Source organism: Pseudomonas sp. CC120222-01a (assembly GCF_003097235.1).
In the GTDB taxonomy this organism is placed as follows: Bacteria; Pseudomonadota; Gammaproteobacteria; order Pseudomonadales; family Pseudomonadaceae; genus Aquipseudomonas.
The window spans coordinates 1-57,671 of the sequence record NZ_QEQQ01000006.1; the positions used below are offsets into that span (position 1 = coordinate 1).

45 protein-coding genes, 1 other RNA gene and 1 pseudogene (1 of these 47 running past the window's edge) are annotated in these 57,671 nt (G+C 64.2%); 31 read left to right on the top strand and 16 right to left on the bottom strand.

Going from position 1 to position 57,671, the window contains the following annotated elements; translation table 11 throughout:
• The 4 genes and pseudogenes from N430_RS09895 to N430_RS09910 all read left to right on the top strand — a co-directional run.
• A partial coding sequence (locus N430_RS09895) for an integrase core domain-containing protein (RefSeq protein ID WP_165837349.1) occupies nucleotides 1-336 on the top strand: 336 nt, incomplete at its 5' end.
• Between the two features lie 15 nt (nucleotides 337-351).
• A pseudogene (locus N430_RS09900) lies at nucleotides 352-612 on the top strand (polymorphic toxin type 15 domain-containing protein); the annotation flags it as partial.
• Between the two features lie 19 nt (nucleotides 613-631).
• The gene (locus tag N430_RS09905) at nucleotides 632-1,249 is read left to right on the top strand and encodes a GAD-like domain-containing protein (protein WP_110636799.1); all 618 of its coding nucleotides are present in this window, start codon (nucleotides 632-634) and stop codon (nucleotides 1,247-1,249) included.
• 35 nt (nucleotides 1,250-1,284) lie between these two features.
• Nucleotides 1,285-1,908, top strand: coding sequence for a GAD-like domain-containing protein (locus N430_RS09910; RefSeq protein ID WP_110636796.1), 624 nt, complete (start codon nucleotides 1,285-1,287; stop codon nucleotides 1,906-1,908).
• Nucleotides 1,909-1,917: 9 nt separating this feature from the next.
• Here N430_RS09910 and N430_RS09915 read toward each other — a convergent pair whose 3' ends face one another.
• Genes N430_RS09915 through N430_RS09935 form a run of 5 tightly spaced genes read right to left on the bottom strand, consistent with a single transcriptional unit; the run spans nucleotide 1,918 to nucleotide 8,030 of the window.
• Nucleotides 1,918-2,484: an NTP transferase domain-containing protein gene (locus N430_RS09915; protein WP_103446589.1), complete on the bottom strand. Its 567-nt coding sequence runs from the start codon at nucleotides 2,482-2,484 to the stop codon at nucleotides 1,918-1,920.
• The gene (locus N430_RS09920; protein ID WP_110636793.1) at nucleotides 2,481-3,452 is read right to left on the bottom strand and encodes an XdhC family protein; all 972 of its coding nucleotides are present in this window, start codon (nucleotides 3,450-3,452) and stop codon (nucleotides 2,481-2,483) included. Before N430_RS09920 ends, N430_RS09915 begins: the two co-directional genes overlap by 4 nt.
• Nucleotides 3,453-3,455: 3 nt before the next feature.
• A complete protein-coding gene (locus N430_RS09925; RefSeq protein WP_371922771.1) occupies nucleotides 3,456-4,667 on the bottom strand; it encodes a cytochrome c in 1,212 nt (403 codons plus the stop codon).
• Nucleotides 4,668-4,669: 2 nt separating this feature from the next.
• Nucleotides 4,670-5,206, bottom strand: a complete 537-nt coding sequence (locus N430_RS09930; protein WP_013973477.1) for a (2Fe-2S)-binding protein — start codon at nucleotides 5,204-5,206, stop codon at nucleotides 4,670-4,672.
• Nucleotides 5,199-8,030 (bottom strand): xanthine dehydrogenase family protein molybdopterin-binding subunit, encoded by a 2,832-nt coding sequence (locus N430_RS09935; RefSeq protein ID WP_110636789.1) that lies wholly within the window; start codon nucleotides 8,028-8,030, stop codon nucleotides 5,199-5,201. Before N430_RS09935 ends, N430_RS09930 begins: the two co-directional genes overlap by 8 nt.
• Nucleotides 8,031-8,312: 282 nt before the next feature.
• On the opposite strand from N430_RS09935, the gene dsbD reads away from it, so the two are divergent.
• From dsbD to N430_RS09960, 6 genes are all read left to right on the top strand, one after another.
• Nucleotides 8,313-10,025, top strand: a complete 1,713-nt coding sequence (gene dsbD, locus N430_RS09940) for a protein-disulfide reductase DsbD (RefSeq protein WP_110636823.1) — start codon at nucleotides 8,313-8,315, stop codon at nucleotides 10,023-10,025.
• The gene (locus N430_RS09945; protein WP_110636786.1) at nucleotides 10,025-10,861 is read left to right on the top strand and encodes a TlpA family protein disulfide reductase; all 837 of its coding nucleotides are present in this window, start codon (nucleotides 10,025-10,027) and stop codon (nucleotides 10,859-10,861) included. Before dsbD ends, N430_RS09945 begins: the two co-directional genes overlap by 1 nt.
• 1 nt (nucleotide 10,862) lies before the next feature.
• Nucleotides 10,863-11,621: a thiol:disulfide interchange protein DsbG gene (gene dsbG / locus N430_RS09950; RefSeq protein ID WP_110636783.1), complete on the top strand. Its 759-nt coding sequence runs from the start codon at nucleotides 10,863-10,865 to the stop codon at nucleotides 11,619-11,621.
• Nucleotides 11,622-12,158: 537 nt separating this feature from the next.
• Nucleotides 12,159-12,329: a hypothetical protein gene (locus tag N430_RS29435; RefSeq protein ID WP_165837347.1), complete on the top strand. Its 171-nt coding sequence runs from the start codon at nucleotides 12,159-12,161 to the stop codon at nucleotides 12,327-12,329.
• Entirely contained in the window at nucleotides 12,247-13,005 is a 759-nt protein-coding gene (locus N430_RS09955; protein ID WP_110636780.1) for a hypothetical protein, read from the top strand. Before N430_RS29435 ends, N430_RS09955 begins: the two co-directional genes overlap by 83 nt.
• Nucleotides 13,006-13,716: an ATP-binding cassette domain-containing protein gene (locus N430_RS09960; RefSeq protein WP_110636777.1), complete on the top strand. Its 711-nt coding sequence runs from the start codon at nucleotides 13,006-13,008 to the stop codon at nucleotides 13,714-13,716. It abuts the gene before it with no gap.
• 206 nt (nucleotides 13,717-13,922) lie between these two features.
• Here the strand turns inward: N430_RS09960 and N430_RS09965 are convergent, their stop codons facing one another.
• The gene (locus tag N430_RS09965) at nucleotides 13,923-26,864 is read right to left on the bottom strand and encodes a non-ribosomal peptide synthetase (protein ID WP_110636774.1); all 12,942 of its coding nucleotides are present in this window, start codon (nucleotides 26,862-26,864) and stop codon (nucleotides 13,923-13,925) included.
• A 295-nt stretch (nucleotides 26,865-27,159) separates the two neighbouring features.
• Here N430_RS09965 and N430_RS09970 point away from each other — a divergent pair, with 295 nt between their 5' ends.
• Nucleotides 27,160-27,690 (top strand): RNA polymerase factor sigma-70, encoded by a 531-nt coding sequence (locus tag N430_RS09970; RefSeq protein WP_079229034.1) that lies wholly within the window; start codon nucleotides 27,160-27,162, stop codon nucleotides 27,688-27,690.
• Between the two features lie 115 nt (nucleotides 27,691-27,805).
• On the opposite strand, the gene N430_RS09980 is transcribed toward N430_RS09970, so the two are convergent.
• Entirely contained in the window at nucleotides 27,806-28,819 is a 1,014-nt protein-coding gene (locus N430_RS09980) for a GNAT family N-acetyltransferase (protein ID WP_110636771.1), read from the bottom strand.
• A 65-nt stretch (nucleotides 28,820-28,884) separates the two neighbouring features.
• Entirely contained in the window at nucleotides 28,885-29,685 is an 801-nt protein-coding gene (locus tag N430_RS09985) for an ABC transporter substrate-binding protein (protein WP_110636768.1), read from the bottom strand.
• Between the two features lie 163 nt (nucleotides 29,686-29,848).
• Here N430_RS09985 and N430_RS09990 point away from each other — a divergent pair, with 163 nt between their 5' ends.
• Together N430_RS09990 and N430_RS09995 are read left to right on the top strand one after the other, a co-directional pair.
• The gene (locus N430_RS09990; RefSeq protein WP_110636765.1) at nucleotides 29,849-30,400 is read left to right on the top strand and encodes an exonuclease domain-containing protein; all 552 of its coding nucleotides are present in this window, start codon (nucleotides 29,849-29,851) and stop codon (nucleotides 30,398-30,400) included.
• Between the two features lie 75 nt (nucleotides 30,401-30,475).
• The gene (locus tag N430_RS09995) at nucleotides 30,476-30,760 is read left to right on the top strand and encodes a pyrimidine/purine nucleoside phosphorylase (protein ID WP_110636762.1); all 285 of its coding nucleotides are present in this window, start codon (nucleotides 30,476-30,478) and stop codon (nucleotides 30,758-30,760) included.
• Nucleotides 30,761-30,855: 95 nt separating this feature from the next.
• On the opposite strand, the gene N430_RS10000 is transcribed toward N430_RS09995, so the two are convergent.
• Nucleotides 30,856-31,548, bottom strand: coding sequence for an alpha/beta family hydrolase (locus N430_RS10000; RefSeq protein WP_110636759.1), 693 nt, complete (start codon nucleotides 31,546-31,548; stop codon nucleotides 30,856-30,858).
• Nucleotides 31,549-31,599: 51 nt separating this feature from the next.
• On the opposite strand from N430_RS10000, the gene ccoN (N430_RS10005) reads away from it, so the two are divergent.
• From ccoN (N430_RS10005) to N430_RS10095, 16 genes are all read left to right on the top strand, one after another.
• A complete protein-coding gene (gene ccoN / locus N430_RS10005) occupies nucleotides 31,600-33,024 on the top strand; it encodes a cytochrome-c oxidase, cbb3-type subunit I (protein WP_110636756.1) in 1,425 nt (474 codons plus the stop codon).
• A gap of 13 nt (nucleotides 33,025-33,037) precedes the next feature.
• A complete protein-coding gene (gene ccoO / locus N430_RS10010; RefSeq protein WP_054884101.1) occupies nucleotides 33,038-33,646 on the top strand; it encodes a cytochrome-c oxidase, cbb3-type subunit II in 609 nt (202 codons plus the stop codon).
• Nucleotides 33,647-33,651: 5 nt separating this feature from the next.
• Nucleotides 33,652-33,858, top strand: a complete 207-nt coding sequence (locus N430_RS10015) for a CcoQ/FixQ family Cbb3-type cytochrome c oxidase assembly chaperone (RefSeq protein ID WP_054884102.1) — start codon at nucleotides 33,652-33,654, stop codon at nucleotides 33,856-33,858.
• Nucleotides 33,855-34,796 carry a cytochrome-c oxidase, cbb3-type subunit III gene (gene ccoP / locus N430_RS10020; RefSeq protein ID WP_110636753.1) on the top strand — a complete coding sequence of 314 codons (942 nt, stop codon included), beginning with the start codon at nucleotides 33,855-33,857 and terminating at the stop codon, nucleotides 34,794-34,796. The genes N430_RS10015 and ccoP (N430_RS10020) overlap by 4 nt, the downstream gene beginning before the upstream one ends.
• Nucleotides 34,797-35,160: 364 nt before the next feature.
• Complete coding sequence (gene ccoN / locus N430_RS10030; protein ID WP_085677877.1) at nucleotides 35,161-36,603, top strand: cytochrome-c oxidase, cbb3-type subunit I; 1,443 nt, start codon at nucleotides 35,161-35,163, stop codon at nucleotides 36,601-36,603.
• Nucleotides 36,603-37,211, top strand: coding sequence for a cytochrome-c oxidase, cbb3-type subunit II (gene ccoO / locus N430_RS10035; protein ID WP_054884105.1), 609 nt, complete (start codon nucleotides 36,603-36,605; stop codon nucleotides 37,209-37,211). Before ccoN (N430_RS10030) ends, ccoO (N430_RS10035) begins: the two co-directional genes overlap by 1 nt.
• A gap of 5 nt (nucleotides 37,212-37,216) precedes the next feature.
• Nucleotides 37,217-37,408: a CcoQ/FixQ family Cbb3-type cytochrome c oxidase assembly chaperone gene (locus N430_RS10040; protein ID WP_051101055.1), complete on the top strand. Its 192-nt coding sequence runs from the start codon at nucleotides 37,217-37,219 to the stop codon at nucleotides 37,406-37,408.
• The gene (gene ccoP, locus N430_RS10045) at nucleotides 37,405-38,385 is read left to right on the top strand and encodes a cytochrome-c oxidase, cbb3-type subunit III (RefSeq protein WP_085677875.1); all 981 of its coding nucleotides are present in this window, start codon (nucleotides 37,405-37,407) and stop codon (nucleotides 38,383-38,385) included. The genes N430_RS10040 and ccoP (N430_RS10045) overlap by 4 nt, the downstream gene beginning before the upstream one ends.
• 309 nt (nucleotides 38,386-38,694) lie before the next feature.
• Complete coding sequence (gene ccoG, locus N430_RS10055) at nucleotides 38,695-40,110, top strand: cytochrome c oxidase accessory protein CcoG (RefSeq protein ID WP_110636747.1); 1,416 nt, start codon at nucleotides 38,695-38,697, stop codon at nucleotides 40,108-40,110.
• Between the two features lie 17 nt (nucleotides 40,111-40,127).
• Nucleotides 40,128-40,658, top strand: a complete 531-nt coding sequence (locus N430_RS10060) for a FixH family protein (protein ID WP_110636744.1) — start codon at nucleotides 40,128-40,130, stop codon at nucleotides 40,656-40,658.
• A gap of 136 nt (nucleotides 40,659-40,794) precedes the next feature.
• Entirely contained in the window at nucleotides 40,795-43,266 is a 2,472-nt protein-coding gene (locus tag N430_RS10070; RefSeq protein ID WP_110636738.1) for a heavy metal translocating P-type ATPase, read from the top strand.
• Complete coding sequence (gene ccoS, locus N430_RS10075) at nucleotides 43,248-43,463, top strand: cbb3-type cytochrome oxidase assembly protein CcoS (protein ID WP_110636735.1); 216 nt, start codon at nucleotides 43,248-43,250, stop codon at nucleotides 43,461-43,463. The genes N430_RS10070 and ccoS overlap by 19 nt, the downstream gene beginning before the upstream one ends.
• Nucleotides 43,456-44,139, top strand: coding sequence for a sulfite exporter TauE/SafE family protein (locus N430_RS10080; protein ID WP_110636732.1), 684 nt, complete (start codon nucleotides 43,456-43,458; stop codon nucleotides 44,137-44,139). Before ccoS ends, N430_RS10080 begins: the two co-directional genes overlap by 8 nt.
• 105 nt (nucleotides 44,140-44,244) lie before the next feature.
• Nucleotides 44,245-45,627, top strand: a complete 1,383-nt coding sequence (gene hemN, locus N430_RS10085) for an oxygen-independent coproporphyrinogen III oxidase (RefSeq protein ID WP_110636729.1) — start codon at nucleotides 44,245-44,247, stop codon at nucleotides 45,625-45,627.
• A gap of 185 nt (nucleotides 45,628-45,812) precedes the next feature.
• A complete protein-coding gene (gene fnrA, locus N430_RS10090) occupies nucleotides 45,813-46,547 on the top strand; it encodes a Crp/Fnr family transcriptional regulator FnrA (protein WP_110636726.1) in 735 nt (244 codons plus the stop codon).
• 55 nt (nucleotides 46,548-46,602) lie between these two features.
• A complete protein-coding gene (locus N430_RS10095; protein ID WP_009683910.1) occupies nucleotides 46,603-47,151 on the top strand; it encodes an adenine phosphoribosyltransferase in 549 nt (182 codons plus the stop codon).
• 119 nt (nucleotides 47,152-47,270) lie between these two features.
• Here N430_RS10095 and recR read toward each other — a convergent pair whose 3' ends face one another.
• The 3 genes from recR to dnaX form a co-directional block, all read right to left on the bottom strand.
• Complete coding sequence (recR, locus tag N430_RS10100) at nucleotides 47,271-47,873, bottom strand: recombination mediator RecR (RefSeq protein ID WP_054884114.1); 603 nt, start codon at nucleotides 47,871-47,873, stop codon at nucleotides 47,271-47,273.
• A gap of 129 nt (nucleotides 47,874-48,002) precedes the next feature.
• A complete protein-coding gene (locus N430_RS10105; RefSeq protein ID WP_027921266.1) occupies nucleotides 48,003-48,338 on the bottom strand; it encodes a YbaB/EbfC family nucleoid-associated protein in 336 nt (111 codons plus the stop codon).
• A 64-nt stretch (nucleotides 48,339-48,402) separates the two neighbouring features.
• A complete protein-coding gene (gene dnaX / locus N430_RS10110) occupies nucleotides 48,403-50,448 on the bottom strand; it encodes a DNA polymerase III subunit gamma/tau (protein WP_110636723.1) in 2,046 nt (681 codons plus the stop codon).
• A gap of 123 nt (nucleotides 50,449-50,571) precedes the next feature.
• Between dnaX and N430_RS10115 the strand changes: the two genes are divergently transcribed.
• The gene (locus N430_RS10115) at nucleotides 50,572-51,339 is read left to right on the top strand and encodes an ABC transporter substrate-binding protein (protein ID WP_110636720.1); all 768 of its coding nucleotides are present in this window, start codon (nucleotides 50,572-50,574) and stop codon (nucleotides 51,337-51,339) included.
• A gap of 143 nt (nucleotides 51,340-51,482) precedes the next feature.
• Nucleotides 51,483-51,908 carry a hypothetical protein gene (locus N430_RS10120; protein WP_110636717.1) on the top strand — a complete coding sequence of 142 codons (426 nt, stop codon included), beginning with the start codon at nucleotides 51,483-51,485 and terminating at the stop codon, nucleotides 51,906-51,908.
• A 144-nt stretch (nucleotides 51,909-52,052) separates the two neighbouring features.
• On the opposite strand, the gene ffs is transcribed toward N430_RS10120, so the two are convergent.
• The 4 genes from ffs to smc all read right to left on the bottom strand — a co-directional run.
• Nucleotides 52,053-52,149: signal recognition particle sRNA small type (gene ffs / locus N430_RS10125), an RNA gene on the bottom strand.
• A 247-nt stretch (nucleotides 52,150-52,396) separates the two neighbouring features.
• Nucleotides 52,397-54,727: an NAD-dependent DNA ligase LigA gene (gene ligA / locus N430_RS10135; protein WP_110636714.1), complete on the bottom strand. Its 2,331-nt coding sequence runs from the start codon at nucleotides 54,725-54,727 to the stop codon at nucleotides 52,397-52,399.
• A gap of 100 nt (nucleotides 54,728-54,827) precedes the next feature.
• A complete protein-coding gene (zipA, locus tag N430_RS10140) occupies nucleotides 54,828-55,706 on the bottom strand; it encodes a cell division protein ZipA (RefSeq protein WP_110636711.1) in 879 nt (292 codons plus the stop codon).
• 204 nt (nucleotides 55,707-55,910) lie between these two features.
• A protein-coding gene (smc, locus tag N430_RS10145; protein WP_110636707.1) for a chromosome segregation protein SMC crosses the window boundary here: on the bottom strand, nucleotides 55,911-57,671 show its 3' portion. The gene runs 1,728 nt beyond the window's last position; 1,761 of the gene's 3,489 nt are visible here — the last part of the coding sequence; its start codon lies off the right edge, out of view — the gene reads right to left on this strand; its stop codon occupies nucleotides 55,911-55,913.

Genomic DNA, 57,671 nt, shown 5'->3' on the forward strand with positions numbered 1-57,671 from the left:
CAACGCGGAAAGCCTCACGGGCTGCTGTTCCACTCCGACCAGGGCTCGCAATATGGCAGCCGTCAGTTCCGGCAGAGACTGTGGCGCTACCGTATGCGCCAGAGCATGAGCCGCCGAGGCAACTGCTGGGATAACGCGCCGATGGAGCGAGTATTTCGCAGCTTGAAATCAGAGTGGATACCGACCACGGGCTACCTGACCGGGCAGCAAGCTCAACGAGACATTAGCCAGTACCTGATGAGCCACTACAACTGGATCCGACCCCATCAATTCAACGATGGACTGGCTCCGGCAAAAGCTGAAGAAAAACTCAAAACCGTGTCCGGGATGAGTTGACCACTACACTTATCCAAAACGATGGGTCAGCGAGAAGCGAGAAAACTTTCGGAAATGCAAGCTAAGGAGACGATGTCAACCCTCGCAGCCTTGCATAACCCTGATCTTAGTGCAGGTGGCCGAGACGCTATTGCTGATTTTGGCGACAGACAGGTTAACTCAAGTATTGGTCCTCAGTGGAAAAGCAGGATAGGAGAGCTCCGACAGGCTGCCGAAGAAATGGCCGGAATGGGAAGCAAGGCCGGGCTTTTAAACGTGAAACTACACAAGTGCTAACAAACTGGAGGTGATCAAAATGGATGAAGCATTTTCTGTTTTTATCGAACAAGTCGGTGAGCCTACGCACAGGCAGGAGGTACCCACATCGACCATAGAGCGTTACAAGGGGAAGCTACCGGATAAACTTCTGCAATATTGGATGGAGCATGGATGGTGTGGGTACGGCGATGGAATGTTTTGGACCGTAAACCCTCAAGAGTATGAGGGCGTAGTCGCCTCTATGCTCGAGAGTGCAAATCTGGCAACGTACGACAAATTCCATCTCATAGCCCGTGGAGCCTTTGGCGACCTTTATTTATTTGGTGAGAAAACCGGATTCTCACTGAAAATCGCACCGCATATAGGCCGATACGTTGGCAGCAAACGTGAAGTCGCGCCGTCCGACATGGACAGGCTAGTGCAGAGCTTCTTCGCCTGCAGAGATTTGGATTCAAATGATTTTGATGACATGTTTGAACCGGCTAAAAAGAGCCTCGGCATACTTGGCCCGGACGAGATGTATGGCTTTGTTCCGGCCTTGGTGTTCGGCGGCTCCATTCGACTCGATAATCTTGAAAAGCTGAAAGCAATTGAACACTTGGTACTACTGTCACAGCTTTGCACAATCGAACCCTATAGCTTTTCCGACTTTTGAAGCCCTTACCCGACAGCAATAAGAGAATCTAAAAAATGAACGTACTCTTCTCCATTTTCCTCGAAACCTTCAACGACCCCATCGGCCACCAGCCCGTCCCGCCTGCCGCTCTGGACCACTACCAAGGCAAACTCCCAAACCAACTCCTGACCTACTGGAAAGACCACGGTTGGTGCGGTTACGGTGGCGGTCTGTTCTGGATGGTCAACCCGCAGGAATACGAAGATGTCGTGTCGTACTGGCTGGCAGGCACTCCCTTCGAAACCCGCGACACGTACCACCTCATCGCCCGTAGCGCTTTCGGCGAACTGTACCTGTGGGGCGAAGAAACCGGGTCAGTACTGACCATTACCGCCTACGCGTCCCAATATATCGACGGCGCCTGCAGTTCGACCGACGATGAGCGTGACGCGAAGATCCAGGGGCTGCTCATGTGGGTCATGACTGAAGGGATCGACCTGGACCTGTTCGAATCGGCCAGGGAAACACTGGGAACGTTGGCGCCAGACGAAATGTATGGCTTCGTCCCGGCGTTGATGCTGGGCGGGCCTGCAAGCCTGGCCAATCTCCAGCGGCTCAAGGCCGACGTGCACCTGATTCTGCTATCCCAGCTTGGCGAACTGGAACCTTGTGCATTCGATGACGAAGAAGATGAGTAAAACCGACGCTCATTGGCGCAGTGCATCGGGCGTATCGACATCCCGCAGCACGCCAGCATCCTCGACCGCCAGCCTGACGCAACGGTCCGGATGGGCCCTCACGACCGAGCGCGCCCCTTCATCGCCCGTCAGCCGCGCAAGCGCTGGCCAGAAATCACGCCCGAACAGCACCGGATGGCCCTGCTGCCCGTCATGACAAGGCAGAACAATCGTCGACCCACCGGCCTCGCGTGCAAGCAAGCCCAGGGTCGCGGGCTCCACCCAGGGCATGTCACCCAGCAGAATCGCCACCGCCTGTGCCTCGCTGTCGACCAGCGAAGCGGCGCCAGCCGCCAGACTATGGCCCAAGCCCTGCGTGAAATCGGCACTGCCGATGACCCGGCACGCCGACGGCAGCCCCAGCTCCTCTCCCCGCTCGCCGTCACGCAACACCACCCGCACGTCATCGAACACCGTGCAGGCACGTTCGACACTGTGCACCAGCAAGCTGCGACCATCGGCCATCAGCGCGCGGCGCTTGTCAGCACCGAAACGCACGCTGCTGCCAGCCGCCAACACCAGCGCCACCACACTCACAGCGCCGCCCGCCCGATGCCGTTGCGCAGGCGCAGGATATCGGCGAGCACCGCCAGGGCGATCTCGGCCGGGGTCTTGCTGCCCAGGTTGAGGCCGATTGGCGCGTGGATCCGCGCCAGCTCGTCGTAGCCCAGGCCGCCGATGCGGTGCAAGCGTTTGCGACGCTTGTCGGAGGTGGCCTTCGAGCCCATCACGCCGATGTAGAACGCTTCGGTACGCACGGCTTCAAGCATGGCCAGGTCATCGATTTTCGGATCATGGGTCAATGCAACCACCGCCGTGTCGGCATGGCAACCGCCATTGGCGATGAACTCCGACGGCAGCTCGCGGCGCACCTCGATACCGTCCAGCACCACGCCTTCAAGCACCTCGTCACGCGGGTCGCAGAGGATGACTTCAAAGCCCATGCCTTTACCGAACTCGGCGCAGAAATGCGCGACGCTGGAGTAGCCAGCCAGCAGCAGGCGCTGGGCAGCGCCGACACGCAGGCGCACGCGGCCGCTTTCGCGTTCCACACGCGGCCCCTGGCTGTGGTCGTCGACAACCATGCGCTCACCTTGCGGCAGGCTCACCTCGCGCAACAACCGGCGCTGGCCGCGCAGCGCGCCTTCCAGCTCACGCAGGTGGGCCTGCACGTCACAGTCGGCCGGCAGGTTTTCCACCAGTACCTCGAGCACGCCGCCACAAGGCAGGCGAATACTCGAACGCGTGTCGCTGCCATCGCCATAGCGCACGATGGCAATCGGCTCGGGAAATTCGCCCCGTGCCACGCGTTCGAGGAAGTCATCTTCGACGCAACCACCCGACAGCGAACCCAGCCACTGGCCGCTGGCGCTGACCGCCAGCAACGAGCCCGGCGCACGCGGCGCCGAGCCGTAGGTGGCGAGCACCGTGCACAACCACACCCGCTGGCCACTGCACGACCACTGCAGCGCCTGGCTGATGACCTGGAGATCGAGATGCTGCACGGTTTACTCCGCCTTCAGCTCGGCGAGCTGCTGTACGGTCAGGTCACCGGGCAATCCACCCCAGGCCTGGCGCAGGTAGTTGACCATGTCCGTCACTTGCTGGTCGTCGAGCTTGTCGGCGAAGCCCGGCATCGGCTGCATGCGCTCGAAGCCGGTGAACTGTTGCTCACGGATACCGTCGCGGATGGCCTTGACCAGGTTGCGCGAGTCGGCCTGGCGCAGCACCGTGTTGCCGTCCATGGCCACCGCGATGTGTGGCTTGCCTTCGCCGTCGACACCATGGCAGCCGGCGCATACGTTGAGGTACTGCTGATGGCCGCGCTTGGCGCTGTCGCTCATCTGCTCCAGGGCAACGGCCTTGATCGCCTTGGCCGGCGGCGGCTGGTCGCCGAGCAGGTAGGTGGCCATGGCCGCCAGGTCGGCGTCTTGCAGATGCTGGGTGCTGTGGTGCACCACCGGGAACATCTCGTTGAACATGCTGCCCTGGGCGCTGATGCCGTGCTTGAGGAAGGTGGTCAGGTCCGGCTGGGTCCAGCCGCGGTCGGCCAGGTCCTGGGCCAGCAGGCTCGGCGCCAGGTAGCCACCGAGCAGGCCACCGCTCAGGCGCTGGTCCTGCTGCAGCGCACCGATAGGGTTGCGCGGCGTGTGGCACTCGCCGCAGTGGCCCATGACCTCGACCATGTACTGCCCGCGCTGCCAGGCCGGGCTTTTGCCCTCGGTCGGCTGCAGTTGCACGCTCTTGCCATACAGCATGTTCCAGCCGGTCAGCCCAAGGCGCACGTTGAACGGGAAGCTCAATGCGGTCTGCGGGGCCGGGCGGTTGATCGGCGGTACGGTCATCAGGTAGGCGAGGATCGCATCGGAATCCTCGCGCTTGATCAGGTGGTACGAGGTGTACGGCATCGCCGGGTAGAGGTTGGCGCCATCCTTGCGCTTGCCCTCGGTGACCGCGGCGAAGAATTCGTCGGCCGTGTAGTTGCCAATACCGTACTGCTTGTCCGGGGTGATGTTGCTGCCATAGATGGTGCCGAACGGCGAATGGATCGGCAGGCCACCGGCGAACGGCGCACCGCCTTCGGCCGTGTGGCAGGCCATGCAGTCGGCGGCACGGGCCAGGTATTCACCGCGCTTGACCTGCGCCTCATCGGCCGCCTGGGCCAGCGAAACGACGGCAAGGCCGAGGGCCAGCGCGAGCGTGCTACGAATGAAGCCCATGCTCAACCCTCCTTGACCAGGCCTAGGTCATTGAGCACCGTGCGGGTGGCGTCGTAGTAACGCACGTACCCGGTGCAACGGCAGATGTGGTGGCCGAGGCTGGCCTCGATACGGTCTTCCACTTCGCTCTTCTTCAACGGCTGGCGCTGGGCGGTTTCCACCAGCACCGTGGCGGCATTGACGAAGCCCGGCGCGCAATAGCTGCACTGGAAGGCGAACAGGTCGACGAACTTCTGCTGGATCGGGTTCAGCGTCAGGTTGCCGGCCTCATCTTGCTTGGCATGGCCTTCGATGGTGCGGACCTTCTTGCCCTCGAAGTAGTGCGCGCCGGTGATGCAGGTGCGCACTTCCTCGCTGGTGCCGTCAGGGTTGTCGACGATCACCACGCAGGCATGGCAGATGCCCTGGCCGCAGCCCAGGCGGGAACCTGTGAGGTTCTGGTGTTCGTGCAGGTAGTCGATCATCGCCAGGTCATCAGGGACCTCGACCGGGCCGACCGGTTGACCGTTGAGGGTCAGTTGCAGTGGACGGTTAGCCATTGAGGGCCTCCTTGATACGGGCTGGGGTGATGGGGAGATCGCGCACGCGCTTGCCAATGGCATGCGCCACGGCGTTGCCGATGGCACCGACGACCGGGATCATCACCACTTCGGCGATGCCCTTGGATGGATCGGTCGGTGACAGCGGCGGGAGGATTTCGCTGGTCTGTTTCCACACCGCCACATCCCGTGCGTGCGGCAGGCGGTAGCGGTTGAAGTTCCAGTCGCCCTCCCCGGGCCCGCCCTCGTACAACGGCATTTCTTCGGTCAGTGCATGGCCGATGCCCATGGCGATGCCGCCTTCGAGCTGGCCCTTGACCAGTTCCGGCACCAGCACGCGGCCGCACTCGACCCAGCTGTGGTGGTTGAGCACCTCAACCTCGTGGGTACCCTTGTTGACCTTGACCTCGACGATGGTCGCCACCGGGCTGTAGTAGGTGACCATGGCGTTGTTCAGCTGGGTATCCGGGTAGGCAGCGTTCTGCCGGTCGAGCAGGTGGTAGCCATGGCTGCTCATCTGCGCCTTCTTGGCATTGACCGCGCCATCGCCGTACTTCACCGCCACGGCGTCGAGCGGAAAGCGCTCACGCACGCCGTCGATGACGAAGTCGGCCTCGGCCCAGCTCCAGCGGTTGAAGCCGTGCACGCTGACGCCGGTGACCAGCCCCATCTCATGGGCCTTCTGCGCCAGTTGGGCGAACGGGATCGGCGCCAGGCCGTTACCGGTCAGCTCGCCGTTGACCCACACCGCGTTTTCACGGCGCACCACCAGCGGGTTGGCCTGGCCACCGTGCGGGCCCTGGCTCCAGAGGGCCATGGCCGCTGGCCACAGGCCGTGATTGAACAGCACGCGAGCCGCTTCACGGGTGGCGTGGCTGAAGTAGAACGCCGAGTTGGTCGCCGACGACGGCGAGGCCAGCTTGCCGACCCAGCGCGGGTTGCGCAGTGCGGCGTCCTGTTCGGGCTGGCTGATCAGGTACGGGTTGCCGCTGGTGGTCAGCTGCAGTTCCGGCCATTCGGTGACGGCGGTCTTCACCTCGTCGGCCGAGCGGCCGAGGAAATCGCTGACCACCAGCGCCTGGGACGTGGACATGCCAGTGCCCAGCTCGGTGCCGATGTGGCGCAGGCTGATGCGGCCATCCGCAGTGAACTCGACGCTGGCCATCGGCGCCTCGGAGCCAGTGCCGAAGTCCTTCTGGCAGATGGCGAAGCCGACGCCGTACCAGTGGTCCGGGTCCTTGGCGTCCATCTGCTGCTTGCGCGCATCGCGGTTGCGCCACCAGTCGTGCACGGCGGCCTTGTCGAGGATCTCGTACAAGCGCAGGGCGCCGGCCGGGACCGCACCCTGGGTGTTCTTCATGCCCGACTTCAGGGCGTTGGCGCGGCGCAGGTCGATGGCGTCTACGCCCAGGCGACCGGCGATTTCATCCACCATCATCTCGGTGGCGGCCATGCTCTGCAGGGTGCCGTAGCCGCGCATGGAGCCGGCCTCGACGCCGCGCGAGTAGTAGGCGGTCACCGACAGGTCGTTCTGCGGCATGTAGTAGATCGACTGCGCCGCGGTGGCGCCCACCGCAGCCACCGACGGGCTGTAGTTGATGCGCCCGCCGCCGTCGCAGCTCATGTCGGCGCGGAAGATCTTGAAGCGGTTGTCCTTCTTGTCCACGGCCAGCTGATAGCGGATATCGAAGGCATGGCGCTTGATGCCGCTCTGGAACTGCTCATAGCGGTCGTTGGCCAGGCGGATCGGTACACCGGCGCCATACAGTGCGGCCACAGCGGCGTAGAAGACGAAGATGTTGTTGTCTTTGGAGCCGTAGCCCACGGTGTAGCCCGGGTGCATGTTCAGCGTGTTCAGGGCGAAGCGCGACGGCTTGATCATGTGCACGCATTCCTGCGCCACTTCGAACGGGCACTGGGTCGCGACCACGAAGTGCAGCGTGCCGGTCGCCGGGTCGTACCAGCCGTTGCCGTTGTCCGGTTCCAGTGCAGCGGGTTCGATGGACGGCGTCTTGTAGCGCTCGTCGAACACCAGCCAGTCCTCGGGCGGGTTGTCCAGTTGCTCGCCCATGCGCTTGGCGTAGAACAGGCCCTGCTCGGTCAGGTCACCGTGCTGGTTGGGCGCTTTCGACCACACCGGTTTGCGGTTGAGGATGGTCGGGAACAGCATGGAATTTTTCAGGCTGGAGAATTCATCGTCGTCGAACGGCGTGGCGCCGCCCACACGCACGAAACGGAAGCTGCCATAGGGGTCACGCTGGTAGAGCGGAGCCTGGGCGCCGTACTGGATCGCCTTGTCGTTGAACTGCAGCTTGCGCTTGGCCTGCCGGAAGCGCTCGAAGTCGTGCCAGATCAGGATCGCCACCGGGTGGCCGATGAACATCGGCACCTGGCCGGGCGGCAGCAGCGGGTCGGGCGAATGGGCCTCGGGCCAGGCGATGCCATCCTTGGCCAGGTCGGCGGCGGTGACGATACGGTCCGGCTGCAGGTCGGCGCCGAGCAGGCTGAGGTCATGGCCGGCATAGATGCGGTCGACCTTGGTCGCCTTGAGCAGCAGCGCGTGGCCTTGCTGGGTCGGCCAGCCGGGCATGTCCTTGGCGCGGATGTCGCGGGCGAAGACCTTGTTGCCACAGACCTTGGACAGCGCATCGTTACGGAAACGCGCCTTGCCGTCGTGGTTCATCCACTTTTGCGGCGAGGTGGTAACGCGCTCCTCCATCAGGGCGGCGAACGCCTGGCTGCCGAGTGGCGCCATGGTCACGCCGACACCAGCGATCAGGCCGCCTTGCAAGAAGGCGCGCCGGGAAATATCACGGTTGGACATGCTTGATCCTCTGGGCAGAAGAATTTCTGCCCATGCTTTTTTGATTCTTGTGCGGGGGACTCGGAAGGGTGAGAACCTTGTCACGCGGGTCAGAAAAAACTGACTTCTGCGTCAACTTTACAACAAGAATATGGGCATAAGCAAAGTCAAGCCGACAATATGTCGCGCTGTGTCAAAGGCCGACATGCGGCCGCGCCGCAGCAGCTTCGGCAGGAACGGTTAACCTTGGGTTAATCGACCCCAGCCAGCATGGCCACCATTCCGTACTGCCAAGGCGAAGACATGCGCATCCTTCTGCTCTTCCTGACGTTCCTCCTGGCTGGCCCGTTGCAGGCCAACCCGTTCGACGCCAAACCCGACTTCCTGCCGGTCAACCAGGCGTTCGTGCTCACTCACGACCGCCAGGCCGATGGCCAGATGCGCCTGTACTTCCAGATCAAGCAGGGGTATTACCTGTACCAGAAGCGCCTGAAGTTCGACGGCTTGACTGCCGAACAACAGCCGCAACTCCCCCCCGCCCTCAATCACCATGACGAATTCTTTGGTGACAGTGCGGTGTACCGCGACCAGCTCGAACTGCTGATCCCGGCCAATGCCCAGGGCCAGTTGCGCCTGGGCTGGCAGGGGTGTGCCGATGCAGGCCTGTGCTACCCGCCGCAGACCACCGCCATCGACCTGGGCGGCAGCGCGACGCCGGCCGCCGAACAAGCCAGCGACCAAGCACTGGCCAGCGGCCTGCAAAGCGCCAGCCTGGCCTGGAGCCTGCTGGCGTTCTTCGGCCTCGGCCTGCTGCTGGCCTTCACCCCCTGCTCGCTGCCGATGCTGCCGATTCTCGCTGGCCTGGTCCTGGGCAACGGTGCCAGCGCCCGGCGTGGTTGGCTGCTGGCCGGCGTGTATGTACTGAGCATGGCGCTGGTGTATGCGGCCCTGGGCGTGGTCGCGGCGCTGCTGGGGGCCAGCCTGCAGGCGTGGCTGCAGCAACCCTGGCTGCTGGGCAGCCTGGCCGGCTTGTTCATCCTCCTCGCCCTGCCGATGTTCGGCGCCTTCGAACTGCAACTGCCGGCGGCCCTGCGCGATCGCCTCGACCGCGCCGGCCAAGGCACCCGTGGCGGCAACCTGTACGGCGCAGCGCTGCTGGGCGCCCTTTCCGGCCTGCTGCTCGGCCCCTGCATGACCGCGCCGTTGGCGGGTGCGCTGCTGTTCATCGCGCAAAGCGGCGATGTGCTGCAGGGTGCGCTGGTGCTGTTCAGCCTCGGCCTGGGCATGGGCGTGCCGCTGCTGTTGCTGGTGACCCTGGGCAACCGTTACCTGCCACGCCCGGGCGCATGGATGAACCGGGTCAAGGGCGTGTTCGGCTTCGTGTTCCTGGCCATGGCCCTGTACACCGTGCGCAGCCTGCTCGCCGCCCCGGTGTTGCTGGCCTTGAGCGGTGCCTGGCTGATCGCCCTGGGCTGGGCCATGTGGCCAGCCCTGCAGCGCTTGCCGGCGTTGCGTGCGGTACCGCTGCTGGGCGCCTTGTGGGGTGGCCTGCTGCTGGTCGGCGCTGCTGCGGGGGGCGACGATCTCTGGCAACCGTTGCGGCCGTTCGCCGGCGGCAGCGCAGTTGCCACCGTACAAAAGGCCGACGAGCATTTCGTCACGGTCAGCAGCCCTGAAGCCCTGCAACGCGAACTGGATGCCGCCAAGGCCCGCGGCCAGTGGGTGATGGTCGACTACTACGCCGACTGGTGCGTGTCGTGCAAGGTCATGGAAAAGCAGGTGTTCACCCGCCCCGACGTGCAAACCAGCCTGGCCGGCGTGCACCTGCTGCGCCTCGACGTGACCGCCGACTCCGCCGCCAGCCGCGCCCTGTTGCAGCGCTACCAGGTACCCGGCCCGCCGAGCATCATCTGGCTCGGCCCGGAAGGCGAAGAGCGCCGCGCACGGCGCATCACCGGTGAGGTGGATGCCGCCGCGTTCCTGCAACACTGGACCCAGACCCGGAGCCAAGGCTGATGCTGACGGTAACCCTCGGGCCGTTGACCATGGCCCTCAACCACCTGCTGATGCTCACCGCCCTCGGCGTTGCCTGCCTGGTTGGCTGGTGGGTCGCCCGGCGGGGCGGCGAAAGCCCGGAATCGGCGCTGTTCAACCTGTTCCTGGTCGGTCTGCTGTGCGCCCGCCTGGGTTTCGTGCTGGCCTACTGGCCGATGTACCGCGACGACCTGGTGCAAGTCATCGACATCCGTGACGGCGGCTTCCTGCTCTGGTCGGGCCTGATCGGCATCGTCCTCGCCACCCTATGGCAAGGCTGGCGCCAGCCTGGCCTGCGGCGCCCGCTGGGCTGGGCACTGTTCAGCGGTGCGTTGTTCTGGGGCCTGACCAGCCTGGGCAGCCACCTGTACAGCAAGGGCACCGCACTGCCCGAACTGAGCCTGCGCAATGCCGCTGGCCAGTCGGTGGCCCTGCACAGCTACCGTGGCAAACCGCTGGTGATCAATATCTGGGCTACCTGGTGCCCGCCCTGCCGCCGGGAAATGCCGGTGCTGCAACAGGCCCAGGGCGAATACCCCCATGTGACCTTCATCTTCGTCAACCAGGGCGAGACGCCGGAAAACGTCACGACCTTCCTCGCCACCACCGGGCTGAGCCTGACCCATGTGCTGTTCGACGGCACCGGCGCGCTCGCCCAGCGGGTCGGCTCGATGGCCCTGCCCACCACCCTGTTCTACGACGCCGACGGCCGCCTGATCGGCAGCCACCTCGGCGAGCTGTCGCGGGCCAGCCTGCGTCATGCCCTGGAACCTTTCGAGCGGGCCAAGGTGCCCGCCCCTGCCGCACAAGGAAACTGACATGCGATTGACTGCCCTGCTGCCCCTGTCCCTGGCCCTGCTGGCCGCTCCGCTGGTCCAGGCCGAAGACCTGCCCAAGGCGATCCAGCAACTGCAAGCCAAGGGCGCCGAGATCAAGGGCAGCTTCGATGCGCCCAACGGCCTGCGCGGTTATGCCGCCGAGTACCAGAAAAGTGCCCTGGCGCTGTACCTGACCCCCGACGGCAAGCACGTGCTGGTCGGCAGCCTGTTCGACGAACAAGGCAAGGACCTCAGCGCCGAGCCGCTGCAGAAGCTGGTGTACGCGCCAATGAGCAAAGAGATCTGGGCGAAGATGGAAAAAACCGCCTGGATCGCCGACGGCAAGGACAGCGCGCCGCGCAAGGTGTACCTGTTCAGCGACCCCAACTGCCCGTACTGCAACATGTTCTGGGAGCAGGCGCGGCCCTGGGTAGACTCGGGCAAGGTGCAGTTGCGTCATATCATGGTCGGCATCATCCGCGAGGACAGCCCGGGCAAGTCGGCGGCACTGCTGGCCGCCAAGGACCCGGCCAAGGCGCTGCATGAGCACGAGAAAGCGGGCAAGGCGAGTGCCTTGAAGCCGCTGGACAAGGTGCCAGATGCCGTGCAGCAGAAGCTGGCGGCGAACATGGCACTGATGGATGAGATGGGGCTGCAGGCGACACCAGCGATCTTCTATCAGGATGAGCAGGGCAACCTGCAGAGCCAGCAAGGCGCACCGCGGCCCGAATTGCTCGGGAAGATTCTCGGCAAGCGCTGAGAACTCGATCGCCCGCTCCGGCCCATTCGCGGGACGAGCCCGCTTCCACATCCCCCCAAAAAATTCAAGCCTTGCGGAGTACCTGAACTGCGCCCCTGACTTTGGACAAAAATCCAACCTCAAGGGCGTTTCACATGAGGCAAGTACACCAGAGAGTTCAAGCTTGCCGGAAAAGGCATATATGAGAGCGAGCCAAAACGTCTTGAAACAATCTAACCCGACTAGACAGCGCATCGACTGGTTCGGCACCCGAAGGCAATAGAACCAAAAAAGTAGAAACTTCCGATATCACGCAGGGATTTTTCGCACAAAGAGAAATTAAAAAACCTACATTAACCAGCTGTAACCGCAGCGATAACTGATCAAAGCAAGAGTTCTCCACAGCCCCTTCCTACAACCACTTCTCCAGAACAAACATAACCATTGCACCCGTCCACCCAATTGCCATCCTCAACGCATTGACAATGAAACGCCCAACCTCTAAACCTGTAGACACCCGCAAGCGGCGATAGAAACCCGTACAACCAAGGAACCTTCATGAAAGCTCAATACAACACCAAAACCATTACACGCATGCCGACACTGACGCCACCACATACCCATCACCAAGAATGGTATATTTCACATGCCAAACCAACTAACCATCACAATCATAAACACCAAGAAGATCCTTTGCATTACACGAACCTTAACCCTGGAACACCTTAGAGAGCCCACTGCCCTTATATGGTCAGCAGTCGCACCCTGCCTGCTTTTCCTGTTGACACAGGAGCATATGGAAGCACGACCCGCCCGTAACGACACCTATATTGTGTCCTCATCGTGGTTCTACTCGTATATCTCTGCAAGCGTTGCATTTTTTGGATTCAGCTTTTATCTAATCGGAAGAAGAGAAAGCGGATTCACCAGATCTTTTATCTATCAGCGCAGCGCCATCGGGCGCTACCTGGCAGCGCACTTCCTTAGCTACACCGCAGTGAGCGTGCTCTATGCCGTTTTATTTTATTTGACCACCAAGCCGCTCTACGGCGAATACCTGATAAGTGAACTGCTGTACCTGACTGCATGCTTCTACACCAGCTTTATGTTTTTTTGCTGTATTGGGCTCGTGGTCGCTGCGCTCCCCATCAAATTCAATACTGCCAGCACTTTATTTTCACTTCTTTCTTATCTCATGCTGCTCTCAGGCTACTCGGGCACCTTGCAACCTTACTCTATGTCCCATAGCGCATTTGCGTTAAACCCGCTGCAACTGAGCAGCAAACTCTTCAACCATGAAGCACCCCTACTGACTTCCTTCTGCATCGCGCTCGCGGCGCTGCTCACCGGGCTTTACCTCACTGGGCGACACTTAAGAACCCAACCTGTCTGGAGCAGATACTAAATGAACCTACTCAGCTTAATCGACCTGTGCTTCAGTTATAAAGACATGCCGCTGATGAAAGAAGTTACACTCAACCTGAAGCCAGGTGAATTGATAGGTATTTTAGGCAGCAACGGCGCCGGCAAAACAACATTATTTGATCTCATCTGCAATGTAAAAAAACCTTCAACCGGACACATTTTCAACTCAGCAAAGAGACAAATTTATCCTACCCAGATCCTTACACCGCCGCCGTTGCTGCGCATGAGCGAAACAGGTGATCTCATCAGGCACCTGAACTCATCCATTGCCCCCACCCAAAGCGAAATGCTGGCCCGCTTAGCAAGATGGTCACCGTCACTTTACAAACGGTACAGCTTAATATCCCAGAAGAAAGTCGCCCGTTGCAGCTACGGTGAGGTCCGCAGCTACTTCACGCTTACGCTATTACTGCTGGAGAGTGATTTGATCATCCTCGACGAACCGACTGCAGGTGTGGACGCGGAGTTCAGGTATTACATCTGGCTAGCCATCAACAGTGCGCGCCAAGAAGGTGCAAGCGTGCTGGTGTCTTCCCATTACACCGAAGAGATCGCGGCAAATTGTGACCGTTTCTACATGCTCGCCAATCAGCGGCTTGAGGCGTTTGATAGCGGCGGGGAATTTATGTCGCGTTACAACGCTTCATCACTCGATGAGGCATTCATCAAAGCGTCTTCTCATGAAGATTGACAGGGAAAACTGCAAAGCCAGCAAGGGGCGCCACGGCCCGAGTTGCTCGGGAAGATTCTCGGCAAGCGCTGATTGCAGTGCTGCCTGTGCCGGCCTCTTCGCGGGTGAACCCGCTCCCACAGGGATTGCGCATACCTCAAGGGCAGCGCAGTACCTGTGGGAGCGGGCGTGCCCGCGAAGAGGCCAGCACAGGCTAGCCAATCAACTTACAGTCCTTCGAGCTCGGCCATCAGATCACTGAGCCGATCAGCCTTGGCCTCATCCACCTCGCTACCCTGCAACCCGCGCACATACTCGGCCAACTCCTCCACCGTGCTGCACTCGAACATCGCCCGCAGCGGCACGTTCAGCTGCAACTGCTTCTGCACCCGCGAGGCGATCTGCGTGGCCAGCAGCGAATGCCCGCCCAGCTCGAAGAAGTTGTCATGCACACCGACACGTTCGGCCTTGAGCACGTCGGCCCAGATCCCGGCCAGCGCAGCCTCCAGCTCATCCCGCGGCGCCTGGTAAGCCTGGCTGTGCTGCCCACCGATCTCGATGGCCGGCAATGCCTTGCGATCAAGCTTGCCGTTGGCGTTGTGCGGCAGGCTGGCGAACCAGCCCCAGTGCAGCGGCACCATGTACTCCGGAAGCTCCGCACGCAGGCGCTGCTTGACCTGCTCCAGCAACGCGGCGTCGGCAGCCACGCCCTGGTGCGCCACCAGATAGCCCACCAGGTGCTTGCCATTGGCACCTTCCTGCACCCCCACCGCCGCATCGCGAATCTCGGCCTGCTCGTGCAGACGCGCCTCGATTTCGCCCAGCTCGATACGGTAGCCACGGATCTTCACCTGGTGGTCGATACGGCCGACATACTCCAGCACTCCGTCCGGGCGCTGCCGCGCCAGGTCACCGGTGCGGTACAAGCGCTCACCCGGCGCCCCGTGCGGGTGCGGGATGAAGGCCAGTGCCGTGCGCACCGGGTCGCCGACATAGCCACGGCCGACGCCGGTGCCTGCCACGCACAGCTCGCCCACCGCCCCCAGCGGTACCAAAGCCTGATCCTCGCCATACAGGTACAGCCGGTTGTTGTCGGTCGGCGTGCCGATCGGCAGGTAACTGCCCTGGGTCGAGGCCATGTCGACGCGGAAGAAGGCCACGTCATCCGAGCACTCCGCCGGCCCGTAGGCATTGACCAGGCCGATCTGCGGATAACGCTGCAGCCATTGCGCAGCGAGTTCCGGCGGCATCGCCTCGCCGGTCGGCAACATCCAGCGCAGGCCATCGAGTGCCTGATGATCGTTGGCCAGCATGCCCTGGATCAGCGATGGCACGCTTTCCAGCACCGTGATACCGGCGGCCTGCACATGCGCCAGCAAACCTTGCGGGTCATGGGCGATGGCGTTCGGCACGATCTCCACCCGGGCGCCGAACAACGGCGCGGCGAGGAACTGCCAGACCGAAATGTCGAAGCTCTGCGAGGCGGTCTGGGCGATCACGTCATGCTCGCTCAGGGCCAGGTATGGCACCTTGCTCAGCTGGTTGTTGAGCATCCCGCGCTGCTCGACCATCACGCCCTTGGGCAGCCCGGTAGAGCCGGAGGTGTAGATCACGTAGGCCAGGTTGTCCGGCCCGCTGTGGATGCCCGGGTTGTGGCTGGCGACGCCGCTGCCCTGCACCTCTTCCCACACCAGCAACTGCGGCCGCGTCGTACCCTCAAGTTGATCCAGCAACTGACGCGCCTGCTCGGCACAAGCCGCGCTGCACACCAGCACCGGCGTGCGGCTCAGCTCGATGATACGTTGCAGGCGCGCCGACGGCAGGCCCGGGTCCAGCGGCAGGTAGCCGGCGCCGGCCTTGAAGCTGCCGACGATCATGCCCAGCAGCGGAAGGCCACGTTCGGCCAGCAGGGCAACCGGCTGGTCGATGGCCACGCCCGCGGCAACCAGGGCATGGCCCAGGCGGTTGGCCGCGAGGTTCAGCCCGGCGTAGTCATAAGACGCTTCGAGGCATCGAGCGACGGTTCGCTCAGGATGGGCAGCCACCTGCGCTTCGAACAGTGCCACGTAGCTCTGTTCCAGCGGATAGGCGTGCACGGTGCGGTTGCAGTCGTCGAGCAGGAAGCGCTGTTCTTCCTCGCCCAGCAACGGCAATTCACTGACCTCCCCTTCAAAGCCCTGTACCAGCGCCAGCAGCAGGCGCTTGAACTCCGCCAGCAGACGCTCGACGGTCGGGTAGTCGAAGTAGCGCTGGTCGAATGACAGGTGCAGGCCCAGGTCATCACCCGGGTAGCACACTGCCGTCAACGGGAAGTTGGTGTGGGTGCGGCCCGAGTCGGAAGTGGCATTGAGGTGCTGGGCATGGTCGAGCACTGCGGTTTCCACCGGGGCGTTCTCGAACACGAACAAGCTGTTGAACAGCGGCTGGCCCTTGGGCAGTTCGCTGCAATCCTGGATCGCCACCAGCGGCAGGTACTCGTACTCGCGCAGCTCCATGTTGCGCTCCAGCACGCCCTGCAGCCACTTGCGCACGCTGCGGCGCTGGCCCGGCTCGGGCAGTTGCACGCGCAGGGCGATGCTGTTGATGAACAGGCCGACCGTGCGCTGCATCTGCGGCAGGCTCACCGGGCGCCCGGCCACGGTCACGCCGAAGGCCACGTCGCGGTCACCGCTGTAGCGCGCCAGCACCAGCGCCCAGGCCGCCTGGGCGAAAGTGTTGATGGTCAGCTGATGGGCCTGGGCCAGTTCGCGCAGGCGCACGCCATCACTCACCTCCAGGCGGGTGTAGCAGTCACCCACCACCATGCCGTCACCGGCGTGGTCGTTGCGCAGCGGGCGGTCGCTGGGGAGCGCCGTGGCGCGCTCGAAGCCGGCCAGGTTGGCCTGCCACCAGTTGCGCGCTTCGTCCATGTCCTGGCGCTGCAGCCAGCCGATGTAGTCGCGGTAGCGCGGCGGCACCGGCAACTGGGCCTGGCGGCCTTCGCCGAGGGCCTGGTAGAGCACGAAGAAATCGTTCATCAGCAACGAGCGGCACCAGGCATCGATGAGGATGTGGTGGTTGCTCATCATGAACCAGTAGCGCTCGTCATCGACCCGCACCAGGCGCAGGTGGAACGGCGCCTCCTGCAGCAGGGCAAAGCCCGCTTCCCGTTCCTGTTTGTGCAGGGCTTGCAGGCGTGCCTCCTGGGCCGCCTCATCAAGGCCGCGCCAGTCCTGATAGTCCACTGGCGTGTTGCCCGGCTTGTGGATGATCTGCAGCATGGTCTCGCCGGCATTCCAGCTGAACGAGGCGCGCAGGGCTTCGTGACGCGCCACCACGGCCTGCCAGGCCTGGGCGAAACGTTGCGGGTCGAGGGCGCTGTTGATGCGGTAGCGGTCCTGCATGTAGTACAGGCCGGTGCCCGGTTCCAGCAGGGTGTGCAAGAGCATGCCCTCCTGCATCGGCGTCAGCGGGTAGACGTCTTCGATCTGCGCGGCGGGGACTGGCAGCGCGTCGATCTGCTGCTGGCTCAGGTGCGCCAGCGGGAAGTCCGAGGGCGTGAAGCTGCCGTTGCCATCGGCCAGGCAGTGGCTGACGAGCGCCAGCAGCTCCTGGCGATAGGCTTCGGCCAGCTGCGCGATGGTGCGCTCGTCATAGCGCTCGCGGCTGTAGGTCCAGCGCAGTTGCAGGGCACCGCCATAGACCTGGCCGTCGATGCTGAGCCAGTTCGGCAGCGGCGCATCCAGATCGTGAGCCAGGCCGGCCGGCGCATCCAGCGGCAGGAACAAGGCGGCCTCGTCGAACTGCTGGTCGAACTGGCCCAGGTAGTTGAAGGTGATGCGCGCTTGCGGCAACGCCGCCATGCTTTCGCGGCTGACAGCGTCGCCCAGGTAACGCAGCACGCCGTAGCCCAGCCCCTTGTGCGGCACCTGGCGCAGTTGTTCCTTGATGTGCTTGATCGAGGTGGCACGCGCAGCATCATCTTCGCCGGCCTGTGGGTTCAGGCGCAGCGGGTAGGCGTTGGTGAACCAGCCGACGCTGCGGGTCAGGTCCATGTCTTCGAACAAGCCGTCACGGCCGTGGCCTTCGAGCTGCACCAGCACTTCCTGGTCACCGCTCCAGCGGCACAGGGTGCGGGCCAGCGCGGTCAGCAGCAGGTCATTGACCTGGGTGTGGTAGGCCGCCGGCGCCTGTTGCAGCAACTGCCGGGTCTGCTCTGCGTCCAGGCCGATGGCCAGGGTGTCGGCATGCCGGTGCAGGTTGCCACCCTGCGGGTGATCGCACGGCAGTTCATGGCGCACGCTGCCAAGCTGGCCTTGCCACCAGTCCAGCTCGTCGCGCAGCGAATCGCTGCCGGCGTAGCTGGCCAGGCGCGCAGCCCAGTCGGCCATGGCGTGGGTCTTGGCCGCCAGTGGCTGGCCGCGATACAGCGCCTGCAGGTCTTCGAGCAGCACTCGCCAGGACACACCGTCGACCACCAGGTGGTGGATCGCCAGCAGCAGGCGCTGGGCGCCCTGCCCGTCACTGACCAGCAAGGCGCGCAACAGCGGGCCCCGCTCCAGGTCGAGGCTGCGTTGCACGTCGGTGTACAGCGCCTGGCAGTCGGCGAAGTCGGCGACCGTGGCGGTCCACAGCAGCTGCTCGGCAGACGCAGGAGTAAAGGCCGCCTGCCCCTGGGTGAAGCGCAGGCGCAGGCTGTCGTGGTGCGCTACCAACGCAGCCAGAGCCTGCTCCAGGGTGGCGCGGTCCAAGGGTTGGCGTGCCTCCAGCAGCACCGCCTGGTTCCAGTGCTGCGGCTGGGCCACATCACTGTCGAAGAACCAGTGCTGAATCGGCGTGAGGCCGCTGCGCCCCTCGCGCGGGCCTTGTTCGATGCTGCTCGGCGCGGCGCTGCGGCTGACCACGGCCGCCAGGGTCTGGATGGTCTGGTGCTGGAACAGGTCACGCGGGGTGAACTGCAAGCCCAGTTGGCGCGCACGGCTGACCACCTGAATGGACAGGATCGAGTCGCCACCCAGCTCGAAGAAGTTGTCCTGCACACCCACGCGGGACAGGTTGAGCACTTCGCGCCAGACCTGCGCCAGCTGCTCCTCCAGCTCATTGGCCGGGGCCTGGTAATGCTGGCGGGCCTGCTCCAGGTCCGGTGCCGGCAGTGCGCGGCGGTCGAGCTTGCCGTTGCCCATCAGCGGCAGGCGCTCCAGCAGCACCAGGTGCGCGGGCACCATGTAGTCCGGCAGGTGCTGACGGGCATCGGCCTTGACCGCTTCGCGCAGTGCGGCCTGAGCTTCGCTGTCGGCAGTGGCCTGCTGGCACACCAGGTAACCGACCAGCTGCTTGCCACCCGGCAGGTCGAGGGCCAGGACCACGGCCTCGTCGACATCGGCATGTTCCTGCAGGCGGCTTTCGATTTCGCCCAGCTCGATACGGAAGCCGCGGATCTTCACCTGCTGGTCGGCACGGCCGACGTATTCCACCAGGCCATCGGCACGCAACCGCACCAGGTCGCCGGTGCGGTACAGGCGACCGCCATCACGGCTGAACGGGTCGGCGACAAAGCGCTCGGCGCTGAGGCCCGGGCGGTCGTGATACCCCTGGGCCAGGCCGGCACCGCCGACATAGAGTTCGCCGATACCCCCTTGCGGCAACAGGGCCAGGTCCTCGTCGAGGATGTACGCCGTGCGGGCACCGATCACCCGGCCGATTGGCACGCTGCCAGCGTCGGCGGGCATCACCTCCGGCGCCAGGCAGGCCAGTGGCATGACCACGGTTTCAGTGGGGCCGTAGGCGTTGAAGAACTGCTGCGGGGCAAAGGCCTGGCGAATGCGCTGCAGGTGCTCGCCGGTCAGCGCTTCGCCGCCGGTGATCACCAGCCGCACCGGCAGCTGCTCGCCCTGCCCGGCCAGGTACTGGGCCAGCTGGCTGCCGTAGCTCGGGGTGAAACCGAGCACGCTCACCTGCTGCTCGCGCACCAGCTGGCAGATATCCTCAGCGCCCCACTGGCCCTGAGCGCGCAACACCACGCGGGCACCGCACAGCAGCGGTACCAGCAAGCGTTCGCTGGCCGCATCGAAGTTGATCGAGTAGAAGTGCAGCTCGCAGTCGTCGCTGCGCATGCCGAAGGCGTCGATCACCGCCTGGCAATGCATGGCGATTTCACCGTGGCTGACCACCACGCCCTTGGGCTTGCCGGTGGAGCCAGAGGTGTAGATCAGGTAGGCCTGATGCTGCGGCAGGTTGAGGTTGTCCAGCGGCGCATCGCTGTAGGCACACAGGCTCGCGGCGTCGTCTTCCAGGCTCCAGCGCGCCACGCCATCAGGCAGCTCACCGAGGGTTTCGAGCAGCGCGCGCTGGCTCAGCAGCAAGCCGATGCGGCTGTCCTCGATCATGTAGCGCAGGCGGTCGAGCGGGTATTCCGGGTCGAGCGGCACGTAGGCGCCACCGGCCTTGAGAATGGCCAGCAGGCCGACCACCATCTCCAGCGAACGCTCCAGCGCCAGGCCCACCCGCACCTGCGGGCCGACCCCGCGTTCACGCAGGGCACGGGCCAGGCGGTTGGCCTGCTGGTCGAGCTCGGCGTAGGTCATGTGCTGGCCGGCGAAGGTCAGCGCGCCCGCTTTCGGCGTCCGCGCAGCCTGGGCGGCGAACAGGCCGTGCAGCGTCTGGTCGAGGGCGAAGTCCTGCTCGCCCTGCAACTGGCCGACCAGCACTTGCTGCTCGGCATCGGCCAGCATCGGCAGTTCGCACAGGCGCTGCTGCGGATTGTCGAGCAGGCCGACCAGCAGCTGCTGCCAGTGCTCAGCCATGCGTGCGATGCGCGGCTCGTCGAACAGGTCGCGGCTGTAGGTCAGGCAGCAGCCCAGGCGGCCGTCGAGGTCGGTGACCTCCAGGTACAGGTCGAACTTGGTGGCGCTGGCGTCATTGACCAGGTAATCCACCTGCATGCCGGCCAGCTCACGGCTCTGCTGGAAGGCCCAGCGCTGCACGTTGCACATCACCTGGAACAACGGGTTGTAGGCGCTGCTGCGCGGCGGTTGCAGGGCCTCGACCAGCTGGTCGAATGGCAGGTCCTGGTGCGACTGGCCTTCGATGGCGGCCTGGCGCACCTGGTCGAGCAAGGCGGCGGCGGTCATTTGCCCGTCCAGCTCGCAACGCAGCACCTGGGTGTTGAGGAAGGCACCGATCAGGCCTTCGCTTTCCGGGCGGATACGGTTGGCCACCGGCGCGCCGATGCGCAGGTCACGCTGGCCGCTGTAGCGATGCAGCAACGCGGCCAGCGTGGCGGTCATGGTCATGAACAGGGTCAGGCCGCGCTGGTTGTTGAACGCATGCACGCGGGCGACCAGTGCCGGGTCGAGGTCGAAACGGTACAACTCGCCACGGTGGCTCTGCACGGCCGGGCGCGGGCGGTCGGCGGGCAGTGCCAGCACCGGGTGCTCATCGCCGAGGCGGGCTTTCCAGTAGGCCAGCTGACGTGCGCCCTCGCCGCTTTCCAGCCATTGCCGTTGCCACACGCTGTAGTCCAGGTACTGCACCGGCAGCGGCGCCAATGGCGACTCGCGGTCATCGACGAAGGCTTCATAGAGCTCGCCCAGTTCGCGGGCGAAGATGTCCATGGCCCAGCCTTCGGTGACGATGTGGTGCAGGGTCAGCACGAAGTAGTGTTCACGGTCCTCGGTCTTGGCCAGGCAGGCGCGCAGCAGCGGGCCGCGTTCCAGGTCGAATGGCTGGTGGGCCTGGTCGTCAGCCAGTTGCTGCAGGCGCTGCTGACGGGTATCGGCCGGCAGCGCCGTGAAGTCCTGCCAGTCCAGTTGCAGCCCGCTGTCGTCCGCCACGCACTGGTACGGCACGCCGTCGATGCTCGGGAAGGTGGTGCGCAGGGTCTCGTGACGCACGATCAGCGCCTGCAGGGCGCGTTCGAAGGCATCCACATGCAGCACGCCCTTCAGTCGCGCCATGCCGCCGACGTTGTAGGCGGGGCTGTCCGGCTCCATCTGCCAGAGGAACCACATGCGCTGCTGCGAGTACGACAGCGGCACCGCCCGGCGGCGGTCGACCAGGGCAATCTCACCCTGCTGGTTGCACTCACCGGCAGCGCGGATACGGGCGATTTCCTCACAGAACGCAGCCAGCTCGCTGGCCTCGAACAGCGCTTTGAGCGGCAGCTCGACATCGCACGCCTGGCGGGTCCGCGAGACGATCTGGGTGGCCAGCAGCGAGTGGCCGCCGAGGGCAAAGAAGTCATCGTGCAGGCCGACCTGCGGCAAGTTCAGCACCTCACGCCAGATGCCCGCGACCTGCTGCTGCAGCGCCGTCTGTGGCTCGACATGGGCACGCTGCTGCCAGACCGGTGCGGGCAACGCCTTGCGGTCGACCTTGCCGCTCGGGCCCAACGGCATGCGCTCCAGGCCGATCAGTTGGGACGGCACCATGTACGCCGGCAATTGCTCGGCCAAGGCGCCCAGCAAGCCATCGGACAACGCGCTGCCGCTATAATAACCGACCAGTTGTGCACCGACCGCGTCGTGGTGAATCAGCACCAGTGCCTGTTCGACACCCGGTTGAGCCAGCAGGCAGGCCTGCACTTCTTCAGGCTCGACGCGGAAGCCACGCACCTTGACCTGCTGATCGAGACGCCCGAGGTATTCCAGGGCTTCGCTTTGCACCTGCCAGCGGGCGCGGTCGCCGCTACGGTAAAGGCGCGCGCCATTGCCATCGGCCTGGGGCACGAAACGTTCGGCAGTCAGGCCCGGGCGGCCCAGGTAACCACGGGCCAGGCCGGCACCGCCCAGATACAGCTCGCCCGGCACGCCAGGCGCAGCCAGTTCAAGCTCATCATCCAGCACCCGGCAGAGCACGTTGGCCAGCGGGCGACCGATCGGCGAGCGCTCGCCATCTTCAGCCTGGCAATGCCAGTGGGTGACGTTGATGGCGGTTTCGGTCGGCCCGTAGCGGTTGTGCAACTGCACCTGCGGCAGCAGCTGCAACACACGGTCACGCAGGTTCGAAGGCAGCGCCTCACCACCGGAGAACAGCCGGCGCAGGCTGCTGCAGCCAGCGGCAAGCGGCTCTTGCACGAACACCTGCAGCAGCGGCGGCACAAAGTGCAGCGTGGTCACGCCATGCTGCTGCACCAGGGTGGCGATGCGCTGCGGGTCGCGGTGCTCGCCGGGGCCGGCCAGCACCAGCTTGCAGCCGGTGATCAGCGGCCAGAAGCACTCCCACACCGACACGTCGAAGCTGATCGGAGCCTTCTGCATCAGCACGTCACTTGCGTCCAGCGCATAGCGGGCCTGCATCCATTGCAGGCGCTCGGCCAGGGCGGCATGGGTGTTGCCCACGCCCTTTGGCTGGCCGGTGGAGCCAGAGGTGTAGATCACGTAGGCCAGGTTGTCGCCGTGCAAGTGCAGGCCCGGCGCCTGGCTTGGCCAGCTGTCCAGGTGCAATTGGTCGAGGGCGATGGCGCTGACACCGTCGACCTGCGGCAGCGTGCCAAGCAGGCTGCTGTGGCTGAGCAGAAGGCTGGCCTGGCAATCACCCAGCATGTAGGCCAGGCGCTCGGCCGGGTAGTCGACGTCCAGCGGCACGTAGGCACCGCCCGCCTTGAGGATGGCCAACAGGCCGACCAGCAGCTGCGGCGAACGCTCGACCGCGATGGCCACGCAGGTGTCGGGGCCGACGCCTTTGTCGCGCAGGTAGTGCGCCAGGCGGTTGGCCTGCTGGTGCAGCTCGGCGTAGTCGAGGCTGCCGCCTTCCCAGACCAGCGCGGTGCGCTCCGGGGTCAGGCGGGCCTGTTCGTTGAGCTGCTCGACCAACAGCCGTTGCGGGGCGGGCGCGGGTGCCTCACCCCATGCCAGCAGTTGCTGGCGACCCTGCTCGTCCAGCAGCTGTACGTCACCCAACGGCAGTTGCGGCTGTGCGCAGACTTGCTCGAGCAGCGCCAGCAGGTGCTGGGCCAGGCGCTTGACGGTGCTGGCTTCGAACAGCTCGGCGGCGTAGTCGAAGGCCAGGCTCAGGCGGCCCTGATGGTCTTCCTCACTGTGCAGCTGCAGGTCGAACTTGGCCTCGCGGCTGTGCCACGGCAGCTCTTCGGCGAGCAGGCCCGGAAGACGGCGCAATGCCGAAAGGTCACGCTGCTGGTGGTTGAACATGACCTGGAACAGGCCCTGTTCACGCGCTTCGGGCAGGGCTTCGAGCAGTTGCTCGAACGGCAGGTCCTGGTTGGCCTGGGCGTCGAGGGTCGCACCGCGCACCTGGGCCAGCAGCTGGGCGAACGGCAGGCGGCCATCCAGCTGCGCACGCAGCACCTGGGTGTTGATGAAGAAGCCGACCATGCCCTGGGTTTCCTGGCGCGGGCGGTTGGCATTGGGCACGCCGACGCGGATGTCGCCCTGGCCGGTGTAGCGGTGCAACAGGCCTTGCCAGGCGGCCAGCAGGACCATGAACAGGCTGGCCTGCTGTTCACGGGCCAGGCCCTTGAGGGCGTCGGCCAGCTTGGCCGGGACTTTCACGGCCAGGCGGGCAGCGCGGTTTTCATGCTGGCTGGAGCGCGGTTGGTCCGGGTACAGGTCGAGCACTGGCAAGTCATCACCCAAAGCGGCTTTCCAGTAGCCGAGCTGACGTGCGCTTTCACCTTCGGCCAGCCACTGACGCTGCCAGGTACCGTAGTCGGCGTAACCCAGTGTCAGCGGTGCCAGCTTGGCGTCCAGGCCCTGGCAACGGGCGGCATACAGCTTGGCGAACTCGTCGAGCAGAATATTCAGCGACCAGCCGTCGGCGACGATGTGGTGCAAGGTCACCCACAGTTGGTGATCTTCGTCGTCCAGGCGCACCAGGGTCACGCGCAGCAGCGGGCCCTGGGTCAGGTCGAAGGGCTGTTGCGCCTCTTGCTCGCGGCGCGAGATCACCTGTTCAGGCGCCAGCCCTTCCAGGTCCAGGCGTTGAAGGGTGAAAGGCTGCTCCGGCAGTACGCGCTGCAACGCCTGCCCATCCTCCTCGCTGAACACCGTACGCAGCGATTCGTGGCGCGCTACCAGCGACTGGAATGCGGCTTCAAGTGCGGCCTCATCCAGCTCGCCGCGCAGGTGCAGACCGGCAGGAATGTTGTAGGCCGCAGACTGCGGCTCAAGCAGCCAGGTGAGCCACAGGCGGTTCTGTGCCAGCGACTGCGGCAGGGCCTGGCCACGGTTCAAGGTGGTGATAGCGGTGGTTACACCGGCACCTTCAGCAAGGACGGCTGCCACGCCAGCGCTGTACTCGGCCAGCGTCGGCGCCTCGAACAAGGTCCGCAGGCTCAGCGGGATACCCAGCTCATCGGCCAGGCGCGCAGTGACCTGGGTAGCGGCGATGGAGTTGCCACCCAGCAGCAGGAAGTGATCGTCCGCAGCAACCGCCTCAATCTTGAGGACTTCGCGCCAGATGCCGGCGATGCGTGCCTGCAGCTCATCGCCGGTTGCCATATCAGCGGCCGGCTCTGCAGCCGTGGGGAAGCGCGCATAGCAATCCAGGCTGCCATCATTCATGCGCAGACGGCAGGCCGAACGCTGCAGCTTGCCGCTGGAGGTCTTCGGTAACGCCCCCGGATTGAGCAGCAGGACCACGGCCGGTGCCTGGCGACAGGCCTCGGCGATCACTTGGCGCAGGGTCTTGATCAGGTCTTCGGGTTTTACCGCCTTTTGCACGTTGCGGCTGATTTCCACCGCCACGCCGATGCCCTCCTCGCCCCGGTCGTCGACGGCGAATACGGCCACCCGGCCCTTGCGCAGGACTTCGACCTCACGCTCCAGGGTCTTTTCCAGGTCTTGCGGGTAAAGGTTCTGGCCGCGGACGATCAGCATGTCCTTCAGTCGCCCGGTGACGAACACTTCGCCGTCGCGCATGAAACCGAGGTCGCCGGTCCGCAACCAGGTCTGGCCGTCCATTTCGACGAAAGTGCGCGCCGTGGCCTCAGGGTTGCGCCAGTAACCCAGGGCGATGCTCGGGCCGCCGGCCCAGATCTCGCCAACCTGGTTGTCGCCCAGCACCTCACGCTGCTGTGGCTCGACGATGCGCACCGCGTGGCCTGGCTGAGGGTAGCCGCAGCTCATCAGTACACTGCCCTTGCCGGCCTCGGCGCGGTTGGCGGCAAACGCTTCGGCATCCAGCTCCAGCGCGCCGATACCCTGGCCACGGCGGCTGCCGCTGACGAACAAGGTGGCTTCGGCCAGGCCATAGCTGGCAAAGAAACTGCTCGGCTGGAAACCGCAGGCGGCGAACTTCTCGGCGAAGGTGGCGAGGCTGTCCTGGCGAATCGGTTCGGAGCCGGAATAGGCTACGCGCCAGCGGCTCAGATCGAGGCCGGCCAGGGCCGCTTCGCTGACCCGTTCGCTGCACAGCCGGTAGGCGAAGTCTGGCCCGCCACTGATGGTACCGCCGTATTCACTGATCGCCTGCAGCCAGCGCAGCGGCCGGGCAAGGAAGTAGCCCGGCGACATCAGCACGCACGGCACGCCACTGAAGATCGGCTGTAGCAAGCCGCCGATCAGGCCCATGTCGTGGTACAGCGGCAGCCAGCTGACGATCACATCGTCCGGGTTGAGGTCGATGCCGAAGCCCACGCGAATCAGCTGTTCGTTGGCCACCAGGTTGCCGTGGCTGACCTGCACGCCTTTGGGCAGCGCGGTGGAGCCGGAGGTGTATTGCAGGAAGGCGATGTCGTCCGCCTTCAGCTGCGGCTCGCGCCAGCTGGCGGCCAAGGCCGGATCAAGCGCATCCACTGCGAGCAGTTCGGGGGCGTTGTCGCCGGTCAGGGCTTCGAGATCCTGCAGGCTTGCCTGCAGCGCGCCAACGGTCAGCAGCAGGCGTGGTTCGGCGTCGTCGATGATCGACAGCAGGCGCTCCTGGTGGTGGCGGCGTGTCGACTCCGGTGGGTAGGCCGGCACGGCAATCACCCCGGCGTACAGGCAACCGAAGAACGCCGCCACGTAGTCCGGGCCACTGGGGAACAGCAGCACGGCCCGCTCGCCGAACCCGGCGCGGGCCTGCAACGCCGAGGCGATGGTGCGCGCACGCGCGTCCAGGTCGCGATAGCTGAGCACGGCCTGCTCGCCGGGGGCATCGGCCAGAAAGCGCAGGGCGATGCGGTCCGGGGTTTGCGCGGCGCGTTGCGCCAGGGCCTGGACCAGCGAGAGCGGGAGTTCGAAGGCGTCCGTCATGGGGGGTTCCTGCCAGTGTCTGGTTAAGTCGGGCTGGCTGCCCCGCACAAGGTCGGCGGGCAGCGGCAGCGGCCGGATGTACACAGGGGAACGGATGGGCGCGGCGGGAAATTAGCCGTGTGGGCGGGGGCACAAGGTGAACTGCATCACGTGGTTGCCCTTAGAACAGAAACTAATGGAAACTCATTAACTTTCGTATTTGACAATCATTATCATTCTGAATAGTTTGTCGCACGTCGTAGGAAGCTTCCCCAAATGGGGTGCTCCCTTTCCCCTTCGAGACAAGGTGATTTCCATGGCGGAACAACTATCCACAAGTAAGTGCGATTCACCATTACTCCAGGCGTTCGTCGACAATCGCAGCATTTTGGTCAAGATCGCAGCACGCATCACCGGCTGCCGCTCGCGCGCCGAGGATGTGGTGCAGGATGCCTTCTTCCGGCTCAGTGCCGCCCCGCAGATCACCTCGTCGTTCAAGGCGCAGCTCAGCTACCTGTTCCAGATCGTGCGCAACCTGGCCATCGACCATTACCGCAAGCAGGCGATGGAGCTGAAGTATTCCGGCAGCGAAGAGGAAGGCCTGAACGTGGTCATCCCGAACGCTTCGCCCGAGGCCACGCACATCAACCTGGCTGCGCTCGAGCACATCGCCGAGGCGCTCAACGAACTGCCCCAGCGCACCCGCTATGCCTTCGAGATGTACCGCCTGCATGGTGTGCCGCAGAAGGACATCGCCAAGGAACTGGGCGTGTCGCCGACTCTGGTCAACTTCATGATTCGCGATGCCCTGGTGCATTGCCGCAAGACGGCCAACCGGCAGGCCTGATACGTCGGCGTCGCCTGCTTCGCGGGCATGCCCGCTCCCACAGGTACCACGCAGGCATCGAATCCTGTGAAATCACTGTGGGAGCGGGCTTGCCCGCGAAGCAGGCGACGCGAACTCAAACCAGTTTGCAGCGATCGAAGAATCGCTCCCGTCCCAGGATCATCAGCGCCGCGCGCTTGTGCGGGAAGTCGAATTCCTTGTCGCAATGGAAGCACTGATCGTGCATGTAGCCGATCATCTTGCCGTTGTCGGCACGGGGCTCAGCCACCACCCGCTGGGTGCGCGGGTCGTCCAGGAACAGGTAGTGCACCAGTGCCGAAAGCCAACTGGCGACCTTGTGCGGGCCACGGTGCGCCTCTTCCCCCACCAGCATGTGGATGCCACGGTCGTAATCATCGGCCGGGTAGAACGGCGCAATCCGATCCTCCTTGGCCCAGTACGCTTCGAAGTAGGCAAACGGCTGGTCATCGAAACAGCCGATCAGGGTCAGGGTATGCGGGTCGGCCTCAAGCTTGGTCAGGTATTCGCGGTGCTGCTCCAGCGAGCCCGCCTCCTGCCAGAATTTCTCCACCCGCGGGTTGTTCTGCCAGCGGTTGAAACGCTCGAGGTCCTGGTCGACTTCCAAGGTGCGCAACGACACCCAGGCACCCAGCCGCGCATCGAAGCGGCGATACACCTCGCCACGCGGCTTGGGTGCCCGGCGCGGGTGGCGCTTGCCGTTGCTGAACTGCATCTGCTGCGGGTAAACACCGCCGCTCGAACTGCCCAGCCATGGCTGCGGCAACTGCCAGAACAACGCGCGCTCGCACCGGTAGACGCCGGCGACTTCGCCGGCCACCAGCAAGCCGCTGGCCAATGCTTCCGGAACACTCGTGGGCAAATGCACGTCCAGGCGCTGGCGAGCCGGGTCGCGGGACAGCAGCCAATAGCAGGCCGCCCATAGCGCCTGCTGCGGGCGCTCCGGGCACAGGCTTTGGACATGCACTTGCAGCGTTTCGCCTGGTTCCAGACGCAGCTGGATCAATGGCCGGCCTTCTAGGGTCAGGCTCAACCGACGGTCATCCTCCTCGGCATCGAGGCTGCGCCAACGGGGTAAAGACAGGGGCTGCGAAGCGGCATCGAACGGCATGGTCTTGGCTCACGAAAGAATGAAAGAAAGGCTCACTTCTGATGACGTGCCCATACCCGGGGAATTTAGTCGTTCGGCGCGGCGACGGTGATCCGGTAGGGCTGGAAGATGCGCGTCAATTCGCCCGTGTCGCGCAGATAGCGCAGCAGCTCGGCGAACTTCTGATCGGTGATCGGGGCACCGGGACGCAGCAAGGCATAGTGGTGGTAGACCTGATCGATGCGCTGCGAGGCGATCAGCTGGTTGAGGCTGTCGGGGTTGCGGGCCAGGAAGTCGCTCAGGTAGGAGCGCGTCACCAGGGCAATGTCGGCACGGCCAGCCTGAACCATGAGCAGGTTGCTGTCGTGGGAATAGGTGAGCGTAGCGTTGTAGGCTTTGCGCAGGTAGTTGGGGTCAGGGTTGAAGTTGGCGAAGGCGTAGTGATAGCCGTTGAACAGCGCCAGGCGCTTGCCACCCAGGCTGTCGAAGTAATGCTGGTCACGGCCATTGAGCTTCCTGGCGACGAACACTTCGGCATCTTCCAGGCCCATGTCCACCGTCTGGTGCGGAATCTGCTGCCAGCCCCATTCGGGGTTCTCGAAGATCGCCATGTCGGTGCGGCCTTGCTGGAAATCACCAAAGCGCCGCTGAATGGAGGTGGGCACCAGGACGAAGTGGTAGTCGTGCTGCAGGCGGTTCAGCGCCTCGACCAGCTGGGGCAGCAAACCGGTGTCGGCACCCTGCTCCGGGCGCACGGTATAAGGTGGGAAATGCGCGGCGCCGATCTTCACGTCGATGGCGTCGGCGGCCCACGCCGGCCCCGCCAGCCAGGCCGCAGCCAGCATCATCAGAGTGGAGATTACCTTCAGGCCGGGCGCTGGAGTCAAAGCGGACGCTCATCACGGTTCATACCTGGATGCGCTTAAGCTAGGCGTTTTCCCGGCATGGCACAACTGCTGGTTATGCCAAAGTGAGGGCATTTCGCCAGGGGATGCCGTGTGGCCAGACATTGGCTACGCTGCTTTGGCATGTATGGCGAGGGAGCCTGGTATGGGCCACTGGTTGGTGATCGACCTGGAAGCCACCACCGATGACGGTGGCTGGCCGGTCACGGAGATGGAAATCATTGAAATTGGCGCCAGCCTGGTAACCCGCGAAGGCCGTGAAGTGGACCACTTCCAGCGCTTCGTGCGGCCCCGGAGGCGGCCGCAGCTGACACCGTTCTGCCGCGAGCTGACGCACATCAGCCAGGCCAGCGTCGACAGCGCTGCGGCCTTCCCTGAAGTGTGGGCGCGTTTCGAACGCTGGCTGGGGCACCACCGCGGGCAGTTGCAGGCCTGGGTCAGCTGGGGCGACTACGACCGCCAGCAGCTGTTGCAGGAATGGCGCCAGCATGAGGTCGACAGCCTGCTGCGCGAGCTGCCGCACATCAACCTCAAGCAGCGCTTCGCCAAGGCTCGCCACCTGCAGCGCCCGACCGGCCTCAATGGCGCGTTGCAGCTGGCGGGCATGCACTTCTGCGGGCAGCAGCACCGAGCCCTGGAGGATGCGCGCAACACCGCACGCCTGCTGCCCTTGAGCCTGCCCGCGAACGGCACTTGAAAGCAGATGACGGGGCGAATGGGCTTGGGCATACTGGCCAGCCCTTTTTCACCCCCCTTCTTTCAGGAGTCGCCCATGTTCCAGGTCAACGAGTACTTCAACGGCACTGTCAAGTCGATCGCCTTTGCTGGCGCAGAAGGCCCTGCCACCGTAGGCGTGATGGCCCCGGGCGAATACGAGTTCGGCACCGCCAAGCGTGAAATCATGCATGTGGTTTCCGGCGCCCTGACCGTGAAGCTGCCGGGCAGCGACAACTGGGAAACCTTCAACGCGGGCGACAAGTTCAACGTGCCGGCCGACAGCAAGTTCCAGCTGCAGGTGAAAGTGGATACCGCTTACCTGTGCGAGTACCGCGACTAAGCGCCAGCCTGTACCGGCCCTTTCGCGGGCGCGCCCGCTCCCACAGGAGATCGCGTACTCCTGTGGGAGCGGGCATGCCCGCGAAGAATCCAGCGCTAATCCTTCAGGAAACCCGCTACTTTTTCAGCCGCCGCCTGCAAGTGCTGCTCATGGCTGAACCCCGAAGCCTTCAGCGGCTTCAGGTCATGATCCCCCGCCACCAGCCAGCTCACCTCGATCGCCGGTGACAGCGCATACCCCTCCACCGCCTCCCGATTGCCCAGCGCATCGCGCTCGCCCTGCACGATCAACGTGCGCGTCTTCAGCTCGGCCAGGTGCTCGACCCGGGGCTTCTCCGGCTTGCCCACCGCATAGAAGGGATACCCCAGGCACACCAGCGCATCCGCCTCCAGTTCGTCGGCCAGCAGACTGGCCATGCGCCCACCCATCGACTTGCCGCCAATGGCCAGCCGGCCCGTGACCAAAGGTCGCACCTGCTGGTACACCTCGCGCCAGCATTCCAGCAGCACCTTCTGCGGATTGGGCGGCCGTTTGCCGCCGCCGTTGCGCCGCTCGGCCATGTAGGGGAACTCGAAGCGAACCACCCCGACCCCAAGCGCCGCCAGCCTTTGCGCGATTTCGTCCATGAACGCGCTGTCCATCGGCGCACCTGCGCCATGGGCCAGGATCAGGCACGCGGACGCGCGCCCTTCCCCCCCGTTTCGCGGAGGATCGCAGCGCAAGCCTGGGACATTTCCGACTTGCGCCCATTGATCCCCGTCAATACCGGCACTTTGCCCATTACTCATGCTTGCCTCGCTGTAAAGCCTGCCAAAATAACCGTGGATGGGAACCCATACATGAACACAACCAGCAGTACCGCCTATAACTACAAGGTGGTCCGCCAATTCGCCATCATGACGGTGGTGTGGGGAATCGTCGGGATGGGGCTCGGTGTCTTCATCGCCGCCCAGCTCGCCTGGCCTTCCCTCAACTTCGACCTCCCCTGGACCAGCTTCGGCCGCCTGCGACCCCTGCATACCAATGCGGTGATCTTTGCCTTCGGCGGCTGCGCCTTGTTCGCCACCTCCTATTATTCGGTGCAACGCACCTGCCAGACCACCCTGTTCGCACCGGGACTGGCCGCGTTCACCTTCTGGGGCTGGCAACTGGTGATCCTGCTGGCGGCCATCACCCTGCCGCTGGGCTACACCAGCTCCAAGGAATACGCCGAGCTGGAATGGCCGATCGACATCCTGATCACCATCGTCTGGGTCTGCTACGCCATCGTGTTCTTCGGCACGCTGATGAAACGCACCACCAAGCACATCTACGTGGGCAACTGGTTCTTCGGTGCCTTCATCCTCACCGTGGCACTGCTGCACATCGTCAACAACCTGGAGCTGCCGGTCAGCCTGACCAAGTCGTACTCGGTCTACGCCGGTGCCACCGACGCCATGGTGCAGTGGTGGTATGGCCACAACGCGGTGGGCTTCTTCCTCACCGCCGGCTTCCTCGGGATGATGTACTACTACGTGCCCAAGCAGGCCGAACGCCCGGTGTATTCCTATCGCCTGTCGATCGTCCACTTCTGGGCGCTGATCACCCTGTACATCTGGGCCGGCCCGCACCACCTGCACTACACCGCCCTGCCGGACTGGGCGCAGTCGCTGGGCATGGTGATGTCGCTGATCCTGCTGGCACCGAGCTGGGGCGGCATGATCAACGGCATGATGACCCTCTCGGGCGCCTGGCACAAACTGCGCAGCGACCCGATCCTGCGCTTCCTGGTGGTGTCGCTGGCGTTCTACGGCATGTCCACCTTCGAAGGCCCGATGATGGCCATCAAGACCGTCAACGCTCTGTCCCACTACACCGACTGGACCATCGGCCACGTGCACGCCGGCGCCCTCGGCTGGGTGGCGATGATCTCGATCGGCGCGCTGTACCACACCATCCCGAAAGTGTTCGGCAAGCAGCAGATGCACAGTCTGGGCCTGATCAACGCGCACTTCTGGCTGGCGACCATCGGCACCGTGCTGTACATCGCCTCGATGTGGGTCAACGGCATCGCCCAAGGCCTGATGTGGCGCGCGGTCAACAGCGACGGCACGCTCACCTACTCGTTCGTGGAAACCCTGGTGGCCAGCCACCCAGGCTTCATCGTGCGCTTCGTCGGCGGCGCGATCTTCCTCAGCGGCATGTTCCTGATGGCCTGGAACACCTGGCGCACCGTGCGTTCGCCGGCGCTCGACGCCACCCCTGCGAACGCCCAGCTGGCTTGAGGAGACCTGCCTGATGAAACATGAAGTCATCGAGAAAAACGTAGGCCTCTTGGCCCTGCTGATGGTGTTTGCCGTGAGCATCGGCGGCCTGACCCAGATCGTCCCGCTGTTCTTCCAGGACGTCACCAACAAGCCGGTCGAAGGCATGAAGCCCTACACCGCGCTGCAACTGGAAGGCCGCGATATCTACATCCGTGAAGGCTGCGTCGGCTGCCACTCGCAGATGATCCGCCCGTTCCGCGCCGAAACCGAACGCTACGGCCACTACTCGGTCGCCGGCGAAAGTGTTTGGGACCACCCGTTCCTGTGGGGCTCCAAGCGCACCGGGCCGGACCTGGCCCGCGTCGGTGGCCGCTACTCGGACGACTGGCACCGCGCGCACCTGTACAACCCGCGCAACGTGGTACCGGAATCGAAGATGCCGTCGTACCCGTGGCTGGTCGCCGAAAAGGTCGACAACAGCCACACCGACACCAAGATGCGCACCCTGCGCACCCTGGGCGTGCCGTACACCGACGAGGACATTGCCGGCGCCCGTGATGCCGTCAAGGGCAAGACCGAGATGGACGCCCTGGTCGCCTACCTGCAGGTGCTCGGCACCGCCATCAAGAACAAGAGGTAACCCCCATGGAAATGGACATCGGCATGATCCGTGGCCTGGGCACCCTGGTGGTGATGATCGCCTTCATCGGCCTCTCACTGTGGGTGTTCAACCGTCGCCGCGACCATGATTTCGCCGAAGCGCGCCTGCTGCCCTTCGTCGACGACCGCCTGCCCCCTGCCGGGCAGGAACCTGCTGCCATGACTGCGGCTGTGAGGAGCAAAGCGCAATGACCACCTTCTGGAGTACCTACGTCAGCGTACTGACCATCGGCAGCCTGATCGGCCTGGCCTGGCTGTTGCTGTCGACCCGCAAGGGCCAGAGCAACAACACCACCGACCAGACCATGGGGCACAGCTTCGATGGCATCGAGGAGTACGACAACCCACTGCCCAAGTGGTGGTTCTGGCTGTTCGTCGGCACCTTGGTGTTCGGTGCCGGTTACCTGGTGCTGTACCCGGGCCTGGGCAACTGGAGAGGCATCCTGCCGGGCTACGAGAATGGCTGGACCGGTGCCAACGAGTGGCAGAAGGAGATGGAAAAGGCCGACGCCAAGTTCGGTCCGATCTTCGCCAAGTACGCCGCCATGCCCGTCGAGGAAGTGGCCAAGGACCCACAGGCGCTGAAAATGGGCGGCCGCCTGTTCGCCTCCAACTGCTCGGTGTGCCACGGCTCGGATGCCAAGGGCGCCTACGGCTTCCCCAACCTGACCGACCAGGACTGGCGCTGGGGCGGCGAGCCGGAGACCATCAAGGCCTCGATCATGAACGGCCGCCATGGCGTGATGCCGGCGTGGGCCGAGGTGATCGGCGAACAGGGCGTGGCGGATGTCGCCGCGTTCGTGCTGACCAACCTCGACGGCCGCAGCCTGCCGGAAGGGGTCAAGGCCGACCCGGCCAAGGGCAAGGAACTCTTCGCCAGCAACTGCGTGGCCTGCCACGGGCCTGAAGGCAAAGGCACCCCGGCCATGGGCGCGCCGAACCTGACCCACCCGCAGGCGTTCATCTATGGTTCGAGCTTCGCCCAGTTGCAGCAGACCATTCGCTACGGCCGCCAGGGGCAGATGCCGGCCCAGGCGGACATCCAGGGCAATGACAAGGTGCACCTGCTGGCAGCCTATGTGTACAGCCTGTCGCAGAGCGACACCGGCGAGAAGCTGACCGCCCAGTAATACCCTCGGGGCCGCGTTGCGGCCCCTCTCCCCGCTACATCCCCCCCTTGCACCCCCTCCGAACAGAACTAAGCTTGTTGCCACAGTGGGCTTCGCTCCCAAAGGACCGAAGCAGACGCGGCGCACAGCCTGATGCCGCCCCCGAAAAAAGCTTGACCGAACGATCAGAAAAAGATGAAAAACGGTACACATTACAAATATTTATTTGTGTACAATCGTCCCGACCCTATCGCCGTGGGACACCGGCGAAAGGGCCCGGACACGGGTCGGCGCAAGGATCCTTGCGTTGCCATAACCCAAGTGGTTATCGATACTGGCGCCGATTTTTCGACCAACAAGAACACCAAAACCGTGGAACCTTAGAATGAGCACAGCAATCAGTCCGACTGCTTATAACTATAAGGTCGTCCGCCAGTTCGCCATCATGACGGTGGTCTGGGGGATCCTTGGCATGGGCCTGGGCGTCTTCATCGCCTCGCAGCTGGTGTGGCCGCAACTGAACCTGGACCTGCCCTGGACCAGCTTCGGCCGCCTGCGCCCGCTGCACACCAACCTGGTCATCTTCGCCTTCGGTGGCTGTGCGCTGTTCGGCACCAGCTACTACGTGGTGCAGCGGACCTGCCAGACCCGGCTGATCTCCGACAGCATGGCCGCCTTCACCTTCTGGGGCTGGCAGGCGGTGATCGTCGGTGCGCTGATCACCCTGCCGATGGGCTTCACCACCACCAAGGAATACGCCGAGCTCGAGTGGCCGCTGGCGATCCTCCTGGCCATCGTCTGGGTCACCTACGGGCTGGTGTTCTTCGGCACCATCGTCAAGCGCAAGACCAAGCACATCTATGTCGGCAACTGGTTCTACGGCGCCTTCATCGTGGTCACCGCGATGCTGCACATCGTCAACCACATCTCGCTGCCGGTGAGCCTGTTCAAGTCGTACTCGGCCTACGCCGGCGCCACCGACGCGATGATCCAGTGGTGGTACGGCCACAACGCGGTGGGCTTCTTCCTCACCACTGGTTTCCTGGGGATGATGTACTACTTCGTGCCCAAGCAGGCTGAACGGCCGATCTACTCCTATCGCCTGTCGATCGTGCACTTCTGGGCACTGATCACCCTGTACATCTGGGCCGGCCCGCACCACCTGCACTACACCGCACTGCCGGACTGGGCGCAGTCGCTGGGCATGGTGATGTCGATCATCCTCCTGGCACCGAGCTGGGGCGGCATGATCAACGGCATGATGACCCTCTCGGGCGCCTGGCACAAACTGCGCACCGACCCGATCCTGCGCTTCCTGGTGGTGTCGCTGGCGTTCTACGGCATGTCCACCTTCGAAGGCCCGATGATGGCCATCAAGACCGTGAACTCGCTGTCGCACTACACCGACTGGACCATCGGCCACGTGCACGCCGGTGCCCTCGGCTGGGTGGCGATGATCTCGATCGGCGCGGTCTACCACATGATCCCGAAACTCTACGGCCGCGAGCAGATGCACAGCGTCGGCCTGATCAACGCGCACTTCTGGCTGGCGACCATCGGTACCGTGCTGTACATCGCCTCGATGTGGGTCAACGGCATCACCCAGGGCCTGATGTGGCGCGCCATCAACGATGACGGCACGCTCACCTACTCCTTCGTCGAAGCCCTGCAGGCCAGCCACCCTGGCTACATCGTCCGCGCCCTGGGCGGTGCGTTCTTCGCCACCGGCATGCTGCTGATGGCCTACAACGTGTTCCGTACCGTACGTGCCGCCAACCCGGCACAGGCCGAGGAAGCCGCCAAGATCGTCGTCGTGGGAGCGCACTGATGAAGCATGAAGCCGTCGAGAAGAACATAGGCCTGCTGGCCTTCTTCATGGTCATCGCCGTGAGCGTCGGTGGCCTGACCCAGATCGTCCCGCTGTTTTTCCAGGACGTCACCAACAAGCCGGTCGAAGGCATGAAGCCGCGCACCGCGCTGGAAGTCGAAGGCCGCGACATCTACATCCGCGAAGGCTGCGTTGGCTGCCACTCGCAGATGATCCGCCCGTTCCGCGCCGAAACCGAACGCTACGGCCACTACTCGGTCGCTGGCGAAAGCGTCTGGGACCACCCGTTCCTGTGGGGCTCCAAGCGCACCGGGCCGGACCTGGCCCGCGTCGGTGGCCGCTACTCGGATGACTGGCACCGCGCGCACCTGTACAACCCGCGCAACGTGGTACCGGAATCGAAGATGCCGGCCTACCCGTGGCTGGTCGAGAACAAGCTCGACGGCAAGGACACCGCGAAGAAGCTGGAAGTGCTGCGGACCTTGGGCACGCCGTACAGCGACGCCGACATCGCCGGCGCCCGCGACGCGGTCAAGGGCAAGACCGAAATGGACGCCCTGGTCGCGTACCTGCAGGGTCTTGGCACCATCATCAAAAGCAAACGGTGACGCTGATGGATATCGGGATGATTCGCGGCCTGGGCACCGTCGTGGTGATGGTGGCCTTCGTAGGCCTGGCGCTGTGGGTGTTCAACCCGCGGCGCAAGAAGGACTTCGACGAGGCGACCCAACTGCCCTTCGCGGATGATCCCGAGGCCAGCAAGCACGTCGAGCAAGCAAAAGCTTCTGGGAGCAAACAACAATGACAACCTTCTGGAGTCTGTACGTTACCGTCCTGACCCTGGGCACCATCTTCTCGCTGACCTGGCTGCTGCTGTCGACCCGCAAGGGCCAGCGCGAAGAGGTCACCGACGAAACCGTCGGGCATGCCTTCGATGGCATCGAGGAATACGACAACCCGCTGCCGAAATGGTGGTTCTGGCTGTTCGTCGGCACCATCATCTTCGCCCTCGGCTACCTGGTGCTGTACCCGGGCCTGGGCAACTGGAAAGGCATCCTGCCGGGCTACTCGTACCTGGATAACGACAAGCAGACCGAGTTCTCCAACGGCCAGCCGGGCTGGACCGGCGTGCACGAGTGGGAAAAGGAAATGGCCAAGGCCAACGCACGCTTCGGGCCGATCTTCGCCAAGTTCGCGGCGATGCCGATCGAAGAAGTGGCCAAGGACCCGCAGGCGCTGAAGATGGGCGCACGGCTGTTCGCCTCGAACTGCTCGGTGTGCCACGGCTCCGACGCCAAGGGCGCCTACGGCTTCCCCAACCTGACCGACCAGGACTGGCGCTGGGGCGGCGAGCCGGAAACCATCAAGACCACCATCATGGGCGGCCGCCACGGGGTGATGCCGGCCTGGGGTGAAGTACTGGGCGAACAGGGCGTGGCCGATGTGGCTGCGTTCGTCACCAGCAAGCTCGATGGCCGCACGTTGCCAGAAGGCGCCAAGGCCGATGCCGAGAACGGCCAGAAGCTGTTCGCCGCCAACTGCGTGGCCTGCCACGGGCCTGAAGGCAAAGGCACCCCGGCCATGGGCGCGCCGAACCTGACCCACCCGCAGGCATTCATCTACGGGTCGAGCTTTGCCCAGCTGCAGCAGACCATTCGCTATGGTCGCCAAGGGCAGATGCCGGCGCAGGAACAACTGCAGGGTAATGACAAGGTGCACTTGCTGGCGGCTTATGTTTACAGCCTGTCGCACCAGCCGGAAGCGGCCCAGCAGGCCGAGTAAGGCAGGCCTGGCCCTTTCGCGGGCTTGCCCGCTCCCACAGGTACAGCACAAGCCAGCAGCTGTGTGCGATCCCTGTGGGAGCGGGCAAGCCCGCGAAGAGGCCGGCAAAAGCAGCACAAGATGACCTGGATCAATTGACACCCGCCATAACACGATTCACACCACGAACCCAACGCGACTAAAGGTCGCAGCGCGATCCCATATCGCCACCAGCGGCGTATCATTGATCGCAGCGCGCTAGCAGAAAGCGCGAGACTGCGGCCGGCACGCACTGGCCGCGGCGTTTCTCCACTGCCGTGGGACTTGATGATGAGCAAGCAAATTCCGGTACATGACGTCACCCCGCCTGCCAACAAAGGGAAGGATTCCGTCGACCTCTACGCCTCTCGCGAGAAAATCTACACCCGCGCCTTCACCGGCATCTTCCGCCGGCTGCGGATGGTCGGCGGCGCCGTGCTGTTCCTGCTCTACTTCGGCACCGTGTGGCTGAACTGGGGCGGCCACCAGGCCGTGTGGTGGAACCTGCCGGAGCGCAAGTTCTACATCTTCGGCGCCACCATCTGGCCCCAGGACTTCATCCTGCTCTCGGGCATCCTCATCGTCGCCGCCTTCGGCCTGTTCTTCATCACCGTGTTCGCCGGCCGCGTATGGTGCGGCTACACCTGCCCGCAAAGCGTGTGGACGTGGATCTTCATGTGGTGCGAAAAAGTCACCGAGGGTGACCGCAACCAGCGCATGAAGCTCGACCGCTCGCCCATGAGCGGCAACAAGTTCCTGCGCAAGTTCGCCAAGCACAGCCTGTGGCTGCTGATCGGCTTCGTCACCGGTATGACCTTTGTCGGCTACTTCTCGCCGATCCGCGAACTGCTTACCGAATTCTTCACTGGCCAGGCCGATGGCTGGGCCTACTTCTGGGTCGGCTTCTTCACCCTGGCCACCTACGGCAATGCCGGCTGGTTGCGCGAGCAGGTGTGCGTGTACATGTGCCCCTACGCGCGCTTCCAGAGCGTGATGTTCGACAAGGACACCCTGATCGTCTCCTACGACCCGCGCCGCGGCGAAACCCGCGGCCCGCGCAAGAAGGACATCGACTACAAAGCCAAGGGCCTGGGCGACTGCATCGACTGCACCATGTGCGTGCAGGTCTGCCCTACCGGCATCGACATCCGCGACGGCCTGCAGATCGAGTGCATCGGCTGCGCCGCGTGCATCGACGCCTGCGACAGCATCATGGACAAGATGAACTACCCCAAGGGGCTGATCAGCTACACCACCGAGCACAACCTCTCGGGGCAGAAGACCCACATGCTGCGCCCGCGCCTGATCGGCTATGCCGTGGTGCTGCTGGTGATGATCATCGCCCTGGGCACCGCCTTCGCCACCCGCTCGCTGGTGGGCTTCGACGTCAGCAAGGACCGCGTGCTGTACCGCGAGAACGCCCAGGGCCGGATCGAGAACGTGTACAGCCTCAAGGTCATGAACAAGGACCAGCGCGACCACGTCTACGTGCTCGACGCCGCCGGCCTGCCCGACCTGCGCCTGGAAGGCCAGCGCGAAATCCGCGTGGCCGCCGGCGATATCGTCAGCTTGCCGGTACAGTTGTCGATCGCCCCCGAGAAACTGCCCTCGACCACCAACGAAATCACCTTCATCCTCAAGAGCGCCGACGACAGCGCCGCGAAGGTTGAAGCCAAGAGCCGCTTCATCGGCCCACAGATCCGCTGACAGAGAGAACACTGACAATGCCTGCCGCTACCGCCGCCAGCCCCTGGTACAAGCACCTCTGGCCCTGGATCATCATCGGCATCCTGACCACCTCGGTGTGCCTGAGCCTGACCATGGTCAGCATTGCCGTGCGCAACCCGGACAACCTGGTCAACGACAACTACTACGAGGCCGGCAAAGGCATCAACCGCTCGCTGGACCGTGAGTTGCTGGCCCAGACCCTCAACCTCAAGGCCAGCGTGCACCTGGATGAGCTGACCGGCGAGGTGGACGTGCGCCTGAACGGCAACAGCGACCCACAGAGCCTGGAACTGAACCTGATCTCGCCAACCCAGCCGGACAAGGACCGCAAGGTGCTGCTCAGCCGGGTCGAGACCGGGCGTTATGTCGGGCAGCTGGACGACAAGGTCGACGGGCGTCGGTTCGTGGAGCTGCTGGGTAGCCAGGACGAGCATGTGTGGCGGTTGTTCGAGGAAGAGAAGGTCGAGCATGGGGTCACATTGCAACTGGGTGATGAAGCCATCCAGGGCGCCGAGCACCATCAATGAATGGGGGCGCGTTGCGCCCCTTTCGCGACACAAGGCCGCTCCCACAGGCGTATGCGAATCCCTGTGGGAGCGGCCTTGTGTCGCGAAAGGGCTGCAAAGCAGCCCCGGCAATTTCAAGACATAAGACCGTTCGAAAATGACCCAACCCACCCCCTGCTACCACTGCGCCCTGCCCGTCCCCGCCGGCAGCCGCTTCACCGCCGTGGTCCTCGGCGAGCCCCGGCAGTTCTGCTGCCCGGGCTGCCAGGCGGTGGCCGAGTCCATTGTCGCCGGCGGCCTGGAGCACTACTACCAGCACCGCAGCGACAGCAGCGCCAACCCCGAGGCACTGCCGAAACAACTGCAAGACGAACTGGCCCTGTACGACCGCAGCGACGTGCAGCAGCGCTTCGTCCGCCATGCCGGCGACCTGTCCGAGGCGACCTTGCTGGTCGAGGGCATCAGCTGCGCCGCCTGCGGCTGGTTGATCGAAAAACACCTGCGCAACCTGCCCGGCGTCGCCGAAGCCCGCCTGAACCTGTCCAACCACCGCCTGCTGCTCAACTGGGACGACCAGCAACTGCCGCTGTCCCGGCTGCTCGCCGAACTGCGCCAGATCGGCTACGCCGCCCACCCGTACCAGCCCGACCAGGCCGCCGAGCAGCTCGCCAGGGAGAACCGCAGCGCCCTGCGCCGCCTGGGCGTGGCCGGGCTGCTGTGGTTCCAGGCGATGATGGCGACCATGGCCACCTGGCCTGAATTCAACATCGACCTGTCGCCGGAGATGCACACGATCCTGCGCTGGGTCGCGCTGTTCCTGACCATCCCCATCGTGTTCTACAGCTGCGCACCGTTCTTCAAGGGCGCCGCGCGCGACCTGCGCACCCGCCACCTGACCATGGACGTGTCGGTGTCACTGGCCATCGGCCTGGCCTTCGGCGCCGGCATCTGGACGGCCGTGACCGGCAGCGGCGAGCTGTATTTCGATACCGTCGGCATGTTCGCCCTGTTCCTGCTCACGGGCCGCTACCTCGAGCGCCGCGCCCGCGAACGCACGGCGGCTGCCACCGCGCAGCTGGTCAACCTGCTACCGGCCTCATGCCTGCGCCTGGACAGCTACGGGCGGGCCGAACGCATCCTGCTCGGTGAACTGCAGCGTGGCGACACCGTACAGGTGCTGCCTGGCGCGGTGATCCCGGCCGACGGGCGCATCGTCGAAGGGCGCTCCAGCGTCGACGAATCGCTGCTGACCGGCGAGTACCTGCCGCAACCACGGCGCGCCGGCGAGCGCGTCACCGGCGGCACGCTGAACGTCGAAAGCACACTGAACGTGGAAGTCGAAGCCCTCGGCCATGACTCGCGGCTGTCGGCCATCGTCCGCCTGCTTGAACGTGCGCAGACAGAAAAGCCACGGCTGGCGGAGATCGCCGACCGTGCCTCGCAATATTTCCTGTTGTTCTCGCTACTGGCCGCCGTGGCCATCGGCCTGTGGTGGTGGTACCTGGACCCGGCGCGGGCCTTCTGGATCGTCCTCGCCATGCTGGTGGCGACCTGCCCGTGCGCCCTCTCGCTGGCTACCCCGACCGCGCTCACTGCCGCCACCGGCACCCTGCACAAGCTCGGCCTGCTGGTGACCCGCGGCCATGTACTGGAGGGCCTGAACCAGATCGACACGGTCATCTTCGACAAGACCGGCACCCTCACCGAAGGCCGCCTGACCCTGCGCAGCATCCGCCCACTGGCGGCGCTGCCGGCCGACCGCTGCCTGGCCCTAGCCGCCGCCCTCGAGAACCGCTCCGAGCACCCGATTGCACGCGCCTTTGGCCGCACCGCCGTCCCCGCCGACGACGTGCAGACGATTCCTGGGCTCGGCCTTGAAGGCAAGGTTGACGGCCAGCCGCTGCGCATCGGCCAGGCCACATTCGTCTGTGCCTTGAGTGGCGCCGAAATCCCCACCGTGCCGGAACCTCGCGGCCAGTGGCTGCTGCTGGGCGACCGCCAGGGCCCGCTGGCCTGGTTCGGCCTGGATGATCGCTTGCGCGAGGATGCCCCGACGCTGCTCGCTGCCTGCCAGGCACGCGGCTGGCGCACCTTGCTGCTGTCCGGCGACAGCTCGCCGATGGTCGCCGAGGTGGCCGCGCAACTGGGCATCGACCAGGCCATCGGTGGCTTGCGCCCGGACGACAAGCTGGACCGCCTCAAGGCTCTGCAGGCCTCCGGTCGCAAGGTGCTGATGCTTGGCGACGGGGTCAACGATGTGCCCGTGCTGGCCGCCGCCGACATCAGCATCGCCATGGGCAGCGCCACGGACCTTGCCAAGACCAGCGCTGACGCGGTGCTGCTGTCCAACCGCCTGCAGGCACTGGTACAGGCCTTCGACCTGGCCCGCCGCACCCGCCGCAACATCCTCGAGAACCTGCTCTGGGCGACCCTGTATAATGGCCTCATGTTGCCGTTCGCCGCGCTTGGCTGGATCACCCCGGTCTGGGCGGCCATCGGCATGTCGGTCAGTTCGCTGATCGTGGTGCTCAATGCGCTGCGTCTAACCCGCTTGCCCGCATCAACTGGCTTGCCCGCGAACGACACAGCCGCTTACGGAAGGAAGTCGCCATGCCCGCCCTCTATGTGATGATCCCTGCCGCCCTGCTGTTGGTTGGCGTGGCCGTCTACATCTTCTTCTGGGCGGTGGACAGCGGCCAGTACGACGACCTGGAAAGCCCGGCCCACAGCATCCTGTTCGACGATCAGGACCCGCGCCATCAGGCGGCCGTCAAACCCGAAGACCGCTCAGCGCCAGACGACAAGGAAGCGCCACCCCGTGCCTGACCTGCTTCCCCTGCTGGGCTCGGCACTGGTCCTCGGCCTGCTCGGCGGCGGCCACTGCCTGGGCATGTGCGGTGGCCTGATGGGCGCACTGACCTTGGCCATCCCCCCCGAGCAACGCGGCCGGCGCCTGCGCCTGCTGATGGCCTACAACCTGGGGCGCATCCTCAGCTATGCCTGTGCCGGCCTGCTGCTGGGCCTGGCAGGCTGGGCGCTGGCCAGCAGCCCGGCGGCCATGGCCTTGCGTGTGGTGGCTGCGTTGCTGCTGATCGCCATGGGGCTGTACCTGGCTGGCTGGTGGAGCGGGCTGACCCGCATCGAAGCGCTGGGCCGAGGGCTGTGGCGGCATATCCAGCCGGCGGCCTCGCGCTTGATGCCGGTCTCCAGCGTGCCCCGTGCACTGCTGCTGGGGGCACTGTGGGGCTGGTTGCCGTGCGGCCTGGTCTACAGCACGCTGCTGTGGGCAGCCAGCCAGGGCAACGCCAGCTATAGCGCGGCATTGATGCTGGCATTTGGGCTAGGAACCTGGCCGATATTGCTGGCCACGGGGCTGGCGGCAGAACGGGTAAACGCCGTGTTGAGACGGCGCAGCGTACGCATGGCGGGCGGAGTGCTGGTGATCCTGTTTGGTATCTGGACCTTGCCAGGCCCGCATCAGCATTGGCTCATGGGGCACTGATCAGGGGCGCTGTGGGGCCCCTGTATGCCTTGACACAAATCAACACAGATTCCTACAGACAGCCATAGACTCCGGACACTGCTGTATCATCCGGGGACCGCCCACATGCTCGCCGACCTACGTTGGGATGCCGACCTGATCCGCCGCTACGATCTCGCCGGCCCACGCTACACCTCCTACCCGACTGCGGTGCAACTGCACAGCGAGGTAGGCTCGTTCGACCTGCTCCACGCCCTGCGCGAGAGCCGCCGGGCCGTGCGCCCGCTGTCGCTGTACCTGCACGTGCCGTTCTGCGCCAACATCTGCTACTACTGCGCCTGCAACAAGGTCATCACCAAGGACCGTGGCCGCGCCGCGCCCTACCTGCAGCGCCTGGAGCAGGAGATCCAGCTGATCGCCTGCCACCTGGACCCTAAACAGCGCGTTGAGCAGTTGCATTTCGGCGGTGGCACGCCGACCTTCCTCAGCCATGTGGAACTGCGTCAGCTGATGGCCACCCTGCGCCGGCACTTCAACCTGCTGGATGACGACTCCGGGGACTACGGCATCGAAATCGACCCGCGCGAAGCCGACTGGTCGACCATGGGCCTGCTCCGCGAACTGGGCTTCAACCGCGTCAGCCTCGGCGTGCAGGACCTCGACCCGGCCGTGCAGCGTGCGGTCAACCGCCTGCAGAGCCTGGAACAGACACGCACCCTGATCGAAGCGGCCCGCACCCTGCAGTTCCGCTCGATCAACCTCGACCTGATCTACGGCTTGCCGAAACAGAGCGTGGAAGGCTTCGCCCGCACCGTCGATGAAGTGATCCGCCTGCAGCCCGACCGCCTTTCGGTGTTCAACTACGCCCACCTGCCCGAGCGTTTCATGCCGCAGCGGCGCATCGATAGCAACGACCTGCCGGCCTCGGCAGAGAAGCTCGAAATGCTGCACAACACCATCGAACAACTGACCGACGCGGGCTACCGCTACATCGGCATGGACCACTTCGCCCTTCCCGACGACGAACTGGCGATCGCCCAGGAAGAAGGCACCCTGCAGCGCAACTTCCAGGGCTACACCACCCACGGCCACTGCGACCTGATCGGCCTGGGGGTATCGGCGATCAGCCAGATCGGCGACCTGTACTGCCAGAACAGCAGCGACCTCAACACCTACCAGGACAGCTTGTCCAACGCCCAGCTGGCGACCCAGCGCGGGCTGGTCTGCAACCACGACGACCGCCTGCGGCGGGCCGTGATCCAGCAACTGATCTGCCATTTCGAACTGGACTTCGAACCGATCGAAGCGGCCTTCACCGTCGATTTTCGCGGCTATTTCAACGATCTTTGGCCAGAACTGCAGACCCTCCAGCGCGATGGCCTGATCAGCCTGGACGACAAGGGCATCCGCATCCTGCCGGCCGGGCGCCTGCTGGCGCGCTCGGTGTGCATGGTGTTCGATGCCTACCTGGCGATGCAAAACCGCCAGCGCTTCTCGCGGGTGATCTGATTGCGGAGTCAATTGACCACATGGACAAGCTCCCAAGGCAGGCACACTATGGGCTGACAAGGACTCCCGGCATTTTCCTGCCGGGGTTTCGCCAGTTCGCTTCACCGTAGCGCAGACTGGCCTACACCCTCGGTCGTGAGTTACCCTTACGACTTATGTGTGCTTTCCCACAAGGAATGATTCAAATGTCCGAGCCAGTCAAACTGCGCGCCCACAACCAGGCCCATTGCAAGGACTGCAGCCTGGCCCCCCTGTGCCTGCCTCTTTCGCTCAACCTGGAAGACATGGATGCACTGGATGAAATCGTCAAACGCGGACGCCCGCTGAAAAAAGGCGAGTTCCTGTTCCGCCAGGGTGACAATTTCGGCTCGGTTTACGCCGTACGTTCCGGCGCCCTCAAGACCTTCAGCCTGAGCGACGGCGGCGAAGAACAGATCACCGGCTTCCACCTGCCCAGCGAGCTAGTCGGCTTGTCCGGCATGGACACCGAGGCCTACCCGGTATCGGCCCAGGCCCAGGAAACCACCTCGGTCTGTGAAATCCCCTTCGAGCGCCTCGATGAGCTCTCCGTTCAGCTGCCACAGCTGCGCCGCCAGCTGATGCGGGTGATGAGCCGTGAAATTCGCGACGACCAGCAGATGATGCTGCTGCTGTCGAAGAAAACCGCCGACGAACGCATCGCCACTTTCCTGGTCAACCTGTCCGCCCGCTTCCGCGCCCGCGGCTACTCGGCCAACCAGTTCCGCCTGAGCATGTCGCGCAACGAGATCGGTAACTACCTGGGCCTGGCGGTGGAAACCGTGTCGCGGGTGTTCACCCGCTTCCAGCAGAACGGCCTGATCCGCGCCGAAGGCAAGGAAGTGCACATCCTCGACCCGATCCAGCTGTGCGCGCTGGCCGGTGGTGCAATCGAGGCCTGAGGCCGGCGTTTAGCGGGTATACTTGGGCATTCGTTTTCCCAGGATACCCGCAACAATGCACAGCGACGCCTTCGACCTCAAAGCCCTGATCCGCCCGGTAGTGGACTTCCCCAAGCCTGGCGTGATCTTCCGCGACATCACCCCGCTGTTCCAGTCGCCGCGCGGGCTGCGCTACGTGGCCGACCAGTTCATCGAGCGTTACGTCGAGGCTGAGTTCAGCCACATCGGCGCCATGGACGCGCGCGGCTTCCTGATTGGCTCGATCATCGCCCACCAGCTGAACAAGCCGCTGATCCTGTTCCGCAAACAGGGCAAGCTGCCGGCTGACGTCTTGAGCGAGGGTTACCAGACCGAGTACGGCGAAGCGTTCCTGGAAGTGCATGCCGACAGCCTGTGCGAAGGCGACTCGGTGCTGATCTTCGATGACCTGATTGCCACCGGCGGCACCCTGCTGGCTGCCGCCAACCTGGTGCGTCGCACCGGGGCGCAGGTATTCGAGGCGGCGGCGATCATCGACCTGCCCGAGCTGGATGGCTCGCGCCGGCTGCAGGCGGCCGGGGTGCCGACCTTCTGCCTGACCGAGTTTTCCCTGAGCGAATACTGAGTCTTCAGGGGCTGCTCTGCAGCCCTTTCGCGACACAAGGCCGCTCCTACAGGAGTGCGCGATTACCTGTAGGAGCGGCCTTGTGTCGCGAAAGGGGCGCAAAGCGCCCCCAAAAGGAATTACAGCGAGATCGGCTTGCGCCCGGCAAAGGCATGGGCCAAGGTGCCGCCATCCACCAGCTCCAGCTCCCCGCCCAGCGGCACACCATGGGCAATCCGCGACGCCACCAGCCCTTTCTCGTTCAGCAACTGGGCGATGTAATGCGCCGTCGCCTCACCCTCCACAGTTGGGTTGGTCGCCAAAATCACCTCGGTGAAGCTACCCTGCTCCTCGATCCGCGCCATCAGCTGCGGCACACCGATCGCTTCAGGCCCCAGACCATCAAGCGGCGACAAGTGCCCCTTGAGCACGAAGTAACGCCCGCGATAGCCGGTCTGCTCCACCGCATACACATCCATCGGCCCTTCCACCACGCACAGCTGCGTGTCGTCACGGCGCGGGTCGCTGCACTGCGGGCACAGCTCCTGCTCGGTCAAGGTCCGGCACTGGCGGCAATGCCCTACCCCTTCCATGGCCTGGCTCAACGCCTGGGCCAGGCGCAGGCCGCCGCTGCGGTCACGCTCGAGCAGCTGCAGGGCCATGCGCTGGGCGGTTTTCTGGCCGACGCCCGGGAGGGTGCGCAGGGCGTCGATCAGTTGGCGGATCAGGGGGCTGAAGCTCATGGGTAAGGCCTGATAGAACAATAAGAGGCGGTTTATACCCACCAGGGGCATTGCCGTCAAATCGCTGGAGTTCAACGCAAAAAAAAGCCGCCACTGGCACCCAGTGGCGGCTTTGCGCTTGCAGAAGCCTTAGAACGGCATCTTGAAGCCCGGTGGCAATTGCATGCCAGCGGTCATGTTGCCCATCTTGTCCTGGCTGTTCTGCTCGATCTTGCGCACGGCGTCGTTCAGCGCAGCGGCGATCAGGTCTTCCAGCACTTCCTTGTCGTCCTCGTCGGTCGACATCAGGCTCTGGTCGATGCTGACACGCTTGACGTCGTGACGACCGGTCATCACCACGCTCACCAGGCCGCCACCGGACTGGCCGGTGACTTCGGCGTTGGCCAGCTCTTCCTGCATCTTCTGCATCTTTTCCTGCATCTGCTGGGCCTGCTTCATCAGGCCGGCCATGCCACCTTTCATCATGGGGATATACCTCGATTGGGTCATGTGATGCGGCCCGGCGCGGGGCCGGCCGCATGGTTATCGATTACTGGCCCTGGCTCGCCAGGGCTTCTACAGGCTCAATAGTATCCTGTCGCACCGTGGCACCGAACTGCTTGATCATCTGCTGGATCAACGGATCCTGCTCGATCGACAGCACGGCATCCTGCTGGCGCTCGGCACGCTTGCGTGACGCTGCCTGGGCCGGGGTCTCCTGCTCGGGGCGAATCAGCTCGATCCGCAGGTTCAGGGTGCGCCCCAGGTGCTGGTTGAGCGCCTCGTTCAGGCGGCGTTGCTGGGTGGTGTTGAACAGCGCGCCCTGGCCCGGGTCCAGGTGCAGCAGCCAGTCGTCGCCGTCGGCGGCCATCAGCGTACAGTTTGCAGCGATGTTGCCTGTCATGCCGGACACAGGCAACTGTGGGAATAATTCCAGCCATTGCAGGGCCAGGCCGGTCGCCGGCTGGGCAGCTGGCAGCGGCTCGGGCGCGGCAGCAGGGGTTTCTTCCTGAACGTGTTCGGCCAACTCGTCGAGATAGCTGAAGCCTACCGGGTCGCTTTCGCCACCGTAGTAGTCCTCATCCATGGGCGGCTCGTCGTCGCGATCCATGCCAGCCGAAGCGTAGGCGGACGGGTCGAAGGGTGGCTCGTCGTAGGCGGGCTGGGTGTTCTGAGAGGCAGCAACCGGAGCCGGGGCCGGAGCGGGCACAGGCTCGGGCGCAGGCGCCGCAACAGGCTCTTCCCAGGGCAGGTCGATGACCTCCTCCACCACCACCGGCTCAGGCGCGGCAACTTCGGGCGCGGGCTCAGGTCCTAGCTCTGGCTCAGGTTCTGGCTCTACGACCGGTGCGGCCTCGGCTTGGGGAGTGGGCGCCACTGGCGCAGGCTGCGGCAGCTCAACGGCAGGCGCCTTGTCAACAACGGCTGGCGCTGCCACCGGGGTTGCCGGATCAGCTGTGGCCTGGCTGATCCCCACTGGCTTTAGCACCGGCTTCGGCGCGTCATCGGTATCGGCCGGACGGAACGCCAGCATGCGCAGCAGGACCATTTCGAAACCGCCTCGCGGGTCCGGCGCCAACGGCAGGTCGCGGCGGCCTATCAGGCCCATCTGGTAGTAGAACTGCACATCTTCGGCCGGCAACGCCGAGGCCAGTGCCAGCACCCGGTCGCGATCGCCCTGGCCGTTGTCCACCGCCTCGGGCAGCGCCTGGGCAATGGCCACGCGGTGCAGCACATTGAGCATTTCGGCCAGCACGCCGCTCCAGTCCGGCCCCTGCTCGGCCAGGTTGCGCACGGCTTCGAGCAGCGCCCGCGCATCACCTTCGAGCAAGGCCTGCAGCACGCCATAGACCTGGCCATGATCGAGGCTGCCGAGCATGGCGCGCACATCGGCGGCCAATACCTTACCTTCACCGAAGGCGATGGCCTGGTCGGTCAGGCTCATGGCGTCCCGCATCGAACCGTCGGCCGCACGGCCGAGCAGCCACAGGGCATCCGGCTCGAATGGCACGTTCTCGGCCTGCAGCACGTGGCTCAGGTGCTCGACCACCCGCTCCGGGCTCATGTTCTTCAGCGAGAACTGCAGGCAGCGCGACAGGATGGTAGCTGGCAGCTTCTGCGGGTCGGTGGTGGCAAGGATGAACTTGACGTAGGGCGGCGGCTCTTCCAGCGTCTTGAGCAAGGCGTTGAACGAGTGGGTGGAAAGCATGTGCACTTCGTCGATCAGATAGACCTTGAAGCGCCCACGGCTTGGCGCGTACTGCACGTTATCGAGCAGTTCGCGGGTGTCTTCGACCTTGGTGCGGCTCGCGGCGTCGATCTCGATCAGGTCGACGAAGCGGCCCTCGTCGATCTCACGGCATACCGAGCAGGTGCCACACGGCGTGGACGTGATGCCGGTCTCGCAGTTGAGGCATTTGGCGATGATTCGCGCAATGGTAGTCTTGCCCACACCCCGGGTACCTGTGAACAGGTAGGCGTGGTGCAGGCGCTGGTTGTCCAAGGCATTGATCAAGGCCTTGAGCACATGGGTCTGGCCGACCATTTCGCGGAACGAGCGCGGACGCCATTTACGTGCAAGAACCTGATAACTCATCGAAAAACCATCGCAGCCTGATCGAGCGGAAGATCGCTAATGCTAGCGGAGCGGGGGCAAAATTGCACCCTGCACGGCTCGTCTAAGCTAAGCAACTGGCGCGCTGTTCAAGGAGGATGTGCATTGCGACGTTTGTTGGCCCTGCTATTGCTCTGGACCACCCACAGCCTGGCGGACCTCCCGGTGCTGCGCTTTTCCGTGGCCGAGAGCTGGAGCATGCCGCTGGTGCGGATCGAAGGCGGCCAGCCGGTGGAAGGCCTGGTATTCGACCTGATCCAGGCACTGGCCCGGGAGGCCAGCGTGCGCCCGGAGTATCACGTGATGGCCCGCCTGCGCCTGCAACAGGCAATGGATGCGGGTGACATCGATGTGCGCTGCTATGTGAGCAGCCAGTGGTTCAATGATCGGCCAGGGAATTTCGTCTGGAGCATTCCGTTGATTCTGCAGCGCGACGTGCTGGTCGGGCGACCGGGCGACGCTACCCCTGCTCGCCCTGAACAACTGCCACCCCAGGCGATCGGCACGGTGCTGGGGTATGCCTACGGCACCCTGGAACCGTTGTTTGCCCAGGGTCGCCTGCTGCGGGAGGACAGCCGCAGCCAGCAACTGGCGCTGCAGAAGCTGCAGATCGGGCGGTATCAGCATGCGGTGAGCAATGAACTGTCACTGCAGTGGTTCAACCAGGGACTGCCAGCCGGGCAACGCCTGCAGATGCAGGCGGTACTGGAGGAACAGGCGCTAGGGTGCATGGTGAGAAACGACCCGGCGATACCGACCCAGGGGATTTTGCGGGCCTTGGTGCGAATGAGGCAGTCGGGGGAGATCGAACGGATTGTGCAGCGGTATGGGGCGACAGGGTATTCAGGGGAGATTTCGGTGGTCCAGCCTTGAGCCGAATGGGATAACGACTGCCTGACAACAACTCCCGAAGCGCCAGCGACGACACAATATCAATGTGCCACCACTCAGTGTAGAGTTACGCGCCCCGACGCCCTGCGCGGGGCGAGAACCGTACCCACACTAAGGAAAGTTGCATGTCCACCGCTCGAAATCTGACCGCTGCCGCATTGATAGCGCTGACCACTGGCTGTGCCACCGGCCTCAATTCGGTCCAGGAGTCGGAGCTCGCTGGCTACCGCGCCAGAAACCTCTCGGTAGAAGAGAAAAAACCCGGCCTTGCCGCCGGCCTCGGCCTGCTTCCAGGTGGCGGATCGTTCTACGGCCGCGCTTATGGCTTCGGTGTGGTGAACCTGCTGTGCTGGCCGCTCTCCATCCTCTGGGACCCTGTCAGCGGGCATGACGCTGCAGAGATGATCAACTATCAAGCCACCAAGGCTCATATCGCAACGCTGAAAAAGCGCGAGATGGACGAGCTGGATGCCCAGCTGGAGACCGAAGCGATCGACATCAAGCGCTACGCGCTCGACAAGCGCAGGATTGATGAGAAATACAGCCTTTAAGGGCATCAGCCAATCAGCGCCGTACACGCGGCGCTCGATCTCGCAGCGCAAAGGATCATGCGACAGCTGTAATCAGTGATCACAAGGTGGGAGAGGTGATGCGCAAGGCCGAATTCAACTTTCCGACCCCGGAAATGGAGGCGGCCCCACCAGCCACACCCCGGCACTCGATGTTCCCGCTATGGCTGCTCCCTTCCGGGCCTGACCAGGTTAACGGGTAATCAATGCGGGGGGACCGATGGGGCCACCACTACACGGCTCGCCAAGCAGCGAGCCGCGCCATTGTACCGGTCTGGGGCGAAGATACAACCTCTGTGGAAGAAAAAGTCATCATTTCTCAATGACTTGTCTGGGTTGAAGTGGCCGGCATGGTTATAAGAGGTCCCTGTGGGAGCGGGCGTGCCCGCGAACACCTGCATAGCCGGTGCCATCGACCGCGTTGCCTGCTTCGCGGGCACGCCCGCTCCCACAGGGATTGTGGCAAGGCATCAGACGGTGATGCCATGCTCCGCCAGGAAGGCAACGAAGGCCTCTTCATCCAGCACCTTCACGCCCAGCTCACTGGCCTTGGCCAGCTTGGAACCCGCACCAGGGCCAGCCACCACACAATGGGTCTTGCCAGACACCGAACCGGCCACCTTGGCGCCCAGCCCTTCCAGCTTCTCCTTGGCAATGTCGCGACTGAAGCGCTCCAGGGACCCTGTCAGCACCCAGGTCTGGCCGGCCAGCGGCAGGCCTTCGGCCACTTTCTTCTCGCTACTCCAGTGCATGCCGAACGCCAACAGCTGGGCCTCGATATCTCGGGCCAGCTTCTGGTTGGCCTCATCCTTGAAGAACTCGCGCACCGCCTCGGCCTGCTTCGCCGCCAGGGCCTGGCGCAGGTCGATGCCATCAGCGGCAATGATCTTGTCCAAACTATCGAGCTTGGCTACCAGCTTCTCGGCGCCGGTCGGGCCGACCGAGGCGATGTCCAGCTTGGCGATCATGCCGGCCAGGGTCGTGCTGGCGGCGAATTCGGCAGCCAGTTCGCCTTCATCCTGCAGTTGCATACCGCAGGCAAGCAATTGCTCGATGACCTTGCGGTTGTGTTCGTCCTCGAAGAAGTTGTGGATCTCGTAGGCGACTTCCAGGCCGATGTCCGGCAGGTAGGTCAGCACCTGTGGCAGCGCCTGCTGTACGCGGGCCAGGCTGCCCAGCGAGCGGGCCAGGACCTTGGCCGTCTCCTCGCCGACATCCGGAATGCCCAAGGCGTAGATGAAGCGAGCCAGGCTCGGGCGCTTGCTGGCTTCGATGGCGTCCAGCAGCTTCTTGCTGGAAACCTCGGCAAAGCCCTCCAGGCCGACGACCTGATCGAACTCCAGCTTGTACAGATCGGCCGGCGAGCTGATCAGCCCTTCATCCACCAACTGCTCGACGCTTTTTTCGCCCAGGCCATCGATGTCCATGGCGCGGCGGGAAACATAGTGGATGATCGCCTGCTTGAGCTGGGCAGCGCAGGCCAGGCGGCCGACGCAGCGGTACACCGCGCCCTCACTGGTGGTTTCCTTGCCCTTGCTGCGCTTGACCAACTGGGTACGCTCGACCTGCGAGCCACAGACCGGGCATTCGCTCGGCACGTGCACCGGGCGGGCATCTTCAGGGCGGCGCTCGAGCACCACTTGCATGACCTGCGGGATCACGTCACCGGCTCGACGGATGATCACCGTGTCACCAATGCGCAGCCCCAGCCGGGCGATTTCGTCCATGTTGTGCAGGGTGGCGTTGGACACCGTCACGCCCGCCACCTTGACCGGCTTCAGGCGCGCCACGGGCGTGACCGCACCGGTACGACCGACCTGGAATTCCACGTCCAGTACTTCGGTGAGCTCTTCCATGGCCGGGAACTTGTGGGCAATGGCCCAGCGTGGCTCACGCGCCCGGAAACCCAACTCGCGCTGGGCCGCCAGGCTATTGACCTTGAAGACCACGCCGTCGATTTCGTACGGCAGGCTGTTGCGCCGCTCGCCGATGTCGCGGTAGTAGGCCAGGCACTCTTCGATACCGGCCGCATGCCTGAGCTCGCGACTGATCGGCAGGCCCCACTGCTTGAGCTGCTCAAGGATGCCGATGTGACTTTCGCCAATGCTCTCGGAAACCTGCCCGACGCCATAGCAGCAGAATTCCAGCGGACGGCTGGCGGTGATCTTCGAATCCAGTTGGCGCAGGCTGCCGGCAGCGGCGTTGCGCGGGTTGGCGAAGGTCTTGCCGCCCGCTTCAGCCTGGGCAGCATTGAGGCGGTCGAAACCGGCCTTGCTCATGTACACCTCGCCACGCACTTCGAGCACGGCGGGCCAGCCCTCGCCCTGCAGCTTCAGCGGGATGTTGCGCACGGTGCGCACGTTGGCGCTGATGTCCTCGCCGGTGGTGCCGTCGCCACGGGTGGCGCCCTGCACCAGCTGGCCATCGCGGTAGAGCAGGCTTACCGCCAGGCCATCGAGCTTCGGCTCGCAACTGAAGTCCACCGCGCCAGGCTGGTCGAGCCCCTCGACCACCCGGCGGCCGAACTCGCGCAGGTCGGCCTCCTCGAAGGCGTTGCCCAGGCTAAGCATCGGCACTTCATGACGTACCTGGCTGAAGGCTGCCAGGGCAGCGCCGCCGACACGCTGGGTGGGCGAGTCGGGAGTCACCAGATGCGGGTGCTCGGCTTCGAGCGCCTTGAGTTCATTGAACAGGCGGTCGTATTCGGCATCGGGCACGCTCGGTTCGTCGAGCACGTAATAGCGATAGTTGTGCTGGTCAAGTTCGGCGCGCAGTGCGTGGATTCGGGTTTCGGCGGTCATTTTTCAGGTTCTCTTGCAAAGCAAAAGAGCAGCCCAGGGCTGCTCTTGCGCTTGAAACAGGGTGGGCGAGACCGAGGCCAGGTCCGCCCACTTGGGCACATCAGCGCTTCTGGGTCAGCGCACGGCGCTCGAACTCGACGATGCGCTGGCGGTAGTGCTCGATGGTCTGGGCGGTCAGCACGCTGCGCTGGTCGTCCTTCAGTTCGCCATTGAGTTCGTGGGCCAGCTTGCGTGCTGCCGCCACCATCACGTCGAAGGCCTGCTTCGGGTGACGCGGGCCTGGCAGGCCGAGGAAGAAGCTCACCGCACGGGTGCTGAAGTGGTCGATGTCGTCCAGGTCGAAGATACCCGGCTTGACCGCGTTGGCCATGGAGAACAGCACTTCACCGTGGCCGGCCATGCTTTCGTGGCGGTGGAAGATATCCATCTCGCCGAAACGCAGCCCGCTTTCGAGGATATTCTGCAGCAGCGCCGGGCCCTTGAAACCGCCTTCGTCACGGGAGATCACACTGATCACCAGCACCTCTTCGGCCGGCGGCAACTCCTTGGCAACACTGGCGCCAGGCGCGGCAGCGTTGTTGCGATGGTTGTCAGCAGGGAAATCTTCGTCAGCATCGGCGAAAAGATCGGGCTCGCGCGGTTCGGCGGCCAAGTTCAGGTCGCCCTGTTGCTGTGCTTCAGCCGCGCGCTTGCCGCGCTTGCTGGCCTTGGCCGGCTTCGGTTCACGCTCACGCGCCGGCGCACTGACCGAAGGCAAGTCGCCCTCGTCCAGTTCAGGTTCCTTCTGGGTATCCAGCACCCGCGACGGGCCGAGCACCTCAGCGCTACCCTCCTCGTCCGGCAGGTTGGAATAACTGCGATCCAGACGGAATTTCAGCTTGCCTTTTCCGCCGCGCATGCGGCGCCAGCCGTCGAAAAGAATACCGGCGATGACAATGACGCCGATGACGATCAGCCACTCGCGCAGACCGATTTCCATGTAATCCCGTGCCTCTATAAAAATATGCTTGAAAACAAAGGGTTCAAAGCCCTTTAACACGTGGCGCCAACTCTATGTTCTGACAGGCGTTTTACCCACGCAAAAAACGAGTGACATTAAGCTAGCACGACCAAAGACAACTTTACACCGTCTGTCGCACATGACAGGGGCATTTGCCTACAGTTTTCGCCCTATCTTCGCTCATCAGGCGTCTACCATGGCCAGGGCCTCCTCCACATCAACTGCAACAAGACGTGAGCAACCGGGCTCGTGCATGGTCACCCCCATCAATTGATCCGCCATCTCCATGGCAATCTTGTTATGGGTGATGTAGATGAACTGCACGCTTTCACTCATTTCCTTCACCAGCCGGGCGTACCGCCCGACGTTGGCATCGTCCAGCGGCGCATCGACCTCGTCGAGCATGCAGAACGGTGCGGGGTTCAACTTGAAGATGGCAAACACCAGCGCCAATGCGGTCAGTGCCTTCTCGCCGCCGGACAGTAGATGGATGGTGCTGTTCTTCTTGCCTGGCGGGCGCGCCATGATCGTCACCCCTGTATCGAGTAGATCTTCGCCCGTCAGTTCCAGATAAGCGCTGCCAGCACCGAAAACTTTTGGAAAAAGTGCCTGTAATCCGGCATTTATCTGATCAAAGGTATCCTTGAAGCGGTTGCGGGTTTCCTTGTCGATCTTGCGGATGACGTTTTCCAGGGTGTCCAGGGCCTCGACCAGGTCGGCGTCCTGGGCGTCCAGGTAACGCTTGCGCTCGGACTGCTGCTCATACTCCTCGATGGCTGCCAGGTTGATTGCACCCAGGCGCTGGATGCGGCCTTCGACCTGCTCCAACTCCTGTTCGGTGCCCTGCTCGCTGGCCTCGGCCTCGACCGTGGCGAGCACGCCCTGCAAATCGTAGCCGTCGGCGAGCAATTGTTCCTGTAGGGTTTTGCGACGGATATCCAATCCCTGGCTCTCCAAACGCATCTGTTCCAGCTGACCGCGCAACAGCTGAGCTTGCTGCTCGGCCTGAGTGCGGCGCTTTTCGGCATCGCGCAGTGCGCGATCGGCCTCATCCATGTGCAGGCGCGCCAGGCGCATTTCTTCATCGACGCTCATGCGCCGCTCCAGCAACTCTTCGAGCTTCAGGCGCAGTTCTTCGAGCGGCGCCTCACCTTCCTCCAGGTTCAGGCTCAACTGCTCCTGGCGCTCGCTCAGGCGTGCAGCTTGCTGCTCCAAGCGCTCCAGGGCTTGACGGGTGGAGTCGTGCTGCGCGCGCAACGAACCCAGCCGCACGGCCAACTGATGGGCGTGGTCCTTGTGCTGGCGGGCTTCCTGGCGGATACGGTCGAGGCCTTCGCGCAGGGTGTCGCGGCGCGCCATCAGCTGTTCGCGCTGCTCGGTGTCCTGGGCCATCAGGTCCAGAGCCTCCTGCAGCACCAGGCGCGCCTCACCCAGCTGCTCTTGCTCCAGGGCACGCTGCTCCTGAAGCTCGGTCAGCTCTTCCTGCAGGCGGCGACGACGCAGCTCCACCTGCTCGGCGCGGGCACGGCCAGCGGAGAGGCTGGCCTTGAGCTCGCCATGCTGGCGGCTTTCATCCTGAGTGCGGCGGCGCAACTGCTCACGCTGCTCCTCCAGCTCGAGCTGCTGCTCGCGGGTTACCTGAAGCTGCTGGTCCAGCTGCTCCAGTGCTGCTTCAAGCTCGAGCTGCTCCTGACCCAGGCGTTCGATTTCCTGACCACGGGCCAGCACGCCACCTTGGGCCTCGCCACCTCGGCTGACGCGCAGGAAATGGCGGCCAACCCAATAGCCATCCCGGCTGACCAGGCTCTGCCCTTCGGCCAACGCGGCGCGCCGTGCCAGAGCCTCGGCGAGGTCTTCGACCGGCTGCACCCGACCCAGCCACGGGGCCAGATCGATGTGCCCTTCGACCTTGTCGAGCAGGCTGCCGGGCTGACGGTCACTGTC

Coding starts and splice junctions, on each gene's coding strand:
- N430_RS09905 (WP_110636799.1), top strand. CDS start 632: ATGGATGAAGCATTTTCTGTTTTTATCGAACAAGTCGGTGAGCCTACG.
- N430_RS09910 (WP_110636796.1), top strand. CDS start 1,285: ATGAACGTACTCTTCTCCATTTTCCTCGAAACCTTCAACGACCCCATC.
- N430_RS09925 (WP_371922771.1), bottom strand. CDS start 4,667: ATGGGCTTCATTCGTAGCACGCTCGCGCTGGCCCTCGGCCTTGCCGTC.
- N430_RS09930 (WP_013973477.1), bottom strand. CDS start 5,206: ATGGCTAACCGTCCACTGCAACTGACCCTCAACGGTCAACCGGTCGGC.
- N430_RS09935 (WP_110636789.1), bottom strand. CDS start 8,030: ATGTCCAACCGTGATATTTCCCGGCGCGCCTTCTTGCAAGGCGGCCTG.
- dsbD (WP_110636823.1), top strand. CDS start 8,313: ATGCGCATCCTTCTGCTCTTCCTGACGTTCCTCCTGGCTGGCCCGTTG.
- N430_RS09945 (WP_110636786.1), top strand. CDS start 10,025: ATGCTGACGGTAACCCTCGGGCCGTTGACCATGGCCCTCAACCACCTG.
- dsbG (WP_110636783.1), top strand. CDS start 10,863: ATGCGATTGACTGCCCTGCTGCCCCTGTCCCTGGCCCTGCTGGCCGCT.
- N430_RS29435 (WP_165837347.1), top strand. CDS start 12,159: ATGAAAGCTCAATACAACACCAAAACCATTACACGCATGCCGACACTG.
- N430_RS09955 (WP_110636780.1), top strand. CDS start 12,247: ATGCCAAACCAACTAACCATCACAATCATAAACACCAAGAAGATCCTT.
- N430_RS09960 (WP_110636777.1), top strand. CDS start 13,006: ATGAACCTACTCAGCTTAATCGACCTGTGCTTCAGTTATAAAGACATG.
- N430_RS09965 (WP_110636774.1), bottom strand. CDS start 26,864: ATGACGGACGCCTTCGAACTCCCGCTCTCGCTGGTCCAGGCCCTGGCG.
- N430_RS09970 (WP_079229034.1), top strand. CDS start 27,160: ATGGCGGAACAACTATCCACAAGTAAGTGCGATTCACCATTACTCCAG.
- N430_RS09980 (WP_110636771.1), bottom strand. CDS start 28,819: ATGCCGTTCGATGCCGCTTCGCAGCCCCTGTCTTTACCCCGTTGGCGC.
- N430_RS09990 (WP_110636765.1), top strand. CDS start 29,849: ATGGGCCACTGGTTGGTGATCGACCTGGAAGCCACCACCGATGACGGT.
- N430_RS09995 (WP_110636762.1), top strand. CDS start 30,476: ATGTTCCAGGTCAACGAGTACTTCAACGGCACTGTCAAGTCGATCGCC.
- N430_RS10000 (WP_110636759.1), bottom strand. CDS start 31,548: ATGAGTAATGGGCAAAGTGCCGGTATTGACGGGGATCAATGGGCGCAA.
- ccoN (WP_110636756.1), top strand. CDS start 31,600: ATGAACACAACCAGCAGTACCGCCTATAACTACAAGGTGGTCCGCCAA.
- ccoO (WP_054884101.1), top strand. CDS start 33,038: ATGAAACATGAAGTCATCGAGAAAAACGTAGGCCTCTTGGCCCTGCTG.
- N430_RS10015 (WP_054884102.1), top strand. CDS start 33,652: ATGGAAATGGACATCGGCATGATCCGTGGCCTGGGCACCCTGGTGGTG.
- ccoP (WP_110636753.1), top strand. CDS start 33,855: ATGACCACCTTCTGGAGTACCTACGTCAGCGTACTGACCATCGGCAGC.
- ccoN (WP_085677877.1), top strand. CDS start 35,161: ATGAGCACAGCAATCAGTCCGACTGCTTATAACTATAAGGTCGTCCGC.
- ccoO (WP_054884105.1), top strand. CDS start 36,603: ATGAAGCATGAAGCCGTCGAGAAGAACATAGGCCTGCTGGCCTTCTTC.
- N430_RS10040 (WP_051101055.1), top strand. CDS start 37,217: ATGGATATCGGGATGATTCGCGGCCTGGGCACCGTCGTGGTGATGGTG.
- ccoP (WP_085677875.1), top strand. CDS start 37,405: ATGACAACCTTCTGGAGTCTGTACGTTACCGTCCTGACCCTGGGCACC.
- ccoG (WP_110636747.1), top strand. CDS start 38,695: ATGAGCAAGCAAATTCCGGTACATGACGTCACCCCGCCTGCCAACAAA.
- N430_RS10060 (WP_110636744.1), top strand. CDS start 40,128: ATGCCTGCCGCTACCGCCGCCAGCCCCTGGTACAAGCACCTCTGGCCC.
- N430_RS10070 (WP_110636738.1), top strand. CDS start 40,795: ATGACCCAACCCACCCCCTGCTACCACTGCGCCCTGCCCGTCCCCGCC.
- ccoS (WP_110636735.1), top strand. CDS start 43,248: ATGCCCGCCCTCTATGTGATGATCCCTGCCGCCCTGCTGTTGGTTGGC.
- hemN (WP_110636729.1), top strand. CDS start 44,245: ATGCTCGCCGACCTACGTTGGGATGCCGACCTGATCCGCCGCTACGAT.
- fnrA (WP_110636726.1), top strand. CDS start 45,813: ATGTCCGAGCCAGTCAAACTGCGCGCCCACAACCAGGCCCATTGCAAG.
- N430_RS10095 (WP_009683910.1), top strand. CDS start 46,603: ATGCACAGCGACGCCTTCGACCTCAAAGCCCTGATCCGCCCGGTAGTG.
- recR (WP_054884114.1), bottom strand. CDS start 47,873: ATGAGCTTCAGCCCCCTGATCCGCCAACTGATCGACGCCCTGCGCACC.
- N430_RS10105 (WP_027921266.1), bottom strand. CDS start 48,338: ATGATGAAAGGTGGCATGGCCGGCCTGATGAAGCAGGCCCAGCAGATG.
- dnaX (WP_110636723.1), bottom strand. CDS start 50,448: ATGAGTTATCAGGTTCTTGCACGTAAATGGCGTCCGCGCTCGTTCCGC.
- N430_RS10120 (WP_110636717.1), top strand. CDS start 51,483: ATGTCCACCGCTCGAAATCTGACCGCTGCCGCATTGATAGCGCTGACC.
- ligA (WP_110636714.1), bottom strand. CDS start 54,727: ATGACCGCCGAAACCCGAATCCACGCACTGCGCGCCGAACTTGACCAG.
- zipA (WP_110636711.1), bottom strand. CDS start 55,706: ATGGAAATCGGTCTGCGCGAGTGGCTGATCGTCATCGGCGTCATTGTC.